Here is a 57,671-nt window from a genome sequence, read left to right on the forward strand (position 1 = left end):
TTCTTTATTCCTTGTGAATACTGTTTAGCATCAGTCGGCGGATTTACGTAAACTTCATTCTTAACTGAATAAGTGCATAGAGCGGGTTATTAGCTCAGTTGGTAGAGCAGTTGACTTTTAATCAATTGGTCGATGGTTCAAATCCATCATAACCCACCATTCTATGAAAGTTTTAATCGGCGGATTTACGCAGCTTTTTACAAAGCAAATTTATATTAGAGCGGGTCATTAGCTCAGTTGGTAGAGCAGTTGACTTTTAATCAATTGGTCGATGGTTCAAATCCATCATGACCCACCACTCTCTAATACTTTCCTTTATATTCTTTTTTAAATTCCCACTTTATTTTTTATAAACAGCCTCGCTAGTTTGCTGTTATTTGCTTTGATATTCTCGTATAATTCGCCCTAATTAATGCACTGTAGATAAGTGGTCGAGAACATGAGTCTAGCTCAAACTATTATGCCTGAAGGTTATATCTTTCCCCCTAAGCCAGCACCGTTAACACAAGACGAGCAAGGCGAATATAAAGCGCGTATAAAGCAATTACTAAAAGATAAAAATGCAGTACTTGTTGCCCATTATTATACCGATCCTGAAATTCAAGCACTTGCTGAAGAAACCGGCGGCTGCGTTGCCGATTCGCTAGAAATGGCACGTTTTGGCGCACGTCACGATGCAGATATGATTATCGTCGCGGGCGTAAAATTTATGGGCGAAACAGCTAAAATATTAACACCCAATAAAACGGTTGTTATGCCAACGCTTGAAGCAACATGTTCGTTAGATATTGGTTGCCCGATAGACGATTTCTCTGCGTTTTGTGATGAGCACCCAGATCGTAAAGTTGTTGTATATGCAAATACCTCTACTGCGGTCAAAGCGCGTGCCGATTGGATTGTAACGTCATCGTGTGCACTTGAAATTGTAGAGCACCTAGATGAGCAAGGCGAAAAAATCATTTGGGGACCAGATAAGCACCTTGGTAGTTATATTCAAAAAAATACCGGTGCTGATATGCTTATGTGGAATGGTGCATGTATTGTACATGACGAATTTAAAACTAAAGCTTTAAAAGATATGAAGGCGCTACACCCAGATGCAGGCGTATTAGTTCATCCAGAATCGCCAGCAGAGATTGTTGCACTTGCCGATGCTGTAGGATCAACGAGCCAACTCATAAAAGCTGCGCAAACAATGCCCAACAATAAATTTATTGTTGCAACCGATCGCGGTATTTTTTATAAAATGCAGCAACTATGCCCAGATAAAGAGTTTTTCGCGGCTCCAACGGCAGGTGAGGGCGCTTCATGTAAAAGTTGCGCTCATTGCCCTTGGATGGCAATGAATGGCTTAAAAGCGATTGAGGAAGCCCTAATTGACCCTAAAGGCAAAGAAGTATTTGTTGATATGGATTTACGCGAAGGCGCACTTAAGTCACTTAATCGCATGCTTGAATTTACCGCGAGTATGGCTAAGTAACCTAAACTCTGGCTAGAGAAAATAAATTTAAATATCATCATATTCAATACGTAGTAAATCTCTTAATCAGAGTTCAGGTTAAGTCATTTTAAAGTTTAAATTAAAAACGGTTAAATCTTGAATTTAGCCGTTTTTTTTACTTAAACGTAAGTTATTGCTTGATAAGTAAGCACTTGAAGGTTCATATTTAAAAATGCCTTGCACCTTGTGGGCCTATTTCATACTATAGCGTGCCGTTGCATTATACAATTGCAACACTGTGGAGGGATGGCTGAGTGGCTGAAGGCGCACGCCTGGAAAGTGTGTTTAGGTTTATCCCTAACGAGGGTTCGAATCCCTCTCCCTCCACCATTATTCTTAAGGCCCAGTTATTAATTTAACTGGGCTTTTTAATGTAAAGTAAACTTTGCTCAACTATTGGTTAGGCGCGACAAAGTAATTTGGAGTATGTTGTTAATTCAATCTACTTAAACTTGATTTGTTGAGGCATATCAAATGTTTTCCTCTGTATTATTCATATGTAGTGCTTTTATTAATTCTTGTTTTTCAATAGGCTTAGAAATATAGCCATCAAAAAGTTGTTTATACAGTTCTTTTTGTTCAGTAAAAACATTGGCCGTTAGGGCTATAATGACTTGTTTACTATTTATTTTTTTTATTTTTTTACAGGCCTCAAAACCATCCATTTTCGGCATCTGAATATCCATAAGAATAATGTCAGGTAACAACGATTCATATAATGCAATTGCTTCAAGCCCATTATTAGCTATTACAATATTGGCTTTAGTCGGCTCTAACATTGCAGTTGCAACCAGTTGATTAATTTTGTTGTCTTCTGCGATTAAAATTGTTTTGTTTGATAAATCAGGAAATTCTAAATACTTTGTATTTAGATCTATTGCTTTTATATTTGCTTTCTTCAGTGGTAAATAAACACAAAATTGGCTTCCAGAGTTTAATGTGCTGGTCACTTTAATTTCACCTTTCATGAGGCTAATTAACGATTTTGTTATTGGTAAGCCAAGCCCTGTTCCACCATATTCTCTGGTAGTAGACGTTTCTGCTTGCTCAAAGCGTTCAAATAATCGATCAATTGCATTTTGTGATATACCAATGCCTGTATCTGAAACAATGCCGTATATTTTATTATCGTCAGTTAACTTAAACTCAACGGTTACACCACCTTCGTGGGTGAATTTAATGGCATTAGAGATTAAGTTAATGAAAATCTGTCTCAGCCTAACCGGATCACCTATCCAATAGTTGTGATCAATATTAGATATGAAACGTAAGTAAATGCCTTTCTCATTAGCAAAAAGTGCGAGATCCGACTCTAAATGGTTTATCAACTCATTCAGTTCAAAGTGCATGCTTTCTAATGATAATTTACCGGCTTCGATTTTAGAAAAGTCGAGAATATCGTTGATGATGGTTGTTAATGCTCTTGTTGAGTATAATGATTTTTTTAAATATTCTTGTGATTTTTCATTATGTGGCTGCTCTTGTAGTAGTTGCAAAGTACCTAAAATACCATTCATTGGAGTACGAATTTCGTGACTCATATTTGCTAAAAACTCTGATTTAGCCTTAGAGCTTTGCTCTGCTAATTCTTTTGCTTGTGCAAGTGCTTCTTCATGTTTTATTTGCTGTGTTAAATCAAATGCGATACCTAAAAAACCAACTACTTGACCTCTATTATTAAGCAATGAGGTAATGCTTAAATTAATTTGGATATGCTTACCGTTAGAATCTATGTATGTCCATTGGTTTATATCAGGTTCGGTGGGGGTTGCTTTAACGACAAATACTTCAAAGCCAGGTTTAACAGGTTTGTTTAATTCTTTTGTTAATTGCTGCGCTTTTTTAACTACTTCATCTTCTACATGAAAAATACTCGGGTTTTTAATACCAATAATTTCGCTGGCTTTGTAGCCAAGTAGTTTCTCTGCAGCAGGATTAAATTCAGTAATTAAGCCGTCTTTGTCTGTAGCAATAATAGAGTAACTCGCACTGTCTAAAATACTGCGTTGTAAAGTACTTATATCGGCTATTTGTTGGGTGCGTAACTTTACTTCAATTTCTAGTTTTGAATTTGCTTGTTCAAGTATTTGTTCGTGCTTTTTAGCGGCTTCTACTTTGAGTTTTATTCTTTGTGCCCTGCGATAAAAAAATAGCTGTAGAGCGAATATAAAAAACATTGAGAAGACGGTTAAAAAGACTCCATCAACGAGTGCTTGATATTTATTAGCTAAATGGAGGTTGGCGATAAAAGATTGAGAACCATGCAGTGTTACTTTCCAGCTTCGTCCCATAATATTGATAGTATTAGAAGTTTGAAACGCGGTGTTATTATTCTTATTGCCGTAATTAAAAAAGGTAAATTCAGTACTGTTATTTAAATCACTGATGCTTAAACTATTTTCGTCTACTTGAGAAAGTGACTCTAAAATATTATTAATTAATAGAGGGGCATAAGTCCAACCTACTAATTTTTCTAGGCGGTGTTGTGTATTTTTTGGCACGATATTTTGTTGATATACAGGGAGTAAAATCAAAAAACCTTGCTGTGGTTTTTTGTCAGCCTGTACTAAGGTAATTGGCGCCGATAATTGGGTGCTATTGTTTATTGCTGAGTTGAGTGCTGCTTGTCGGCGTATGTTCTCAGAGCCAATATCAAGACCAAGTGCTTTTGAATTATTTTTTTCAGGAAAAATATACTGAATAATAAAATGCTCATCGTTGTCGTCTTTGAGTGACTTTAAACTAAAGGTATTATCGGGCCGCTCGTTTTTAGCGTGTTCTAAAAATTGATCTAAATGCGCTGGTGATACTCTTTTAATAAAACCGATACCATCTGCACCAGGGAATTCTAAAGCATAATTTCGGCTATTTGAGTAGTTTTGCATCGCTTGATAATTTAAATTATCAATGCCAATACCGTGTATAAATCCTTTTAAGCCGAATAGCCCATATTGATATAAATTAACCCTATTGATGATACCTGTGGATAATGAGGAGAGTCGGTTGTTTAGAGCCGTTGAAATAACAGCATTACGTTCGCGTTGATATTGAATATGCTGAGAATAAGTGAAAGTAGCACCTATAATGAGGATAATAATTTGGATGATTACTTGTAGTAAAAGCCCATTATTAATCCTGCTTTTTGCAAGCATTCATTCGTCCTTTTATATGTACTTATATAAGCGTTTAGTATCTTATGCTCGGACTAAATATAGCACTTATTTTGAATGTTACAACTTAGGCTTTTTTTGTAATTTATATAATGGACAATACCTTATAGAGTTGTATCTACTTGAATTCGAGGTAATATGTTAATCTTAAGTTGTCACTTATTGTGTTATTTGAGCTGGACTTATGTGTAATAAGAAATAACTAAAAATGTAGTTTTATATTAAAGATATAAAAATGAAAGCCCCATAGAATCAACATAAAGGGCTTTTTACTTGGGAAGGTTACTGAATTGTTAGTTCATCTATCGTAATAGTTGCCTCACTCTCTGTACGGATAGTTATAAAAGAGGTTGGTGTGGCAACAAAACCATCAACAGTATAGGTTTGCCCCAGTACTAGCTCTTCCAGCTTTATAGAGTAAAACTTAGAACTACCGTTATGTATTGAATTAGCACTTCCTGAAGTATTGTTGTCTACGTATATCTGAAAGCTTTTAGCTGTATTACCGCTTACAGCATCCACCTTGAACGTTACTTGGTAGTTATTTGATAGGTCTAGTAATCCGCTTGTTTGCGTATCGTCACCCGTGGTGTTAATGGTCGGTGTTGTATTTGCAATACTAATACGTGTACCGGTCATGGTTAGTTTTCCGTTACTTACCTGAACACTGCCTGTAACACGGTGAAATAGGGGGGTGTTGCTCCCTGCAAGGCCTGATAAGTCACGGTAACGATTACTGAAAAATTCATCAGCGTTGTTTGCAGAAAAATTTTCAGTAAATGGTAGCCCTAACGGCTCTTGAATCGGCGGCTCTATAGGCTCTTCAATCGCTGGGATATCTAAATCACTTTGATCTATTTTACCAATACCTGCATGCGCAATAATATGATCTTTAATAGCCATAACAGGGGTTAGTGTGTACTCATAAGGCACTTGGTAGCTACTTGTTGGTGTAATTCCATTTTCGGTTACTTCACCCGCTACGTCACCGTCTGGTACTTCACCCCAGGTAACGGTATCACTGAGGTAGTTACCCGATGTATTCCAATAGCCAATAGTATCTGAATAAAACGAGATCACTGGGTTTTTGGTGTTTTCAAAGTAGTTACCTTCTATTTGAAGCTCCGCCCCCATACGTGAATTTATGGCACTAGAGGTAATGTTGTTGTAGTAGTTATTAAATACATGGCCGCGACCGAATCTAAATAAGGGTACTCGCGATACAATATTTTCAAATCGGTTATGGTGAAAAGTAATAAAGCGATTTTTGTTGGTACTGGTGTCATCATCACTATGACCGTGTAATGAGGTTTTCCAGCTATCGTGTAAGTAGTTATAAGAAATTGTGATGTTTTGCGCGCCAGATTTAGAATCAATTAGGCCATCATAAAAATCTTGATCTGAGTCTAGCGATGAATATAACTCATTGTGGTCAATCCAGATATTAGAGGTACTTCCGTTTTCATCACCTTCAATTGAAATACCATCCTTACCACCGGTAAGCACTTGATTAATTTTTAAATTTTGAATTATGATATTATTCGCTCTGCGAATTTCGATGCCAATACCATCCAAATGACCACGATCTGCTACGCCCACAATAGACACATTATCCATATCTTTTATCTGAATTGATAAGCCATCACCGCCACTGTTCGCATCAGTAATAACACCATCAACATAAATGATAATAGGTGTACTGGTTGCTTTTGCTTCACTTAATGCTGCTTTTAATGATGAGCCATTATCTACAGTTACCACAGTGCCATTAGTACCACCGGTCACATCAAAGTTATAACCAGCAAATCCTAAATTCACGTTAACAGGTATTACTTTTACAGGTTCGTCAGGTAACACTGGCACTGGTAAAGGGGTTGGGGTCCACCCTGCGCCATCGCCATAACTTGCAAAAATACTATCACGTTCAAGCAGTTGAGCTACTTCACTTGTTTGTAAAATATAACCACCATTACGGGTGCTTAAATCTAGTGCGTTACCTTGCATATCCATGCTGCCGTATTCACGCCAGCCGCTTGTTGCTGAAGGTGCTTCTGGATTTGGAGCTGGTTGATTTTCAACACCTTGAATAGCCCAGCCAACAGTTGCAATGTGGGTATCAAACTTGTTATTGATAAGGGTTACATTATCAAAGTATGAAGAGCTACCACTACTGCGAGCAAGATATGTTGAATTGTCTAGTACGCCATTACCAATAGGGCCAGGACCATTGGTAAACTCATTGTTTAAGAAAATAAAGCCAGGATCGGTTTCTACCGGTACACGCGCTTGTAAAACGTAGCCACCTTTGGTGTCTTGGGTTGGATCACCATTTTTAGAATCACCTAGGGTACGTATTTCGCTATCTTCAAATAACGAAGTAACTGGGTATCCCCATATGAAGTCTACGTTACCGGCAACTAGCGTGTTGTAAAACCAAGTATAGCCTTTTAGTAGTAGGGTATCTTGCTCACTAATAAAGTTTGCGTTGTTGGCAACCAAACGATATTGGCTATTGAAATAAATAGTTTCAGCTTGATTTGATACGCTGTTACTACGAATGTGCGTGTTTTTTAACGTTAGATTGTTAATAACCAGCATATCTGTGCCTTCAACCAAAAATACACTACGGCCACCGTTTGGAGTACCACCGCCAAGTGCCGCGCTACCACCTGAACCGCTATTAAGTGTTTCGTAGTTTTCGTACTGAATAATAGTGTTGTTTTGGCTTTCACCTTGTAGCGTTATATTATTTTTATTGCGCAGAAATAGCAGCTCATTGTAAGTCCCGTCTTTTATTGAAACCGTTGTTTGCTCATCTTTATCAAGATGCTGCATTGCAAAATTAAGTGCGCCTTGCACGGTTCTAAAGTCAGCAACGTCATTATCGTCAACGAGTAGCTCATTTCCTGCTGGGATATTTACTTTGGTTGTAAATGTCCACTGACTGTTATTGCCAAGTCCAGCGAAATCCATGTCATTTAATTTAGCACCAGTAACAACGTCGTCACCGATAACTACACGATAAGTTTGGCCGTACTCAAGCACACTGTTGCGAGGCTTAATGATTAATGTATTGTCCTCTAAGCTAATAGGGAAGTAATTTACAGCACGTATGCGATCTTGCCCAGGGTAACCAATTACATCGATGTTTTTACCTACTTTTAGGGTATCAACTAAAGTGTCATCACTTTGTTTATAAATCCTAACTTCGCCAAGACTACCTAAGGTTGGTGTTACACCGGTAGTATCAAAATCAATTGAAATTAACGTATCAACAAATTGATTATCTGCTGATTTTTCAGGCATTAGCTTACCGCTTAGGTCACCATAATCGGTGCTTGGCATCACAAAGCCTTCGACAACATTTACTTCAATCGTTCTGATTATTGTTTCATCAGAACCTGATACAAACTTAATTGTTGCTTCACCAGCACTGAGCGGGCTTAACGTAACTACATCGCCTGAGACATCAGCAGACACTACGTCTTTATTACTCGATGTAACGCAGAAGGTATCGGTTGTAACACCATCGTTTTTAATTGCTGTCACATTAATTATGAACGGATCAGTGGTTGTACTGGCATCCCATGCAGGATCTTTATAATCAAGGGTTAATTGAATTGGCTTAATACTTGGATCGCCGACTTTAACGTTATCAAGTTCAAATGAGCGGTTGTTAGTAAACAAACCAATTAGGCCACGAGCGCTATACGTGCTGTCGCTAATTGTGCCCATTTTTTCACCATTCAGATATGCAGTAAGTTCTGAGTCTATCATTTCAAAGCGGGTGGTATACCAAACGCCATCAGTTGTACCGCCTTTTTCACCTAATAAGATAGGAGACTTAGCTTGTACAGGTCGAGAAATAGAACCGTCAACAGTCACAGCCACTTCTACTTGTGTGCTACTTGTTGAGTTTTGTACATTTAAGCCACCAGCAAGCCAGTTGCCTTCACTTTCATAACGAGCCATTAAGTAGAGCTGTTTGCTCGCTGTTGTACTGTTTTGACGTGGTCGAATATCAGCTTCAAAAAAGTAGTTACCGGTATCTGGCACATTTTGTAATGCGTCTTCAGTGGCTAAAATGAGTTCACCACCAACACCACCGGCGGTGTAACGCATAACGTTGTTACCACTTAAATCTAAAATATCAAATTCACCCACGGCGCCCGCTGTGTTATCTGGTTTTGCAATAATTTTCCAGTTGGATAAATCGCCTGCTGAAAAGTCATCACAAAAATACAGCTCAGGAGAGCTATTACATTTAAACACGCTCGGATCGTCTAAGTATTCGATACGTAGATTTTTAATAACAACCGTTCCGCCATTTTCAGTACGCAGCTGTAAAAATGAAGTTGCTGTTGCAATTTTACCTTCAACAACTAGCGTAGTGTCAGGTACTAAGGTGTTAATTAATTCATTGTAAAATTTTGAGCTAGAGCCATGAATTGACTTTGAGCTGCTAGAGGTATTGTTATCCACGTAAATTTGGAAGTTATTATCACCATCAGGATCGCTCACACTCACGATATCTATCAAAATTTGATAGGGGCGCGATAAATCAAAGCTACCAGTTGTACTTTGATCTGTTTCGGTCGTCTCTACATTTGGCGTTGTATTACCCATTGTAAAGCGGCCACTATTAATTTCTAAACCGGTATCAATAACAGAAACCGATCCACCTGTCTTTTTAAACATAGGGACGATAGAGCCGTCAGCTGCAGTAATCGCGGAAAAATCAGTTGAAAATAAATCACCTGTTACCGTTGTAAAATCAGTAACAAATGGGAATGGCGTTGTCGTGTCTCCCCCTGTTGGTGGTGTGGTTGGATCAGTAGGCTCTTCAATTTCAGGTACATCTGTGGCAACCGTAATTAACTCTAAATTATCTAACGTAATTGATGCCGCGCTATCAGTTCGAATCTGTAAAAATGAGTTTTTAATCTCTGCATTTAATACGCCTTGCGCGCTTTCGCTGTCCAGATCAGGGCCTGTTACTACGTCTTCACCTGGTTTATAGGTATATGTAAAGCGTTGACCTTGAGGTAAATTTTCAGCTGTAATAGCTTTTGAATAAAATTTAGATGCTTTGCCATGTACTGAGTTGTCTTGGCCAGTCGTATTATTGTCAACATACAATGACAGAGTACCCGCATCATTATGGGCAATAACATCAAAGCTAATTGTAAAGCCTTCACTTAAGTTATAAATACCTTTACCCAATGTGTCACTTGGGCTTGTTTCTTTGCCTGGCAGTGTGTTACCAATACTAAAGCGGTCGCCTTCAAGCACTATATTGCCATTTTCAGCATCAAGTTCTAAGCTACCACCGGTTTTGAAGTAAAGAGCAGCACTGCCAATCTCATCACTTACGCTTTTATAGGTAGACTTAAAGAAGTCTTCAGTGGTGGTGTTAAAATCTTCAATAAGTGCTTTGCTGTTCTGTTCTGCTAAATTGTTGAGGTTTTCAAGCTCAATGGCAGCTTGCTCTTCACTAAATACGATAATGTTATTTTTAGCATCGTCGTTACTATCGCATTTTGCAATCATGTCGCTAAGCGATGCGTCATCAGATTGGTGGCACAAACTATACACACTATCAACCGTATTAAATGAACGTGAAATTAGGTATTGTGTATTTGACTCACCATTAACAGCAGTTGTAAAAGCGAGTACGCGATCACCAAATATAAATTCATAATTGCCGTTGCCAATAATTTCACCATCAGCTGTTCTAGTAAATGTGCCCGTGGAGTTAGTATCATCAGCGGGGCTAAAATTAAGTATTTCAATACCGGCAGTACTGCCTTTTACCAAAGGGTTGTATACATCACCGGTAAATAGTGACAAGTTAAATGCATTAGGCTGTGTACTGTTGTATTGCTTATACACAAAATCAACAAAATGTAATATAGCCTGATCAGCATCAATGAGTTCCGTTGTTGGTGTGCCTGCATTTGCTAGCCAAACGTTTACATCTGCCGCAAATTCATCTTCACTACGACTAAAATAATCGGTAATTGTTTGGCCTTCTGATAAGTTGATCGTTGCTGCATCGGCTGCTGTGGCACTAATGGTAATACCGTTACTCACATCGCCATCACTATCAAGTGATTGAAATAATCGTAAGCTGTTTACAACAGCAGGATGAAATACAGTATCGGTTGAAAATAAATTTAAAGGTGACAAGATATTACTTGCCGCAATAGATGGAAACGCAATATCTCCTATTGCAAACGTAATCGCTTCGCCGCGAAAATAGTTAAATTGACCGTTGGCATCGGTTACACCATCAGGTACTGATAAACTTGTGTAACTTAAGCCTGCAACAGGGCTATCTACAAAGGTTCCTTGAATAGCAGGGGCGGGTGCTTCTTTAACGTTAATTGAACTTTCTTCCTGGCATCCCGTTAATATTGTACTGAGTAATAATGTGGTGATTACACTTATTTTTGTTTTCATACATCCCTCCAAGGATGAACTTTTTAGCTTCTGTGTTGGCAGTGTGTGATGCACACGTAGAGTGTGCTAATTTTTAGTTTTGTGTATTTAATCTGTACTCTGGTTAAGAGATTTATTATTTAGAGTTCAGATTATTTAGTAGAATTTATAATTCATACCAAGTTGAAAGGTTCGTCCATAGTTCTCACGCTGATACAGGACAGCACCACCAGATAGCTCATTACCTGCGAAATAGCGAAGATCAGATTGATCGGTTATGTTAATTGCATCAAAGTAAGCGCTTAGGTTTTTGCTAAAGTCATACTTGAGTTTAAAATCTACGGTAGTAATTGCGTCTTGATATATATCCGCCCATTTTTTACATTCGTGGGGATCAGATATATTTGCAGAAGCAGGGCAAGCACCAACTTCTTCAAGGATTTTTGAACGGTAATTACTGATTAAACGAAGTGACAAATCGTCATCTTCCCAACCGAAAGAGATGTTAGCAGTAATATCTGCTTGTCCAGGTAGTGGCATTTTATCTACACGTATAGAATCGTCTAGCGTTGCTTCACTGCTTACTACCGTCATATTACTTTGCCAAAACAAACCATTTTCAAAAAATTGATTAAAGCTCAATTCCATACCATAAACATTGGCAGTGTCACCATTGAGTGTGATATCTACTTGATTTAGTTGTAAGTCTTGTAAAATTGCAAACTCAGAAACTTGATTAACGGGCAATGTTAAAGGCAATTCATCCAAGCGCATTTGAATACCTGAAACATCAACGATAAAATTATCAATATCCTTATAAAAAACAGCAAGTTCCATAAAGAGTTCTTTTGAAGGATACCAACCAATTGATGCATCGAAGTTAGTTGAGCTCATTGCAACTAAGTTTGGATTACCTACTTGTAATGCGTTATCAGGGCCTAAAACATAGTTTTGTAAATCAAGTGTGCTTTGGCCATCCTGCGAATTAAAACAGTCATTGGTGGCTGGATCACACAAGCTAATGTCATTATCAAATTTCGCATAACCACGTGCTTGTTTAAACGAAGGTCGGGTATAACTAGTCCAAAGTGATGAACGTACTAATACCGTATCAGATGGCTCATACCGTATATGCATACTCGGAAAATATTCACTGTAAGTGATACTACTTTCGGGAAGGGGGACAGCTAGATCGAGTGTGTTTATACCATCGAACTTCCAATCATCATTCTCAAGTGACATAAAACCAGTGGATGAGAATTCAGTGTGCGCATAGCGTACCCCAGTGATTACTTTTAAGTTATCCGCTAGACGTAGCTCAGTCATTACGTAGGCGGCATAAGTATCTTCGTTTAATGTATAATCTTCTTTAGTACTATCAATTGACGTTTCGCCACCGGTGGCACTTTCGCGCGTAATTGATGTTGCATCAACCATGTATTCCATTTGTGAGCGAGATACAAACGGATAAGAGAAATCACTATTATTAGGTATTGCGTAGTCATAGTTAGTTATATTAGAGTTAGCAACAGTAATACAAGTTTCATCCCCATTGCAGTCACTATCATCAATGCTATAACTCCAGCGATCTTTGTTGTTATAGTGCTCGCGTTCATTATAAGTACCACCAAACTTGATATAATTTATATACTCCGAGTCAAACTGTTTGGTTAAATCTAATTTTAAGCTACTAATTTCGTCAGTACGAGTGCTGTCCTCCATAAACAAGTTATCGTATTCCATGTTGGAAAGATTGCTTAAATCTCCATCAGCTTCACCGTTGAATACATCGCCTTCGTCACTTAATGCAAACCCGCCTAACTCAGCGGCTTCTGCGGGAGTAAGTACACGTGCCACAATACTGTTTTTAGACGCTTTGCCGTAGACAATATTTTCCCTTTCACGAAATTGCACACGACGGTCACCTACAGACTCATCATCTGTTTTTGAATATGCATACTCATAATTTATTTTCCAGTCATCACCTACGTAATTTTCACCCCCAATACTCATATTAATAGTGGTTTTTTCGCCTTCTTGAACAAAATATTGGTTCATTACGTCAATGTCAGACAGTGCAAATTCTTTAGTTTCTGAATTTACATAAATAACTTCGTCATCTTGGTCGCCATTATAAAAATTATAGAATTCACGTAGTGCTATATCTTCATCTGTATAGTTTGAGTAATTGGCACGTAAATAGTAGAAACCAGAGTCTGTTGGTTTAAATTCGATATTAACCGTTGCGGTAGTTCTTTCCCTATTTGCTATTTCACGGCGGTTTTCTAATTGCGCAGGAGCTAAAATTTCAGGTGCGCTTTCAATGTCTTCCGCAGTTAGGCCTATTCCACCTTTTAAAAAATTTAAATCACGGGTACTGTGATGCCTATTTTCATCCACTTGTGTTTTACGATCTTCGTAAGATAAGGCAAACCCAATACCAATGGTGTCATCAAGAAACAATTGAGTCCCATCAATACTAAATTTAGGAGAGTGTTTTTCGCGCAGCTCATTGTAAGCGTCTTGAATTTTTATTTTTAGGGTATTCTCACCTCGATCATACGCAGAGATCGATTTAACATTTACAGCACCACCAATTGAATTTAGGTTCATGTCAGGAGTCAGTGTTTTAAAAACTTCAATGGAACCAAGAGAATCACTCGTTATACCGTCTAAGCCTACTTTTCGGTCATCCCCTGCGCCAGATAACTCAGCACCGTTCATATTTATTGCTACAAACTTAGGTCCTAAACCACGAACAGCTACGTATTTCCCTTCTCCTTCACTTCTTTCCAGTGTTACACCTGGCATTCTTCTTAATGATTCTGCTACATTTTGATCAACAAAGTTACCCATGTCATCAGTTGCAATAACTGAACTAAATGCATTACTGTCTCGCTCAAGTGCACGTGCTTTTAAATCAGCTTGGTAAATACCGGTAACACTAATAATTTCAATATCATCTTCTGGTGTTTGAGGTTTACCGTCTTGTTTCGATAATGTACTAGAGATCGGCTTTTCTTTATTGTTAAGCTCATCAGCGGTTGAAGAGCTTTGCCCATAAGAGGGAAGGGCTAATAATAATGCAGCTGCTATTGTGCTGAGTCTCATGCTTTTCATGATTTTTCCTTTATATAAGAGCGTTGTGTGTAACAAAAATGATACTTAGATGCTCACTGCCACCGGTGGCATTTGTGTTTTATGACGTTAACACTTCATTAATAAATATGTCAATCGTTTAATATTCGGGCAGTTGGATTGTGACTACGTAGTTGAATATAGTTATAAAGTATTATTTGAAGTTTTAGTGTGTGTTATTTAAGGCGCTGTAATCGTGGTTTGTTCATACTTTTAGATGTGTTCTAATCAAAAAAGAAAATAAATCAGCTTGGGTCGTTAATCTACTTATTTAAAATTTATTACAAATACGAAAAGAGTATAAGGTTTTGTGCTAATAAACTTTTTATAGTTAAAAAAAGCGACTGACTGTTTAGTTAGCCGCTTTTTAAATTTATTTAGGAGCTGTTGATTTTTTCGGATTAAAATTTTTCCTAAATATCAATTTTATTACCTCTTCATATCACTCTTATGATAGAACTACACAAATAAATAATAAAAATTAAGCTAATACATGGTTTCCCTACAGCAGTGGCAGTCTCAGGGTTCATTTACCCAAATTAATGGTCATCAAATATTTACAAAAGTAGCCGGCGATGTAACAAAACCTGCGCTGCTTTTAATACATGGCTTTCCAAGTGCTAGTTGGGACTGGGAAGGTATGTGGCAAGCGCTTAGTGAACATTATTTTGTAATTACACTCGATATGCTAGGTTTTGGTTTGTCAGATAAACCTAAAAATGCAGGCTATAAAATTACTGAACAAGCCGACTTATATACTCAATTTTTAAAAACGTTAAATATTAATGATATACATATTTTAGCTCATGACTATGGCGATACAGTGGCTCAAGAGTTATTAGCAAGGCAAGTACATAATCAAAGTGCCATAACGATCAATAGTGTTTGCTTTTTAAATGGTGGACTGTTTCCAGAAGTGCACAAACCCTTATTTATACAAAAATTATTATTATCTAAGTTTGGTTGGCTAGTGCCAAAATTAATGAATAAACAAAAATTTGCCAATAATTTAGTGACTATTTTTAGTAAAAGTACACCCCCTTCAAAACAAGTGGTAGACACACTTTGGGAGTTGCTAATTCATAAAAATGGTTTAGCCGTTATGCCTAAACTCATTAGTTATATAAAGCAGAGGCAGCAAAACAGAGAGCGTTGGGTTGGTGCCATCATAAATAGTAATATACCACTTACGTTTATAGCAGGCGCAGAAGATCCCATCTCTGGTAAGCACATGATTGAGCATTATAAAAAGCTGATCCCCAATGCGCGCGTACAAGAGTTTGTAGAGCTTGGGCATTATCCGCAAGTAGAAAATCCAGATGCAATTACGCAGGCTTACTTGGCATTTAGAAATTAACTATTAGTACAATTTAGATTTTTATAGAAGCTAAAATTTTAGCTATTTTTTCTTTTGATTCATAACTGATAGGCGCTAAAGGGCTTCTTACCGTTGCGTGTATTGGTAATCCCAAAAGGCTGAGTGCTTCTTTAATATTTGCATGAGGGCTGGTTACTGACTTTATTAGTGGTTTAGGACTACGAATTAAAATATTAAGCAGTGAGTTTTGCACACTTACTGAAATATTCAAATTATTAGCAATCGGTAATACAGATTTTAATACTGTACGATGTTTATTTATCTCTTTAGTGTTATTTAGATTTAAATCTTCAAAAAATGCAGCAGCCTGCATGGGTAAAATAGTTGCTATAGGACAAATTGCACCCGCAGCACCATGGGCAGCTATATGTTCGTACACCAAAGTTAATCCGCTAAAGTAACGAGTATCAGGCAATTTATTTAAAACGGTGCGCGCTGTTGCTAGATGTAATGAGCTATCTTTAATACCTATAATATTTTTAATACTTAGCAGTTTTATTAATTGTTGGTTTGAAAAATAATGCCCTGTAATCTGAGGGAAATAATAAAAAAGGATAGGTGAAGTTGAATGCTGCGCTATGTTCTTAATCGCTTTTAAGTAGTTTTCAAAGCTTGATTTATAGTAAGGAGTTAATAACAGTAATATATAACTCGAGTAATCTTTATAAGCAGTAATTTTTTCAATTGCTTGCGCGCTACTGTATGCGTTTACGCCTATGATAAGTGGCTTTTTATTTTGCACTTTATTGTAAGTGTACTGAACAATTTTAAGTTGTTCTTGATCAGAAAAATAAGGGAGTTCACCACCACTACCTAAAATTGTTAAGCCGTGTATATCTGTATCTAGGTAATAACCTAAACATTTATCAAACCCTTTAAAATCGATACTCTCATCTTCTAAAAGGGGAGTGTGGATCACTGGGTATATTCCATTTTTTATAGTCATATTGATATCCAACTAAATATTAGCTCCTAAAATTATTAGGAGCTAAGTGATTTTATATACTTAAATCAAGTAAGTTATAATCTTTAATCTCTTGTTTTGCCAGATCATCCCAATCAAAGGTTTTATTGGCTTCAGCAAAAGGTTGATATTGATAAGGTGTTTCGTCAGGGAAGTGCTGTTTTCTAGCATCTATTGCATAGCCAAGTACTTTTGATCTCTGCTCAATAAGTGACTCATCGTAAACTTTAGCTTCACAGTGCATTCCAGAGCCCATGACACCTAATACAGATGAACGTTTATGGAACCCAAAGTTAATAGTAACGCGAGGCTCAAATCCAGAGTTAGCGAATGAACCATGCAAAAGCTGTCTATTACAAATAACAACATCACCGGGATTACAAATTAAAGGCACCATTCCAATTAAGCGCTCACTGCCTGCTTCGGCAACCATTTTTTTAATATCAACCCTACCAACCTTATGACTTTTAGGTAAAACCCACACACCATTTACAGCAGTACTGCCAAAAACTTGCGCCATAAAGTTAAAGCCGTGTATGTCTTGATCAAAATTTTCATTTTCCCAATGAGTATCACCATCTTGGTGCCATGAAACGGCAGCGCCTACGCCAGGATCTTTAATAAAAAGACATTCATGAAATGGGGCAAAATCCTTACCATTTATTGCCTCGGCCACTTTTAATAATTGAGGGTGCGCGTACGTTCTTAAGCATGACTCAGAAAACTGCAGTGAGCCAAGCAATACAAAAGGCGAAAACGCAGGCAGATCGTCAGCAGCTTCAGGTTCAAATAATTTTACTTGGTGTCGGCCATTAGCGATTGCGGTTCCGCCAAGTGGATCTCCAAGTGATTTTGACCAAATTAAATTAGGTGCTTGATTATCAGCACCTAACGCTGGTTTTCCATCTGCGGTTGTTTTTCCATACGGTTCTAAAGGGAAGGTTTTTTTTAATTGGGCTAGTTCTATTTCTATCTCGGCGAGCTCTTTTTTATCAATTACGTTTTCGAATATATAAAAGCCGTATTCTTGGTATTGGCTTTTAATGTTTTGTGCTAAATCACCATATTCATCAAACTCAATAGGGCCTCTATTATTCATAGCTAAAGCATTTTTTTCGCCATTAAGTAAATATTCTCGCATTTCATTGGCATTTTCACCGTAATGTGAGGCGCATGCATCAATCGATCTTGTTATACTTTTAGTCATAATGTGTCCTTAACGTATTTCACAGTTTTTATTGTAAGTAAAACTTAACCTATAATAAAAACTGTGGTCAAGCTGTTTTTCTATGGAGAAAATAAATGGAGCAACTAAATATCGCTCGGGGTAATAAAAAAAGACAAGAAAACAAAGAGTTGAGAAAGGTTGATATACTAAAGCATGCCCGAAATCTTATTGCCTCTAAAGGCTTTGATGCGTTTACATTAAGCGAATTAGCCACTGTTGCAGGTGTTTCAATACCAACTATTCATAATTTATTTGGTAAAAAGCATGATATCTTCAAAGTGCTGGTCGAAGAAATGGTCATTCGCATTGAAAAAGTTATACTACAGCCCGACATGACAAACCCAATAGAAGCCGCTATTGCGTTTATAGATAACTTACTCGAATTATTTAAAAAAGATGAAGCGTTTTACCGAGCTGCGTTTGTTGCTGGTGAGCGTAGTAATTTATTTGAACATAAACAACCGACAGGCATTTTTAGTCAATCGCTAAAAATAGCAGAGCAGCTATGTATTTCAGCTAAAGAAAAAGGCTTTTTGAATGGTCTTGTTGATAGTAAATGGTTAGCAAAGCAGCTGTTTGGTTGTCAGCGACTAGCTCGCCAAGATTGGGTTAACGGGTATATTGATTTACAGCAGTACAAAAACCAAGTGCTGATAGGTATGTTTATTACTTTTAGTGCTGATGCAACAGATGAGTATAAAGTTGAATTGTTAAATAAAATTGATTCACTGACATAAACGTATAAAAATGCGGCCTACTTTACAGTGGCCGCGTTTTAAATTTAGTAATTAGGTTTAATATTTTTTCTTCGGTGCTCTTAATTGTTTTTCAAATTCATCTGAAAACAATATCGTGCCGTCGTCTTCCTCAGTAGGAAAGGCAGCAATAAGTAAATCATCCTCTTCAAGGCCTGGTGTCCAGCGACTAAACCAATCAGCAAGTGGAATTGCTTTAGCGCTACAACCAACCCATTCGCCAGTTGCCCATGCCTCTGCAAATTCGCGAGTTGGCCAAACTGGAACACAGTCGTCATCTTCGTTGGCAAGCATAACGCAGCCATCATCATCGTTTAAAATCCATACTTGTTTAAATTGTTGTACGGTTTCGAACATATAGGCTAGGCGTTTTTTTGCCCCAAGCCCTAAAATTACTGCTTGTTCTTCACTTAAATTTGGCGTTGTCATAATTAGCTCACTCTTAATTACTATATCTAAATTATATGCACACAAGTATATCGAGTTATATGACAGAGTGTTGAAAAGTTGTTATTTAATTTCAGCAATGCAGATCTAATTTGTATATTGACCAGTATAAGTCCTCACTAATTTGAGCGATCATTCAAAATAAGCTTGAATGTTTGTAAAAAGGCCACATTGTAGTAAGCATATACTTAATGAAGGATTAAAAAATGACAACCGATCTACTTGCTCCGTTTAAACTAAATAACACGATTGAGCTTAAAAACCGCGTAATTATGGCGCCATTAACGCGTTGTATGGCTGACGATAACTTAGTGCCAACACAAGATATGGTTGAATATTATGCTCGCCGTGCCGAAACCGGTTTAATTATTAGCGAAGCAACTATTATTCGTCCAGACGCGCAAGGTTACCCAAATACACCGGGTTTATTTACCAGTGAGCAAATTCAAGGTTGGAAAAAAGTAACAGACGCAGTGCACGCTAATGGCGGCAAAATGTTTGCACAGCTTTGGCATGTTGGCCGTGTTGCACATCCTCACTTTTTTGATGGCGATGTACTGGCACCATCGGCAATTGGCGTTGAAGGCTCTGTGCCTCGTATGCGTGAGCTTACATACATCACACCAAAAGCAGCGACTATAGATGACATTAAGGGCCTAGTAGCTGATTACGCAAAGGCGGCAGAAAATGCGATTGAAGCGGGTTTTGACGGGGTAGAAATTCACGGTGCTAACGGGTATTTGATTGACCAGTTTTTACATTACGCTGCAAATACACGCAGCGACGAATACGGTCAAACGCCTGAAAATATGTCGCGTTTTGCACTAGAAGTAACCGATGCAGTTATCGCCGCTGTAGGTAATGAGCGTACTGCTTTACGTGTTACACCGGGTGCTTATTTTAATATGAGCGAAGATAACCGTGATAAAGCGGTATTTGATTACTTATTACCAGAGCTTGAGAAGAGAGATTTAGCATACTTACACGGTGGTATTTTTGACGACAGTACAACGTTTGAATCGCTTGAAGGTAAAACAACGTCTGAATTTTTACGTGCAGGCTACAAAGGTACATTAGTAGGCGTTGGCAGCTATACTTTTGAGTCAGCAAAAGAAGCAATTAACGATGCTAAGTTTGATCTTATCGCTATTGGTCGCCCGCTTATTGCAAACCCAGATTACATTAGCAAAATTGCAAACGGTGAAGAACTAGTACCTTACAGCGATGAAATGCTAGCTGAATTAAAATAACAGCTAAATATCATATTTAGTTATTAAGGCACCTTAAGCCAAACCTTTGGGTGTCTTTTTTTGTACATATTCCCGCCATAAATCTTCCATATTTGTTTAACCTTTATGTAAATAAAGTTCATCCTCGTTGTCATATTTAAAATTCATACTGTGCTCGTTTTCATATTTCATAATTAAAACTAAACGGGACAACAATGTACGCCTTAAAAAACAAATCGCTATTGAGCATGGCTATTGCCATGGCTGTATCAACATCTACTTATGCTAACGACAGCACCATAGAAGAAGTAACCGTTGTAGCTAAACCAACGAGCTACGCTAACAATGTTATTGAGCCTGCAATGCTTGAGCAGCAAAGTTCGGTATCGAGCATATTATCGGTTATTGATAACTTACCAGGTATTAGCATAAACGAAGGTGATGCATTTGGTGGCGACGATTGGTCTACTACAATCACTATGCGTGGTTTTAGTATTGATGGGAACCAACAACAATTAGGAATGACCGTTGATGGCATTCCCAATGGTGGCTCTAATTACGGCGGTGGTGCTAAAGCTAACCGTTACTTGGAGAGCGAAAATTTAGCAACGGTAGAAGTAGGTCAAGGTACGTCTGATATTAAGTCGGCTTCACTTGAAGCACTAGGCGGGACATTTAACTTTGTAAGTAAAGACCCAAGCCTTGAAAAAGGCACTACCTTTGCTTATACATCAGGCAGCCACGATGCCACGCGTTATTATATTAAACACGAAACAGGCACTGTTTTTAATAACACACAAGCGTACGTAAGTTACTCGCAAACAGATACAAGCCGCTGGATTGGTTCAGGCAGTAATGGGGGCAAAGACAACCAACACGCTGAGCTTAAGTTTGTATCTAATTTTGACGATTTAACACTTACTGGTCGTTTATCTTACGATGATGTAAGCGAGACAAACTATAACAGCGTAAGCCTTGAGCAGTTTGAACAAACACCCGATTGGGATCAGCTAACATGGAATTGGACAGGAGTTCCGCATTTTGACCAAATGTTTGCAGAAGGTTGGGGAACGCTTCGTGAAAATACCTTAGGCTATTTAAAATTTGAATACGCGATTTCGCCAACTTCATTATTAACCGTTAGTCCTTATTATCATAAAAATTCAGGTCGCGGCGATTGGATCCCACCTTATTTAACAACGCCGGTTGATGAAAATGGCGACCCAACAACCGAAGGTGGCACTAATGCAGGCTCTTATGGTTTTGCTGATAGTGAAGGCAACCCGCTTGCACCCAATGCCGATTGTACGCAAAGTTTGAGCTGGCCATGGGAGTCGGGTCCTGGTTTAAATCCTGCGTGTTACGATGCAACAGCAACGCCAGTTATGTCTTACCGCCATACGCATTACAACAAAGATCGTTTAGGTGTAACGGCAAATTACCAAGCTACATTTGGTGATCACGATATCGAAGCGGGCTTTTGGTATGAGCAAAGCGAGCGTGATGAATCGCGTGATTGGCACAAAGTAATTGATGCGCGTATTTATCATCACTTTGATAGCACGCCTTACTGGACACAATACAAAAACACTTTTGATACCGATACATTCAAATGGTACCTACAAGACTCGATTAATTTTGGTGACTTAACATTAAATATTGGTGCAAAACAATATTTAGTTGAATTACAAAAATACGACCACTTTGCTAACGAAAGATCAGATAAAGTAGATAGCGACTCAGACGTGTTATTTAGTGGTGGTGTATTGTATCAGCTAAATAACAGCACAGAATTATTTGCTAGTTACAGCGAAAATTTTTCAGCAATAAAAGACGGTGTACTTGAGCGAGATAGCTCAACACTTACAAACATAGAGCCAGAAACTGCCGACAACATCGACTTTGGTGTACGTTACCAAGCCGACAGATTAACCCTTACAGCAACAGCTTACAGTGTTAAGTTTGATAACCGCATTACCTTTATTGCCCCTGGTAGTGGCACAGATGGGATTGATTACACCATTGGTACAAATGGCTCGTACGTAAATGTAGGGGGTATTGACTCAAATGGGCTTGAGCTTGCAGCAAGCTATATGTTAACACCAAGCTGGAGCGTGTACTCGTCGTATACTAATAGCAGTTCTGAGTATTCGTCGGATGATCCAAATGCATACGATTCACAGGGTGTAATATTAAGAGATGAAAGTGGTAATGAGGTAGCACCGAGCTTTAGAAAAGGCGACAGCATAATAGATTCATCAGAGGATTTATTTGTGGTATCTACCGATTACTTTAGCGATGGCTTTCGTGTTGGTTTATCGGCTAAATACACCGGTGAGCGCTTAGGTGCATGGCAAGACGAAGACACTCGCACGCGTAATAAAGTAGACGGCTACACCGTACTTGATTTTAATGCAGGTTATTCAACTGACGTAGATGCAGGTCCGTTTAAAGCCATTGACGTATCGTTTGTTGTTTATAACGTTACTGACAAAAGCTACTTAGCAGGTGGTACTGGTAACGGCGCTACTTATTACATTGGCGCGCCACGCACCGCAGCAGTTACATTTACCGCTGACTTTTAATTAAGTTTTAGTAATTGAATTAAAATAAAGCCCATCATTGATGGGCTTTATTATATGAAAGGGGGCAAAACGCGATGAAAACGATTTTAAAAGTAACACTATTTAGCTTAAGTGTATTAGCGAGTAACTTTGCAACAGCAGCGCAAAATGTAGTGCTGGTAACGCTTGATGGAGTACGCTGGCAAGAAGTATTTAATGGGGCTGATAATAGCTTAATGAATAATACTGATTTTGTTAAAAAGCCAGAGCAATTAAAGACCCAGTTTTGGGCAAAAGCAGCAAATGAGCGCCAGCAATTACTAATGCCTTTTTTAACGCAAGTAGTGGCTAAAAAAGGGATTATAATTGGCGATAGAGCTAACGGCTCTACTATGTCTGTAAGTAACCCGTGGTATTTTTCATACCCTGGTTATAACGAAATACTCACCGGTGAAGTTGACGAAAATATAAATAGTAATAACAAAGTGCTCAACCCAAATAAAACTATTTTAGAGCGTTTAGATAAGTTACCTGAGTTTAAAGATAGCACAGCCTTATTTGGTAGTTGGGATGTATTCCCATACATTGTAAATACTAAGCGCAGTAACGTGTATGTAAATGCAGGTTTTATGTCAATTGAAGAGAATTTATTCACAGATGCGCCACTGTTAAATGCGCTACAAAACGAAATCCCCAGTCCTTGGTATAACGTACGACTAGACAGTTTTACATACCGCTTTGCTAAAGCATATATGTTGGCTAAAAAGCCTAAGTTGTTAGTGATAAGCTTAGGCGAAACCGATGACTTTGCGCATGATGGTCATTACGATCAATACCTTAAATCGGCAAGGCAAAGTGACGCGTTTATAAAAGACTTATGGGCAACCATTCAAACTACAGCGGGTTATAAAAATAACACCACACTAATTATTACTACTGATCACGGCCGTGGCAATAATGCCAACGATTGGCAACATCACAGCTCTAAACGTGCACTTGCTGAGCTAGAGTTAGGTGAAAATACCTACCCAGAAGGAATTATCGGCTCTGAACATATTTGGCTTGCAGCCATTGGCCCCGCAATAAAAGGTAGTGGCTTAATTAAAACTAAAAATGAGCTTAAACAAGCGCAAATAGCGGCGACCGTTTTAAAGGCGCTTGGGCAGAATCCAAATGAAATAAATTCAAATATGGCGCCTGCAATTAGCGAGATTTTAAAATGAAGAACCTATTAAAACCATTAACCCTAACTGCCTTGGCGTTGAGTTTGGTTATTAGCGTAAGTATTACTGCCGCGCCATCTAAAATTCTATTTGGTTCGTGTGGGCATCAAGATAAAAACATACCCATATTTAATGCAATTAACAAAGAGCAGGGGGATTTGTTTATATTTTTGGGTGACAATATTTACGGCGATACCAACGATATGGATGTACTTGCCGATAAGTACCAACGTTTAGGGGCAAAGCCTGGTTTTAAAACGTTAAAAGCGCAAACGCCTATCATTGCTATGTGGGATGACCACGATTATGGCCAAAACGATGCAGGTAGAGAGTATCCGCATAAAGAGCTATCACGTCAAATTATGCTTAATTTTTGGGATGAACCTGTAAACTCAGCGCGTCGCACTCGCCCTGATGGAATTTATACCTCGTACATGTATGGTGAAAATGAGCAAACCATACAAGTAATAATGCCTGATTTACGTTGGAATCGTGATGCGCTAAACCATGTAGGTGAGCTTGAATACTACACTAAACGCAAGTTAAATAACCAAGGCCCGTATAGTCCCAGTGAAGTGAAGGGTGCATCCATGTTAGGTGAAGCCCAGTGGCAATGGCTTGAACAAGAGCTTAAAAAGCCTGCTGCAATAAAATTGATTGCCTCAAGCTTACAGCTTTTACCCGATTTTACAGGTTGGGAGTCATGGGCAAACTTTCCTGAAGATAGAAACCGTTTATTTGCATTGATTAAAAAGCATAAGGTAAATGGGGTCGTGATCATCAGCGGCGATACGCACTGGGGTGAAATATCAAAGTATCAGCAAAACCTTGATTACCCATTAATTGAGATGACCAGCTCTGGCTTAACTGAAAAGTGGAAAGATGTAAGCCCTAACAAACACCGAGTAGGGAATTTTACTCATAACGTAAATTATGGTGATTTAAGCATTGATTGGCAGCAAACTGATCCCACTATTTCACTTAAATTAAAAGGCGTTGATGGCGAAGTAATAATGCAAAGTGACTTTAGTTTATCAAGTATTAGCCCTTATAAATAAACTCACTACTACGCACAGTATATAAAATAGATGCTGTGCGTATAAAAATCTGTAAATTAGTTCTTAACTCTCTGATTTATTAAAGCCAATTACCCGTTTGCGCTACCCCTAATATTGAAAATATCTTACACTGGTTTTATCTCAAGCAAGGTCAGTGTTATATGCTAAATATTATTCAATCAAACCGGATGGAAGCCCTGCAAGCGCAGTTCCATCAGCTGTTAAAAGTAAACCCATTGCAAAGCCCGTTCGACAAAGAAGTAGTGCTAGTGCAATCGCCGGGTATGTCGCAGTGGTTAAAAATAGGTTTGAGCGAAAACTTAGGGGTCGCAGCGCAGGTTGATTTTCCGCTGCCGTCGAGCTTTATTTGGCAGTTGTATCAGCAATTGCTGCCAAATGTCCCTAAAGAGTCGGCATTTAATAAGCCCAACCTTGCTTGGAAACTGTTTGCAATTTTACCAACCTGCATTGATGAACCGCTTTATTTGCCGCTAAAAACCTATTTAGAGGGCGATATCGACGGGCAAAAAACCTTTGCGCTGTGCGAAAAAATAGCCGATGTGTACGACCAATATTTAATGTACCGACCGCACTGGATAGCCACATGGGATAGCGGAAAAGATGAGCTTGATGACGTAGATGTAGCCATTGCCCCATGGCAGCCTGATTTATGGCGACGCATTGTAAAACTAAGCCAAGACCTTGGGCAAAGCCAATTTCATCGCGCTAACATGCAAGGGCAGTTACTTGCAGCACTTGAGACTATGGACAATAGCATACTGCCACAACGCATTAGCTTATTTGGTATATCGGCGATTGCCAGCTCCCAGCTAGACGTATTTGAAGCGCTGAGTAAAAAAACTGAGGTTATATTATTCTTTTTTAACCCAAGTGAGCACTACTGGGGCGATATTATAGATGAAAAAACAGCAGCTAAAATAAGCGCTAAATACGCCAAAATGCCGCTGGTGGAAGCGCAACAAAAAAAACAAACCAATCCAGATGAAGAATACTACTTTATAGGTAATCCGTTGTTATCGTCGTGGGGTAAATTAGGTCGCGACTATTTTGAACAACTTGTACAGTTAGATGCCCGTTGGATTGATGGTTTTATTGATGTGTTTGACGACACCTTACTAGGGCAAGTACAAAGCGAGATTTATCAGCTTGCATTTAAAGGCGAATCACTGACTGATAACAAAGAGTGGTTTATTAACGACGAAGGTAAATTACCAATCAGCGCAACCGACACCAGTATTACGCTCAGCGATTGCCATACACCGCTTAGAGAAGTTGAGCGCTTGCACGACTACTTACTTAACTTATTTAATCAAAACCCAACGCTTACTCCCAAAGACATAATTGTCATGATGCCCGATGTAGGCACTTACAGCCCCTACATTGAAGCCGTATTTGGCGGGGCACAAGGCAGCCGCTTTATTCCTTATGCATTGGCCGATTTAGCCATAGAGCAAGAAAAGCCCGTCCTTAGCTCATTTGCGAGTTTAGCTAACTTACCGTTTTCGCGCTTTGGTGTGTCGGATATTCTCGATTTATTACAAGTGACGCAAATAGCCGAAAAATTTGGGCTTGAAGCGCACGAATACGAGCAAATTCAATATTGGCTTGAACGTGTTGGGGTTAAATGGGGTATAAACGCAGCGCATAAAAGCAGCTTTGATTTACCCGCTATTGATTTAAATACCTGGCAACATGGGCTCAACCGTTTACTGCTTGGCATTGCCATGCGCGACGAACAATGTCCGTTTAACGGTATTTACAGCGCTGATGAAGTAGAAGGTATGGCGCTTGATACACTCAACAAGCTCGTGCATTTTATTGATGTACTGCAAAGCTTTAAAGAGCAGTTAACGCCCGACGATACGCTCACTAATAAAGCGCATATTTTAAGCGAGCTGTTAAACGCCATATACGAAAGTGAAAGCGATGACAGCTGGGATTTATTAGTACTTCAAAACGTGCTCGAAGAGTTACAAAAACACCACGACAACGGCGATTACAGCAAGGCGGTTTCGCAGCGTATTGTTAGTTACTTAATTAGACAAGGCATTCAAGAAAAAGGCGTGGGGCAGCGGTTTTTGGTCGGGCAAGTAAACTTTTGTACGCTTATGCCCATGCGCGCCGTACCATTTAAAGTGGTATGCATGCTGGGCTTAAACGATGCTGACTACCCGCGTAACGTACAACCTATTGGTTTTGACTTAGTGCCTTACTCTAAAAAGCAAAAAGGTGACCGATCACGTAAATTAGATGACCGCTACTTATTTTTAGAAGCACTACTGAGTGCCCGCGACAACTTATACATGAGTTACATTGGTCGCTCGTGTTTTGATAACCAACCGCGCATGCCATCAACCCTTGTAAGCGAGCTGTTAGAATATATTGGGCGTAGTTTTGTATTAAGCGAAAAGAGTGAAAAAACGCTGCCCGCATGTCTAATTAATCAACAGCATTTACAGCCCTTTAATAGCCATTACTATTTAGCCGATGAGCAAGCAAATACTGTACTGAGCAACCACAGTTACAATCCAATTTGGCTGCCAAGTGAGTCAATAAAACCACAGCCGGTTATTGCGCTTGATGTGATTGTGCCAGATCAGCTAGATCTCGATGTGTTTATTAGAAGCGTGTGCAGCGCACAAGAGAGCTTTTATCAACAAACATTAGGTTTGCGCCTGCCACAATTTAACGAAGTAGCAAAAGACGAAGAACCCTTTAGTTTAGATGCGCTGCGCCGTTATTTTTACCTTGATGAAATACTCGAAGCAAACATAAACGAGCAACCACTGAGTACCGAGCAAATACTGCAGCGAGGTGAGTTACCTCAAGCCAATGTAGGCAGCCTCATATTTGAGAGTATGGAGCACCGAGTTGATGCGCTTGCAGGGCAAGTAAAAGAGCAGATTAAAGGCGGAAAAAGTGAGCCGATAGAAGTTTTGCTTACCATTGAAGGCACTAAAATAGAGGGCTGGCTCAATCATGTGTATTTGCAAAAACAAGTGTTTTACCGCAGTGCGAGTATTAAAGCGAAAGATTTAATTAAAGGCTTTATTTATCACCTCGCAGCGCAAAGTATGGATCAACAAGTAGAAACATTGTTACTTGGGCTTGATAAGCAAATTACCTTTGCGCCAATTAATAAAGCTGATGCCGATGCATTGTTACTTGATTGGTTTGAGTTATACAAAGCGCTGCGCGCAGAGCCTGTGCCGTTCTTTCCGGTAAGTGGTTATGAATACGTTAAAAGCGGCGGCGATATAACAAAAGCAATGAGCAAATTTAGCCCGCAATACATAGGGCGAGGCGAGGGCGAAAATCCGTATATTCGCTTAACGGTGCAATCGCTAAACGACTGCCAAGAAGAATTTATAAAATGGAGTGATAAATTGCTCACGCCTTTATTCGAACACGCAAAGGAGAGTGACCATGCAAGCACTTAATCCTCTTACTATGCCGCTCATTGGTCAAAGCTTAATAGAAGCCAGTGCGGGTACTGGTAAAACTTATACAATTACGGGGCTGTATTTACGTTACTTACTAGGTATGCAAATAGAGGGTGAGTTAAATACGCCGCTCAGTGTTGAGCAAATTTTGGTAGTAACCTTTACCGACGCTGCCACCCAAGAAATTAAAGACCGCGTACGTAGCCGAATTATTGCTGCGCGCGACGCATTGCTTGGGCAAGACCCAAACGACGAACTCATTGAAGGCGTAATTGCCAAAATTGATGATAAGCACCGCGCGTTTGATTTACTCGATGCAGCAGCTAAATCAATGGACGAAGCCGCTATTTTTACTATTCATGGCTTTTGTCAGCGGATGCTAAAACAACATGCGTTTGAGTCGGGTGTGGCGTTTAATCTCGAATTTATTTTAGATGAGCGCGACATACTGCTCGAAACCATTAAAGATTTTTGGCGCGCGTTTGTATACCCACTTAATAAAGAACGCACCGATGCTATTTTAGATGTATTTGCCGCACCCGAGTCTTTATTCGCTCAAGTGGCGAGCATTTTAAACAAGGCTAATGCGCACATTACACCACAAATAAATTTAGATGATGTATGGAAAGCCCGTGACGAGTACATAACCCGTGTGCCTGCATTTAAAAAAGCGGTGTTAGAGCAAGAGTTTATAGGTGCTATTAAAGGCTCGGGTTTAAGCGGGTCTAAAACGCCAGCACGAAAAGGCAGCCTTAGTGCGCTTGAGGCATTTTGTTTAGGCGGCGATTTGTTTTTTGAATTTGGCACTAGCAAGTATTCGTTTGAAGTATGGAGTACAGAAAACTTAAGCGATGTAGCTAATTATAAAAAAAATCAGCCATTATTTGTGCATCCATTACTGAGTCAGTTTGACGAGCTTGCCGCCCTAAATAACACCATAAACCAAGGGCTCAAAATAGCAGTTATACAACATGCAGCACGCTGGGTAAAAGGTGCAATAGTTAAGCGTAAGCAAGAGCAAAGCGTGATCACCCCAGATGACTTATTGACCAATTTACACAGTGCGCTTAATAACGAGCAAGGCGACGTACTAGCGCAAAAAATTGCGCAGTTATTTCCGGTTGCCATGATTGATGAATTCCAAGATACCGATCCGATTCAGTACGGTATTTTTAGTAAAATTTATGGGCAACAAAATACCACGCTTGCCATGATAGGCGACCCCAAGCAGGCTATTTATGGCTTTAGGGGCGCGGATATTTTTACGTATATTGGCGCAAAAGAAGCTGTACAGACTGATCAGCAATTTACGCTGGGTACTAACTTTCGCTCAAGCACCGACATAGTCAATAGCGTTAATAGTTTATTTGGCAAACATGCTAACAGCTTTATTTATAACGACGCTATACCCTTTAACGCAGTAGCTGCTAAAGGTAAAAAAGCGGAAGACTCTTTTTTAATTGATGGCAAACCCGCGACCGCATTCGAATTTAATGTATTTGTGGATGAAGCCGCCGATGAAAAAAACAAACCAACCAACAAAGGTGTAGGGCAAGCACATTTAGCCACTCACTTTGCTAATAAAATAGTGACCCTGCTTGAAAAAGCAAAACAAGGGGATGCGTGTATTGGCAGTACCCCTGTCAGCGCTGCCGATATTTGTATATTAGTGCGCGACCGTGTTGAAGCGCAAATAATGAAAAAAGCGCTAGGTGATGCCAAAATTTCCAGCGTGTATTTATCGCGCGAGAGCGTTTTTAGCCAAGAGCTTAGCCATCACCTACTTAACTTTTTAACAGCGCTGCATGGACAATATGATGAGTCATTGCTGCGCGGTGTTTTAGCGGGTCCGCTATTTTGTTTAAGTTATAACGAAATACATGCACTCGCTGATGATGAAAATAAATGGCAAGACTACTTAAACTTTTTTGCACAACTTAGCCACATTTGGAACAAGCAAGGCGCTATGGCAATGCTTGAGCGCTTAATGAGCCATAACCAACTTAGCGCTAAATGGCAAGGGTTAGGATATAACGTTGAGCGTTGGCTGACGGACTTTAGGCACTTGGGCGAAATACTTCAGCAAAAACAAATAGAGCTTGAAGGCACGCTGCGTTTACTGCGATGGTTTGCACAAAAGGTAAGCCAACAAGACGGTGAAACAGTACAAGTACGCCTAGAAAGTGACGCCAACTTAGTTAAAATTGTCACTATGCATGCCTCAAAAGGGCTTGAATATCCACTGGTATTTATGCCGTTTGCCAGTGGTTATCGCGAAACAAAAGAAGCGCTTTATCATAATAATGGCAAGCTAGTTTACGATTTAAGTAAAGACGAAGATGCCCTTCAAAAAGCAGAACAAGAACGCCTAGCTGAAGATTTACGCCTGCTTTATGTAGCACTTACTCGCGCCGTACATTTTTGTGCGCTTGGTGTTTATAACATAGGGCAAGGACAAAGTAGCCGCTTGGCTATGCAAAGTAGTGCACTTGGGCATGTTTTATTTGCAGGGCTTGAACTTGCCAGTAGCCAAACATGGCGCACGCATTTAAGTGAGTTTTGCGACGCTAACAGCGCGATGAGCTATCAGCAATTTACCTCACAAACATTATTAGAGCAGGGAACACTTTGTTTTAATAACAGTGAAAGTGCGCAGCAAACGTTAAGTGTTAATAAAGTAACGGCAAATATTGAGCGTAACTGGCGAGCAACTAGCTTTAGTGCATTGAGCTTTAAAAAGCACAGCGACCAATTAGCCCCAGGGCGAAGTGATGAAGATCACGAAAAAGACGAGTTTGCAGTGCAAGAGGACGAACTACCATCACCTTATAGTTTTCCTAAAGGGGCAAAGCCCGGTAGCTGTTTACACGAAATATTTGAACAAATAGATTTTACTAGCCCAATAGTTCACCCTACTAATACTGAGCAAAACTTATCTGAGGTAGTTAAGCGCAGCCTTGAAAAATACCACATAGGTGAGCAATGGCGAGAAGTGGCTGAAAAATGGGTGCTTGATGTTCTTGCGTGTCCCCTAGATAAGAGCCTTTTGTCATTGGGCGTGCTTACACCCAATGATTGCCTAGTCGAAATGGAATTTAATTTACCTCTTGAGAGTTTAAGCGCACCTAAGCTAAACGAAATACTGATTAAACATTTTGGTTTTGCACAAAGTAAGCTTGAATTTTCGCACGTAAAGGGCTTGTTAAAAGGCTTTGTCGATTTAATATTTTGCTACCAAGGTAAATATTATATTTTAGATTATAAGTCTAATTATTTAGGTAGCACGCCAGCTGATTACGAGAGCGACATGCTTGAGCAAGCGATGAGCAGTCATCAGTATCATTTACAGTATTTAATCTACACGGTAGCACTGCATCGGTTATTAAAACAACGCATAGCCGATTACTCAATAGAAGCCAATTTAGGCGGTGTGTATTACACCTTTTTACGTGGGATGCCTGCAGGGCAAGGCGTGTACTTTAAAAAGCTAACTGTAGAACAAGTGATTATTTTAGATGGCTTATTTAGCCAAGGAGCCATGCTATGAGCGATTTAAATGAGCAACCTGGCTTGTTTGACGATATAGACGACGTTGTGTTAAATAATACGATTATCGAAGTCCCGTTACTTGAGTATTTATTAGCGCAAAATCGACTACGTGTGGTTGATGTTAAACTCGCAGAATTACTGTGTGCTAATGACATTGAGCAAACTCATAATGAGCTGTTTTATATTATTTTATTACTTTGCTTATCGCAGCAAAGTCAGCATAGCTGCCTAACTTTAAATGAGGTTGATTGGAATAATCCTTTTAACTTGCGCAATAGTGACTTTAATAAACTCGATGGCAATGTACCCAGTACGCTAAGCCCGTTTGGTGATGACTTTAACGTACACACAGCGCTTAGTTATTTACAAAGCCATGAAAGCGTAGGCGAAAATAAACCACTGCAACTGTTTAACGAGCGACTTTATTTTGCGCGCCTTGCCGGTTATGAGCAAACACTCGCGGATAGATTACTAAGTATGAGCGAGCGAAAGCTCAATATTAACAATGAAGTATTGGCTGAACTTTTAAATACCTATTTTCCTGCAGATTCTGCAATTAAAACTGATTGGCAAAAAGTGGCATGTGCGATTGCCGCCACCAAAGGCTTTAGCGTGATCACGGGTGGTCCTGGGACAGGTAAAACCACCACAGTGACTAAGTTACTGGCTATTTTACAGTCACTTTATAAAACCGCGCCGCTTAGCATTAAGCTGGTGGCACCGACTGGTAAAGCCGCTGCACGTTTAAGTGAGTCTATTTTGGGCGCTAAAAATATGCTCACAACGATTCCTGATGATATAAAAACGCTGATACCGCAAAGCGCCCAAACTATTCATCGCTTATTAGGCGTAAAACCGTTTACTAATAAATTCAGACATAACAAAAGCAATCCGTTGCATTTAGATGTACTAATTATTGATGAAGCCAGTATGGTCGATTTATCGCTGATGGCTAAATTAATAGAAGCACTACCTGCGCATGCGAGATTAATATTCCTAGGTGATAAAGATCAGCTTGCCTCGGTAGATACCGGCAGCGTAATGAGCGATTTATGCCAAGGTTTAATACTTGAGCAAACGCCAAGCTACTCGCAAGCACGTTGTGATGAGCTAAATAGCTTATGTTTTAATAATGAGCCTAAGCTCGTAGCGCAAAGCGTGAGTGAATTTAAACTCGCAGATTGCGTTGCCTTTTTACAGCACAGTTATCGATTTGATGCACAAAGCGGCATTGGTCAACTCGCACTTGCGGTAAACACAAATAACACCGGTATTTTAAATTACGTTGAGCAAGAAAGTACTGAAGGGCGTTTTAACGATGTAATTTTAGATTACGACTTTGTAGCAAAACCGATTGAAAAGCTTGTTAAAAGTGCAGCAAGTCATTATGCAAAATACCTTAACTTAATTGCCCAAGGTGCAGATGTTGCACAGGTGCATGCTGCTTTTGCTAGTTATCAGCTTTTAGCTGCGGTACGAGAGGGCGATTACGGCGTGCATAGCTTAAATCAGCGAATAGAGCGCGTATTGCAACAGCAAGGTTTAATAACAGTTAGCCCTAATACTCACCACTATACGGGTATGCCTATTATGGTGAGCCAAAACGATTACCAGCTTAAGTTATTTAACGGTGATATTGGTATTTTAATGCCTGATGAAAGTAATCAACTCAAAGCCATATTTATTGATGAGCAAGGTAATCAACGAGCATTTTCACCTGCACGACTCCCTGCGCACGATAAAGTATACGTAATGACTATTCATAAATCACAAGGCTCAGAGTTTAGTTACACCGCTATGGTATTGCCACCGCTAAAACAAGCGCGTATGGGTATTAACCGGCAATTGGTGTATACGGGGATAACCCGCGCTAAAAATAAGTTTGAACTGGTGGCTGACAAAAAAGTACTGCAACTTGCAATGAATAAGAGCGTATCAAGAGCATCTGGTTTATATGAAAGGTTACAATTTTAAGCTTAGTTTGTATTTTTGATTAATAATTTAGCTTCAAACTGCTTGTTATTTATCGCGTTATTATAAATGTCTTCTATACTAAAATTAATTTTATATTGAATGTGTTAGTAAGGATATTAATGTTTTTTTCTAAAAATAAGCAAAATGAAATAGCCTCTTTAAAAGCAGAACTCTATCCTTTACAACAAGTGTGGGAAGGGCTTTACCGAGAGATGTTAGTACTGAACATTCTCTATGATGGTAGGATTTCGCACGCCAACGATAGATTTTTAGAAAACTTAGGCTACAACGAAGACGATCTTACTAATAACTCTTTTGATGATTTTATTACTGAGTCGTCTCGTCAATCTTCAGAATTTAAAAGCCTACAGCAAGCTATAAAAAAAGAAGGACATTGGGGAGGTGCATTACAAATTGCGCGCGGTGATGGTAAAGCTGAATGGTTACGTTTAATAGTACACCCAGTAAAAGGTGAGCAAGACCAGCTGCTCTATTTTTCTATATTCGGGAGTGTACTTACAAAAACAATTACAGCTTCTCGCGAGCAAAGCGACACTATTAAAGCAATATATCGCTCTATGGCTGTAATCGAATTTGATTTAGAAGGACATGTTTTAAAAGCTAATGATCAATTTTTGGTAGCTATGGGCTATAAAGAAAGTGAAATTATAGGCAAGCACCACCGTACATTTTGTGAGGGATCAGAAGCAAACTCTCAAGAGTACTTGCAATTTTGGACTAAGTTGCGGGAAGGAAAATTTATTGCGGAACGTTTTAAGCGCGTAGATAAACATGGCAATATTGTATGGTTAGAAGCGTCATACAATCCAATCTCAAATGATGCAAATGAACTTTATAAAGTAATGAAATTCGCGACAGTTATTACAGAGCAAGTAAATCAAGAAATAGCAATATCACAAGCGGCCGAAATTGCTCATGGCACCTCAACCCAAACCGATAAAAAAGCAGAGCAAGGTGCGCTTGTTATACAAGATACAGTCGCTGTTATGACTGAGTTGGCCGTTAACATGGAGCAAGCTGCTAGTGAAATATCAGCGCTCGATCAGCAGTCACAACAAATTGCGAGCATTGTACAAAGTATCAGCAGTATTGCCGAACAAACAAATTTATTAGCGTTGAATGCCGCAATTGAAGCAGCTAGGGCTGGAGAGCAAGGTCGAGGTTTTGCTGTTGTTGCAGACGAAGTAAGGTTGCTTGCATCGCGTACCTCAAAAGCAACAGAAGAAATTGTTGAAGTTGTGCAGCGTAATCAATCACAGACACAAAATACGGTGGCTGTAATCGAGAAAGGTAAAGAGAAAGCAGAGCAAGGTTTAGCATTATCTAAAGAGTCAGGTGATGTGATGCAGGAAATTCAACAAGGTGCGCAAGAAGTTGTGAATGCTATAGGGCAATTTACTAATGAACTTAAAGCTAATGGTTAGCCTAATTGTCTCCTCATTTTAAAGCTGGTCTTCCTAAAGCACTTAAACATTAAAGGTTTAAATGCTTTAGAAAAACTTAGCCACATTTGCATTCATAAACACGAAGCTAACCGAATTAGTTTAATTTTAATACTCCTCAGTGTAATCTTTTAAATCAGTCCAATAATTTCAAATTTAACAATTATCGTTTTGTTAACCCATTAATAAATTTTAAATAAATTATTTTCCAACACAAATGATAATAAAATGTTGCATTTTAGTGGTTTGTTCCTAATACTGTTGAATGCCTGAGCTGACAAGCTCAAGTACATTGAACATGAATACCTTAAATATAAATAACCTGAGCTTTAGATAGTAAATCTATCTCAAACTGCTACTTCAGCGCCAACTGCGATTGCAACAGATCCACTACTGACGAGTGAATTAGCCTTGTTTTCACTGAAAATCGCTGGCTTAGAGAAAAACAAATTTGACTATCATTGTGGTTCAATATGTTAGTAAATCTATTAGTTAGAGTTGAGGTTAAATAGTAAATATAAAACACACCACATTAAGGAATTGTATGAACAACAACAAACGCACACACAAACTAATAAAACCAAGCCATTTACTTGGTGCGGGACTCGCTATGTTAATGAGTTTTTCCGCTGCGAGTAAAGATTACAAAATTATATTAATTCATGGCTTACAAGTGTCGCAAATAACAAATAAATCAGGCAGTGATGTTGTCAATGATGGTGAAACATATTGGCAATCGTACTGGAATAATCGCGCTGACGAACGCATTGATTGGCCTTCATACGAGCGTGTAGAGGGTAAAATAGCCACTGATTGGGTTTGGCCTAAGTTGAAACAAATTTCGCGTTCTAATTTGTGTAACGATGGCTGTGTGCTTGTAACTCATTCTACAGGTGACTTAGTTGCACGCCATATTATTGATAATCAAGAAAACTGGTTAGAAAACGCGGGGCTACAACCGCTTAATATTGTTGCTACGTTTGATTTGGCAGGGGCTGGCGGTGGAAGTGAGCTCGCTGATATTGCAGTGAGTGCATTAACCGGTGCTTCATGGAACTTTGCGATAGATGCTGCACTCAAATGGTGGTTAGGCAGCGATGTAACGCAAGCAATTGGTGTACTACACGATTTAAAAGTAAATAATGCACGTAAAATTTCACCATTTCCTGACGCACGCACACCACGCTTACGTTTTGTTGCTGATGGTAATGCATACTTAGGCCTAACGGGTGGTTTTTTAAGAGGTAACGATGACTCCGTTGTAGCATCACACTCATCATGTGGGGCAAGTTCTGTAGGATCGTTTGGAAGCTGTAGCCGCAGTATCGATACAGATGGACAGTTAGATTCACAAGGCGATGCAGTAACAAGCTTTATGCCAAACCATTATCCTATGATGATGAGTGATAGCTATAGCCACAATGAAATTCATAATGCACAACGCAAAGGTAATGTAACTATTGCGATGAATAATGTGAATGTTGATGGCCAAAACGTAGGTTTTAATACGTTTGATGAATCAACAGGTACTTGGTTTTGGAAAAAACAATACCGGTACATAAAGGATTCTAATAATTTAAGTGCATCGGCGCTTATTTATAATGTGATTCCATAATATAAAAGCGTGCAGTTACTAACTGCACGCTTTATGCAGGATATGAATATAGCCTATGAAAAAATTTTATCTGATCACTTTAATCATTAGCGTTGCTTTATTTGTGCTGTGGTTTACAAATAATAATGACTCAAAAAAACTGGATGAGACAGAAAAAAAACCAATATCAAAGTCTCTTAGCGCCCCAAATACAGATCCTGTAAAAGTAATAGCCATTGATGTACCTAAAGTAAAAAAAACACCATCTAAACAACAAATTGCTTTTAATGAAGATTTAACAAAAGCAGCTGAGCAAATAGTTATGCAATACGAAAGTGCACTTAAATTTCCTCCTTATTCTCAACCGTTGAGCACATTAGATGAGGATCGTCTAAAGCCAAACCAGTTTTATCCGGTATCGAGCCCAATTGACGAAACTGGCTCTGCGCTTACGTTAAGCCTTGAGCAGTATCGTTTTGTATACCCAGAAGAAATAAGGTTAAATGTAAGCGCGCAGGGGCTCGGTAAAGTGGTGGTTGAGCTGGCAAATACAGACACAAAAGAGGTATTAAATACTCATACTGGCAGTGCACACGAAGGAGAGGCGAGTATAACGTTTAAAGCTAAAGAAGATTATCCTCGTAGTTTACAATTGTTTGTAGAGGCTGATGTGGCAGGTAAAAAAGTACCCGTAGTTGCGCAAATTCAATATATGCCACCAAGTGCAACCTTAATTGGCTTTAATACAGCTTATGCACAAAATGAAAATATGCTTATACCAGCAAATCTAACCGTCATAAAAAGCGGTTTATATCGGGTGAGAGCTAATTTATATAATGGTGATACACCACTAGCTCATTTAGTATCAAAGAAGAGGTTAACGCAGGGGAATCAAACACTTAATCTAAAAGCTCACTGGTCTGTATTACCACAAGGTATTACAGAAATGCGCTTAAGTGACTTTGTTGTTGAGAGAATGTCACCAAGCCCAGGTGAGCGAAACAGCTTTGGAAATAGTGAAATAAGTCAATTTGATATTAACGATTTTTCGTACGATAGCTTGCAGCAATTACCCTATCAGGCTAATGCACAAGAAAAGCTGAGCTTGGAGTTTTTACAAGGCTTAGCTGAAAGTTGAAAATAGAGCGTAATACTAAGTTTTTAAATTTTAAGGGTTTGTATATAAATACAAACCCTTAAATTAGTTAGCTTAGATTTATAGTAACAACACTTGGCGTTTCTTGTTCATCAAGTTCATTAGTAACAGGCACTTTAGGAATGTCGGGTTTATCAAGGGCGATATCACCACCATTAATTACTTCACCGGTTTGTAAATTTTTAAAATCAAATAGATCAGCATCGGCCAAATGCGAAGGAACTATATTTTGCATTGCAGTAAAAATGCTTTCTATACGTCCTGGGTGCTCAGCATCCCATTTAGCAAGCATCGCTTTTGTATGTTTACGTTGTAAGTTTTCTTGCGAGCCACATAAATTACAAGGAATAATAGGGTAACCTTGTGCAAATGCGTATTGGGCTATATCGGTTTCTCTGCAATATGCAAGCGGGCGAATAACCATGTGCTCACCGTTATCACTCATTAATTTAGCGGGCATACTCTTTAGTTTACCGCCGTAAAACATATTTAAAAACAAGGTTTCAATCATGTCGTCGCGATGATGGCCAAGCGCAATTTTTGTAGCACCTAGCTCTTTTGCTGTGCGGTATAAAATACCACGACGTAAACGAGAGCAAAGTGAACAGGTTGTTTTCCCTTCAGGAATAATATCAGTCACAATACTGTAAGTATCTTCTTCTACAATTTTGTATTCAACATTTAATTTATCAAGGTATTGAGGCAATACATGCTCAGGAAAATCTGGTTGTTTTTGATCAAGGTTTACAACAACTAGATCAAACTTTATTGGTGCAACACGTTTTAAATGCTGAAGCATTTCAAGCATTGTATAGCTGTCTTTGCCACCTGATAAACACACCATTATACGGTCACCTTCTTCAATCATATTGAAGTCCATAACGGCTTGACCAGTTTGGCGACGTAAACGCTTTTGCAGCTTATTTAAGTTAAATTGAGCTTTAGCTTGATCTGAGTGTGACAATTACGCCCCCTAGTAAAACAATGCAGCAAAGTTATTTGCTAAAAATAAAGGGGCGTATTATACCCAAACCACCTGAATATGCGAGTTTAGGATGTAATTAAACGCGGTATTTTTAGCAAGTAAGGTACGTGCTGTTATTTGCTAAAATATTTTTTGGTTAATCTAGCTTTTTTGCCAACGGGCTTACGTAACCATCGGGTTTAAGTGCCAATACATCGCAGTCAAGGCTATCAATTACATGCTCTGCAGTATTACCTACAAGTGCTGCACTTAAACCTGTACGACCTACAGTACCAATAACAACCAATTCACTATTTAATCGCTTAGCCACATCAGGAATTACATCCTCTGGTAAGCCTTCTTCAATAAAACATTGTTCTTGGCTTAAATTAAATTCAGCGGCAAGTTCATTGGTTGATTCGTGGTGATGTTTTTTAACTGATTCGTTATAAAGTCCAGGGTTAAACTCAGGGATTTCGATAGCGATATTAACGGGGGTTGCAGGGTAGGCATTAACTAAATTGAGTGTTGCATTGGCGAGTCCACATAAAAATTGTGCATCTTTGATAACTCGTTTATTAAGTGCTACATGTTCTTCGTTTTCACTAACTGCATTTACAGCAGCTAAAATATTTCCGTTTGCTGGCCATGCCATTTCTTTTACAAACAATACCGGAGCTGGGCATTTACGTACTAAGTGCCAATCTGTAGGGGTGAAAATAACGGATTTAAGTGCACCATGTTGATGTGTGCCTTTAATTACTAAATCGTACTTTTCATCAATTACGGCATCAATAATAGCTTCATAAGGGCGGTTATGCCATACAACTTGAGTTTCAATACTTATATCTTTGTAGGGAGAAACCAAATCACTTAGCCATAGTTCGCGGTCTTTAACAACAGCGTCGCGCATAGCTTCTCGTTCATCGCCAGAGAGCATTGTGGTCATTTCATAAGAGAAGTCATAAACCGTCATAAAGGCGGTAATATTTGCGCCAGATTTCTTAGCTAAATCTATTGAACGTGCTAAACCGTGTTGATCGTCTTTGGTAGGGTCAATAACTGCAATAATGCGTTTAATAGTGTCCATGTGCTACTCCATTTACTTAACGGGTGTATTTTTAGTGTAACGTAAATACAAAACAGTTAAAGGGGTAGCACATAAATTGTTGTTCTAAATCAAACTATTTTATTTAGCAAGATTTAACAATTGCTGCGGCTTTAGCTAATGCATTGTTATCTAAAATAGTAATAAATTTACCTTCTACTTTAATTAAGTCAGCTTTTTGAAAACGGCTTAATAAGCGGCTAATAGTTTCTACGGTAAGGCCTAAGTAGTTACCTATTTCACCACGAGTCATGGTAAATCTAAATTCTTTACGCGAAAAACCACGCTCGCCAAAACGCTCTGACAGGTTATAAATAAAACTAGCTAAGCGTTCTTCTGCTGATTTTTTATTAAGTAATAACAGCATTTCTTGATCGTATGTAATCTCACTGCTCATTAAACGCATAATTTGTTGACGAAGTTTTGGTAATTTACCAGCAAGTTCATCAAGTGTTTCAAATGGAATTTCGCATACCATTGACGTTTCGAGTGCTTGCGAAAAGCTCTGATGCGCCATTTTGCTTATTGCGTCAAAGCCCACCAAATCGCCCGCTAAATGAAATCCGGTTATTTGCTCATCGCCTTGTTCTGATAGTGTATAAGATTTAAATGAACCTGAACGTACTGCATAAATAGCTTGTAAAGGGGCGCCTGATTCAAATAAGTAGTCGCCTTTATGGAGTGGTTTTTTTCGCTCAATAATTTCGTCCAGCTTATCCATTTCTTGGCCATTGAGTGAAAATGGCAAACACAATTGACTGATACTGCAGTTATTACAGCTAATAGCACAATTGCTTTTAGCGCGACTTTGAGAGAAATCCATATTTTAATCCGTTTTTAATTTTTATGCACGACGTTGTCTAGATTAGTGTACCAGCTTGTCGGTTGCAATAATCAATAAGTAGATACCATACCAAATTATAACACTGCCTAATACAATGCGAGTCCATGGATGGTTAATAATACTATTTAGCTTTTGTGCGGTGATACCTAAAGTGATCATTGCCGGAAAAGTACCTAAAGCAAAACAAAGCATCACTAAAGCGCCATCTAAAGCACTTGGACTAGTCATCGCCCATGTAAGCGCTGAGTATACAAGTCCACAAGGCAGCCAGCCCCACAATGCACCGTAACCTAGGGCTTTAAAAGGAGAGTTAATAGGCATTAAATATTTATTTAGCTTAACAATGTGTTGCCATACCAAGGTTTTACCTATTTTCTCTAACCACTGCAGCGTAGGGCCCAAGCGCATTATATATACGCCGACTAGGAGCATAAAAATAGCTGCAATGAACGAAAGGGCTAAAGAAAAAGACGTATTTTGCCTAGCAAATTGACTGCTAATACCAGCAACAAGCGCGCCTGCTGCCATGTAGCTAAGTGCGCGTCCAATATTATAAGCAAGTGAATAGGTAAATGTTTTACGTTTGTCGCTTGCCAGTTGTAATGAGCTTGCAATACCGCCGCACATAGCAATGCAATGGCCGCTACCTATTAGCCCCATTAAAAATGCACTGGTAAAAAGAGGATCAATCATTACTTTTGTTGTGTTGCTCTTTGTCGTCTTCAAACAAAATACTATGACCTTGTTTGTTTAAATCAGAAAACTGCTCACTTTTTACGGCCCAAAAAAACACGCCAATAGCAATAATGACAAATAAAATGGCAATGGGGATCAAAATGTAAATTATGCTCATAACTTTAATAGCCTTAGTGAATTACTAATCACAATAATTGAGCTGGCAGACATGCCAATAACAGCCATCCACGGAGCAACTAAGCCTAATGCCGCCAATGGTAATATGGACGCATTATACAATAAAGACAGCGCAAGGTTTTGCTTAATAATACGTCTGGTTTGTTTTGCCACATTGAGTAAATGATTGATTGAAGCTAAATCGCTATTAAGGAGCACTACATCGGCGCTATTTTTTGATATGTCAGCACCGGTTTCCATTGCAATGGATAAATGCGCACTTGCAAATACAGGGCTGTCGTTTACGCCATCGCCGACCATTGCAACTACTTCGTTTTGTGACGCCCATTGTTCAACGGCTGTTTGTTTATCTTGTGGCGAACACCCAGATTGCACACTTTCAAGGTTGAGTTGTTTAGCTACTTTTTGCCCAGCATCCGACGCGTCACCGGTTAACATATGGCACGTTAAATTTTGCGATTGAAGTGAGTCTATAAGCTTTTTAGCATCGCTTTTCACTTTATCAATAAAGTAAAAACGTGCAACAACTTGCTTATTAATATACAAGCTTGCTTGTGCATTTGATTTTTTGCTATCAAACCAACCACTTTTACCAATTGCGTAATGATTGTTTGCATCTTGTGCGCTAATTCCCAGACCTGGATGCACTTCAACGTTATCAAGGTTGTGGTGAGCAGGGGTAATTTCATCAAATGCGCTGGCTATAGGGTGTTCAGAATAACGCTCTAACATAGCTGCCATATCTAGCACTTGCGCTTTTGTGTATTGCTTATCGATTATATCCACTTCATCAAGGCTAAATTTACCTTGGGTGAGCGTGCCTGTTTTATCAAACGCAAATAACGTAATTTGTGAGAGTGTTTCGAGCACATGTGCTTGTTTTATCAACACGCCTTTACGAGTAAGTGTTGCAACCGCGCATGTAAGTGCGGTTGGTATCGCTAAACTCAGGGCACATGGGCAGGTAGCAACTAAAACCGAAATGGTGATCCAAAATGCGTGTTCAGGGTCAATTTGGTACCAGCCAATAGCTGTAAGTGAAGCAAATATAAGTAAAGACGCAATAAACCATTGCGCAACTTTATCTGTAATTTCAACCAGTTTAGGACGTTTAGTTAATGCGTTGTGTTGCAAGCGTATAATTTGATTTAAAAGCGTATTTTGGCCAATCTTATTAATTTTTATTTCAATAACGCCGTCGTGGTTAACGCAACCGGCGTAGACATTGTGGCCGATAAATTTTGTAACGGGTTGGTGTTCGCCCGTCATCATTGATTCATCAACCGTGGTTTTACCCTTAATAAGCTCGCCGTCGGCAGGGATTGTTTCACCCGCTTTAATGAGTACTACGTCATTAAGTTTTAGTTTTTTGGCTGCAATTATAAGTTCTTCACCACTGTCGTTAATGGTGCGGGCTGTTAATGGTAATAATTTTTGTAAATTGGCAGTAAACTCGCTCGCTTTTAAACGCGCTCTAAATTCAAGATACTTACCTAATAAAAGTAAAAAGGTAAACATGCACACAGATTCAAAATATACTTCGCCGACTTGCATAAATGTGGCGTAACAACTTGCGCCAAACGCACCAAAAATAGCCAGCGATACGGGTAAATCCATATTGAGCTGTTTTGCTTTTAAGCCATTTATGGCGTTGGTTAAAAAGGGCAGTGCGCTATATAAAATAACCGGAGAGGCAAGTACTAAGCTGATCCATCTAAAATACTGCTCAAAATTGCTGTCCATCCCTGAAAACATGCCAAAGTACATGGCAAACGCAAACATCATAACTTGCATGGTCATTAAGCCTGCAACACCTAAGCGGCGAATATAGGCTTTGGCAGTTTGTTGCTTTTGTTGAGCTTCAATATCTGATTGAAATGGGTACGCTTTATAACCAATTTTGGCTAAGGAAGTAATAATTTCACTCAATGGGGTGCTAGTTTTGTCCCATTGGATCATCGCGCGATTGGTAGATGTGTTTACATCAACACGTTTAACTGAGGTTAAATTTAAAAGTTGTTTTTCGATTAGCCATGCACATGCTGCGCAGGTTATACCTTCAACGCTCAATAATACCTCTGAGATATTATCGTTAGTGGCTATAAATTCGTCTTGAATGTCTTCGTTGTCATAACTTTTTATAAATGCGAGTTGCTCAGGTACTAGCTGTTCGACTTTTCCAGCGCGAACTGTTCGGTATTTATAGTAGTCGGTCATACCTTGATCAACAATATTTTGCGCAACAGCTTGGCAGCCAATGCAACACATCGGCTGGGCTTTATCGTCAATGATAACGCTTGCGCTAAATCCGGTTGGCACACTTTCAAGGCAATGAAAGCAAAAGTTAGACATAGTAATGACTACTTATAGTTAGGATTAACTAAAACGGTTTCAGCCGTCGGTAGAACAATGTTCTCTTTTAGTTTCCAACTACCATCAATTGGCTCAATAAATACAGAATATGCACCCGGTGTGTACTCATCAAGTAATGCAGTAAACTCTTGATTGGCATTAGGAGTAAGTGTGGCTTCAAAGTCATGCGCTTTAATGGTGCGATGGTAAAACGAGAGCTTTAATACATGCACATTGCTGCTATCGCCTTTTGTAAATTTAAAGCTTACACGTTCATTAGTAACATTTAATTCGCCGTGTAAATAAAGTGCTTTTGCTTTTTCAAACTTGGTTAATTCTAAGTTTATTGCTTTCCCTTTTTTGTAGTAGTCGTCAACAACCATATCTGGGCCGTTACCTATCGCCGTAATAAACAAGCTAATACAGCCAATAATGGCAACTAACGGAAAAAAGATTAAAAACCAAGGCCAAAAATTTTTATACCACGGAGTAGGTTGCATAGTGTCTCTAAAATTAGTTTAGGAAGCGTTATTTTATAGGAATTATACGTAAAAGACTAAAAAAAAGCCTCACAGTGGAGGCTTTTTTGATCTGGATTAATCTATTGAATTAAATAAATTAATTTATAAACATTTTATTAACCGCGTGCTTATTTATCTTGCGATAAACTGTAAACGTAGGCTGTTAATAAGTGAATCTTATCTTCACCTAAAATGTCTTTCCAAGCAGGCATTACACCAGCACGGCCGTGGTTAAGCGTTTCTTCAACAGCGCGTTGAGAGCCACCGTATAACCAAATGTTATCAGTCAGGTTAGGTGCGCCAAATGGTAGGTTATGTGCAACCGACCCTTTACCATCAGCACCGTGACATGCGGCGCACATTGCAAACTTAGCGGCACCTGCTGCTGCATCTTTTTGGTTAACAGTACGACCAGAAAGGCTCAGCACATGTGCTGTCATTTCTTTAACGCCTTGCTCGCCAAGAGCAGGACCCCAAGCTGGCATTGCTGCAATACGACCATAAAGAAGTGTTTCTTTAATTTTGTCAGGTGTTCCGCCATATAACCAATCTTTATCAGTTAGGTTAGGGAAGCCAGTACCACCACGTGCATCAGAGCCATGACATTGCGCACAGTTTTGTGAGAATAAACGCTGACCAATTTCGATGGCTAATTGGCCATCTGTTTGCTCATGTTTGTCGCCATTTTTTAGAGCAACTTGCTGCGCTGCGTCACCTTCAAACTTAGAATTAACTAAATCTAAAACCGGCACTTGTGCAAGTCGGTTAAAAATAGGACCAAAGCGTTCTTCTGCGGCTTCGTACTCTTTATCGAGTTTAACAAAACGACCTTCAGCTTTGGCCTCTGCAACTGCTTTTTTAGACTCAGCTAAAGACGTAATACCTTGATTAGAACTAGTCCATTTACCTAAACCTTCCCAGTTACCTAAACCTGGGTAAGCTGCAAGGTAATATACTGACCAAATAAAAGTTGCGAAAAACATGTAAGTCCACCATTTTGGTAGTGGATTATTTAGCTCTTCAATGCCGTCAAATTCATGTCCACAGCTTTCACCTTCTTTTACGCCAGCATAGTTTTTTAAGTTCCAAACTAATAAGCCAAAGATGATGCATAAGCATGCAAGGGTTAATACAATAACCCAAATACTCCAAAAGCTAGTCATTTTTCAGACTCCTTTTCCTCGTTAGAGAGTGTGTTGTTATGTTTTTTTTCATCTTCGAAAATGGCATTAGCAGCGCTATCAAAACGATTTTTGCTACGCTTGCTGTATGCCCATACAACAATCACAATAAACAATACTAAAATTACCAGAGTCAAAATGCCTCTGTATGTTCCGTAATCCATAATAATTTACTTCAAGTGGGTACCAAGTTGCTGTAAATACGCGATTAGAGCTTGCATCTCCGTTGCGCCTTCGCCGTTATTCATAGCGTTAACTTTTTCAACATCAGCTTTAAGTTCTTCGTCGCTGCCATAACCTAGGCCCGGGTGTTTAGGGTTTTCTGGGTTAATAGCAAAAGTATCACGGAAAATTTGTAGTTTTTTCAGAGTCAGGCTTGTATCTACCTTATCCTCTGCTAACCAAGGAAAACCTGGCATATTCGACTCAGGAACCACGGCACGTGGGTCAACTAAGTGAGCATAATGCCAATCGTCCGAGTAACGTTTACCAACGCGAGCAAGGTCAGGACCAGTACGTTTAGAACCCCATTGAAAAGGGTGATCCCATACTGATTCGCCTGCAACAGAGTAGTGACCGTAACGCTCAACTTCATCACGAAAAGGGCGGATCATTTGTGAGTGACAGTTATAACAACCTTCACGTACATATATATCACGGCCTTCCATTTCTAAAGCGTTAAGAGGGCGTAGGCCTTCTACTGGTTTAGTTGTGTCGTCTTGGAACATTAGCGGAGTAATTTCAACTAATGCACCAAAGCTGATAGCAAAAACAGTCAGAATAGCCATAAGGCCAACGTTTTTTTCTACTATCTCATGTTTATTTTGTGAATTTTTATTGCTCATCATCTCACTCCGTTATGCTAATTGTGCTTGCGCGTCTAACTTCAGAGATTCTTTCTCAGCTGAAATTGTACGGAAAACGTTATAAGCCATAACTAACATGCCTGTTACGATGAATACACCGCCTACAAAACGCATGATGTAGAAAGGATGCGACGCTTCTAAAGACTGCACAAAGCTGTACATTAATGTACCGTCAGCATTCACTGCACGCCACATTAGACCTTGCATTACACCAGAGATCCACATTGCAACAATGTATAAAACAACACCTACAGTGTGTAACCAGAAGTGGGTATTAACCAATTTAACGCTATACATACGACCTTGCGCAAATAACGCAGGAATTAAGTGGTAAATAGCACCAATTGAAATCATAGCAACCCAACCTAGCGCACCTGAGTGTACGTGGCCGATTGTCCAATCTGTGTAGTGAGATAACGCATTTACAGATTTAATTGCCATCATAGGACCTTCAAACGTAGACATACCGTAGAAAGACAATGAAACAACTAAGAAGCGTAATACTGGGTCAGTGCGTAGTTTATGCCACGCGCCTGATAGGGTCATAATACCGTTAATCATACCACCCCAAGACGGCACGAATAGGATAATAGACATAACCATACCTAAACTTTGCGTCCAATCAGGAAGTGCAGTGTAGTGAAGGTGGTGAGGACCTGCCCAGATATATAATGAAATTAGTGCCCAAAAGTGAACTACCGATAAGCGGTATGAGTAAACTGGGCGACCTGCTTGTTTTGGTACAAAGTAATACATCATACCTAAGAAACCAGCAGTTAATAGGAAACCTACAGCGTTATGACCGTACCACCACTGAACCATCGCATCTACCGCACCTGCATAGATTGAGTATGATTTAGTTAACGACACAGGCACAGCCATGCTGTTTACAATATGAAGCACTGCAACAGTAATTATAAAGCCAGCATAGAACCAGTTAGCAACATAAATGTGCGACACTTTACGCTTGATTAAAGTACCAAAGAATACAATGGCGTAAACAATCCAAACCACAGCGATTAAAATATCGATTGGCCACTCAAGTTCTGCATATTCTTTTGAGCTAGTAATACCTAAAGGAAGCGTTATTACTGCTAATACTATAACCAGCTGCCAGCCCCAAAATGAAAAGGCGGCGAGTTTGTCTGAGAAAAGACGCGTTTGACAAGTACGTTGTACGACGTAATAAGACGTCGCAAAAAGTGCACTAGTACCAAATGCGAAAATTACTGCGTTCGTGTGTAACGGACGTAGTCGAGAGTATGTTAACCATGGTGTATCAAAGTTAAGTGCTGGCCAAGCTAATTGGGCAGCAATCAGAACCCCAATACTCATGCCAACGATGCCCCAAATCACTGTCATAATAGCGAATTGGCGTACAACTTTATAGTTATACTCAGTTTGTGATGCTACTGTTTGGCTCATTTTCTGGCTTCCGCTGCAATAAATGCGTTTAGAAATGAATTACCCACTTTTAAAAAGTGGGGCCTACTATTACTTCACAAGCATGTTACCTAAAACGTTCAAAGCATGAATGCTTCAGAAAACAAACTCGAGAAACCCTTAATTTTTGCGGGTGAAATGATAAATTTTTTGACCTAAAAAAGATAGGTCAATTACGTAATATTATGACATCAATCAAACTTTGTGAGCTTGTTGTTTATTTTTTGATACAGTTTGTGCCATATTTCGACTAATAGTAACACTCCCACTTGTTATTTATAGACCCGATTATTAGTATTCGCTTTTATTTACAGCGAGATTGTTATGCTTATATATAGATTACCCATATTTTTTGTAGCGTTTTTTTTATTAATAGCATGTGATTTTTCTGAAAAAAATGAAGCCCAGCTTCTAAAAACAACGCAATGTGATGCCAATTTACCATGTACTTTCCCAAGTGGTGTTAAAGTATGGTTAAGCAATTCTACACTTTCCCCCGAAACTCCATTTACAATTTTCAGTGAGCTACCAAACGGGTTGCACATTACAGACGCAAAATTAAAAGGCGTTACTATGTATATGGGGTACATACCTCAACAGTTCATAAAAAAGGGTGGACTTTGGCAAAGCAACACTATGGTCGGTATTTGCTCTGAAAAGAATATGCTTTGGCGCTTGGAGCTCACAATACTTAATCAAACATCTTTAGTAGAACAGATACTTAACTATAATTTTTATGTAACGTACTAATCATATAAAGTTACGATATTTAAATTAATTAGATCACTCAGAAGCGGTTTATCTTTCGAGATTGAATTTTCAGCAGAATGCATCGTTTTTAGGCAGCGTACGCCTGCGCAGTATTTTTATTTCAACCAAGCGGTGATAACGCAGTATAAATGCCAAACATGTGCCGCCCTATGAATTAGACCTAGGGATGATTTCCCTTTGTAGCTCGCTTTTTTAGCCTGCAAGGTTACAAATCTCGCGCCGTGATCAAATTCCATTACGTAGAACAAACTTAATTCTGCAAGGTCAACAGTCCTTAAAGCTTTTACATAAATTAGCACGTATTAAGTTTTTATTGATTGGGTAGGAACTTATTAAAGTGATGACGCAATTTATGACCTAACCTTGTTGATAGCCATTCCTAGTTTATATCCACAGTCCTACACTAAAGAATAAGTAATCCGATTTCAGGTTAAGCAAAGCCCAGTTCTGATCACTTGTAACTACTAGGCCAGCAAAAAACATTTTAAAGAGATATTTTGAACAGCGAGTATTTGGTGTTTAATAATTATTGTCAGCTATCTATAAAGCAACGGTACGAAACAGGCTTTTACTTAAGCTAAAAAGTAAATGTATGCTCTTAAAATAAATATCTAAAAGTAAGCCATGGCTAAAATTATATTTACTTTTGATGTGATTTTAAAAAGTTCAATTTTTAATGTTTCCTGAATAAAAAATTTCTCCTGAAACGCCTCCTAAGCAGCTAAATAAGACTAATTAATCGCTCATTCTGCATAAATATGGTTAGTAATTAACATTTAGTTTTGCGGTTTTAATAATGCGCTGTGATTAACTTGTTAATTAATCAAATATCGGGATATTTTTCCACTAATTACATTTGATTACAAAGTGAATCACTTTGATTTCAGATGTTTTTCGAATGTATCATAAATCATATAAATCACTGATATTTATGTGTATTTATTAATTAACAATGAAACAATCTGTAACGTGTGTACCTTTACTGGTTATTCTATTTTTACGGAAATTAAAATCTGACCGCTCGTTAAGTTTTCGTTCAGTTAAAAGCGCCTAAGTTGCCGACCTGACTCACTATTCTTATAACAAGTGAGCATTACCAATCACGGTAAATTTCCAACAAGTAGGGTTCTTTAATGAAAAAATCAACTCTTGGTTTAGCTGTAATCGCAGCAATCCCGATGTTCTCAAGTGTGCAAGTTTTAGCGGCTGACGAAGGAGCAAAATCAATCGAAAAGATTCAAATTACGGGTTCTCGCATTAAGCGTTCTGACATGGAAACCGCTAGCCCAGTAACGCTAATTGGCGCAGATGAAATCAGAGCTTCTGGCGCAACATCTGTAGACAGTGTGCTTCAACAAATGACAGCCACTGGCGGTGCAATGACTAATCCTGGCGTGAACAATGGTTCAGGCGGTAATGCATCTATTGATCTTCGTGGCTTAGGTTCACAGCGTACTTTAGTGCTTGTAAATGGTCGTCGTATGATCAACTCAGGTACTGGCGCTTCATCAACTGTTGATTTGAACACTATTCCAGTATCAATGATCAAACAAATTGAAGTGCTTAAAGACGGTGCTTCAGCTGTATACGGCACAGATGCGGTTGCAGGTGTAGTAAATATCATTCTTAAAAATGATTTTGAAGGGTTAGATTTAAACGTTAATTCAGCAATGACATCTAAACATGATGCATCTGAAACGTCGATTGACTTTACTGTAGGTACTTCATTCGATAAAGGTAATATCGTTTTTGGTGCGCAGTACACTAATCGTGGAGAAGCAAGCCAAGCTGATCGTGGTTTTTCAAATTGCCCATTATTTGAAGGCGACAATGGTCTTTACTGTGGTGGTTCTTCGTTCAGCGAAGGCGGACACATTTACAACGTAAACACTGCTGGCATAGTAAACAGTGATGGCGAAATAGAACAACAAGGCGTTGCAAATGATAGCGGCTTAAGCGGACTTGGTGGTAGCTTACATCGCTTTACCGATGCAGCTGATGCATATAACTATGCAGCAAAGAGCTACTTATACACACCTATGGAACGTTTAAACATTACAGGTGTTGGTAAATATGAAATAAGTGATGATACTAGGCTTTTCAGTGAATTTACTTATACCAAGCGTTGGTCTGAGCAACAATTAGCACCGCAACCTATTAATTTTGGTTTTACTTATGCTGATAGCATGGGTGATAGTTTATTAAGCCAAACTTATGATAAACGTCAAGTTGCTAATAATGCATTTGTAAAAGATGCAGATGATAATTACGTAACTACAGCAACTAACTACGCTTACAATGACAAGATTAGCTACCGTCGTCGTATGGCTGAAAGTGGTACGCGTGATTTATCTCAAACGGTTGATACCGTTCGTATCGTGCTAGGCGCTGAAGGTGAAATTAGCGATTACTCTTGGGATTTTTCTGCAAACTTTGGTCGTAACGACTCTGTAGATAAAATGAGTAACTTACACAATGTTTCTGCAATTAATTCTGCAATTGAAGCCGGTACATTTAATCCGTTAGATGAAGCAGCTTGGGCTCAGTCAAATGTACAAGAGTATATTTACACAGAACAAAACTCAGGTGGCAGCCAGTTATTTATCCTAGCGGCATCACTTTCAGGTGAACTATTTGAAATGCCTGCTGGCTATGCAGCATTTGCAGCCGGTGTTGAACACCGTCAAGAAAAAGCTTGGTACACACCTGATTCAATTGCAGCACAAGGTTTAGGCAATGACCCTCGTGTAGATCCAACAAGCGGTGGCTTTGATGTAAATGAAGCGTTTGTTGAATTTGCAATTCCTTTATTAGCTGATGCATCTTTTGCTGATTCTATCGAACTAAGTGCAGCGATTCGTGCGTTTGATTACAGCACATTCGGTTCAGATGAAACTTGGAAACTAGGCTTAACTTGGCGTGTAAATGATGAACTAATGCTACGTGGTGTTCGTTCTACAGCATTCCGTGCACCAACTGTAGATGAGCTTTATTCAGGTAACGCGCCATCGTACGAGCAAGTTAGTTACCCAGGTGCTGATAGCCAAGCAGAAGTAACTGTTGGTGGTAACCAAAACCTAACACCTGAAGAAGCTGATACGCTTACATTTGGTGTTGTATATGAGCCAGAATGGTTTGAAGGTTTCTCAATGACAGTAGATTACTACGACATTGAAATCGAAAATGCTATTTCTACTTACAACAACCAATTTGTAGTTGACCAATGTATTGGTAATGCAAATAGTAGCTCTAATGATGTATGTACTAGTACTTCAGCCGTATTCCAAGCTGATGGCCGTATTGTTTTCAATAACCAACTACGTAACATTGGTTCAGAGAAAACATCTGGTATCGATTTAAACCTTAACTACTCATTTGATGCGTTAGGTTTAGCGTGGAAAGCAGGCCTAGATACAACTTACTTAGATGAGTATGTTGTTGATACTGGTGCTATCGTAGATTATTCAGGATTAATTACCAGTGGTTCAGGTGGTTACGCAGACATTAAGTCAAACTTTAGCTTAAAAGTTAAAGGCGATAACTGGGATGCTACTTACGAAGCTCGTTACATAGCGGGTATGGATAGCTTTGCATGTGTTAGCGATGATAGCTGTTATGCACCAACTACACCATCAGTTGTATACCACGACATTAGCGCATCTTACATGATCAATGATGTATTGACCGTTTCTGCTGGTGTTAATAACATGTTTGACAAAGAGCCACCGTATTACTCAGGTAACAATGACTCAAACACTGACCCATTTACATACGATGTACTAGGTCGCCGTTTATTTGCTGGTGTTAATATTAAACTTTAATTAGTAATATAAATTCATTAAGGCTCAGTATTTACTGGGCCTTTTTTATTGAACAAAACGAAGGAGGCAAGTACACTTAAAGAGTAAATTAGAAGGAGAACTGATTGTTAAAACAAGACGAAAACTTATCTTTTGTCATTGAACCAGAACTGAACCCCCGTTCTGAGCAGCGTATTGATCTGTACTTTTCGATTCCGAACGAAATGGGGATTAATCCGCAAACCCTCACTGAAGAATCCTACTTTAATAACCATTTTAAATCGCACTTAGCGTATAACGCTAATAATATTCATTTGCCCTTGGTGCGAAGTCGTTTCGTTAGTAAAAACAAAGGCGAACAGCAAGATTACCGGCAAAATCTTAATTTATTCTGTTACCAAGTACGTTTAGCACTCGACGCCGATATAAAAGATGCGTTAAAAATTAGCGAGGCTGATGATTTTTATAAACGCGCCAATGAAGTGTACGAACAAAGTGAAGGACTTTTAAAAAAGCTGCGTCGATATACGCCTGATGATGAAAAGTTACTGCCATTTTTTACCAATGCCGATAATTACTTGAGTTGGCATGTTGAGCAATCTTTTTTAAAGCTTTTAGATGAAGGCCCACGTAGCAGCGATTATGCAAAAGAACGTAATGAGTTACTACAATTTTGTAAAAATGAAAATACGTACCGCGCTGATAAAAATTATAATTCTGAAACCACCATGCAAGATGCTAATCGAATAACGAATAAGATGCGCTTGCTACAACGCTTAATTGAGCATGGCGTTATATTACAGCGGCAAACGCGATTTTTGAATAGCTATCTAAAACGTTTGGTTAAAGGCACAGTGACGGCCGTTATAATGGCTTTTGTGATGGTGGTAATATTAAACGCGCGCTCAAGTTTTACAGAAGTAACTGCAACCCTTATTTTGATTTTAGGGCTGATCTATGGCTTACGAGAAATATTTAAAGAAGACATAACACGTGTAATCTGGCGGGCTATTGTGCAGGGTAGACCTAAATGGCGATTTAGTTTTAAAAATAGCATTACTAAAGATAAAATAGCGAGTCAGTTTATTTGGCTCGAATACACACGTTTTAAAAAAATCCCTAAAGAAGTTAAATCTATCTTTTCAAAACGTCGTCAGCAAAATAAACAAGCGGCTCAGTGGTTGCATTTTGCAAGTGAAACGCGTGTAAGCGCAAAAGAATTTTTACCAGGTTACGATACGCTACAGCAAACATTACATTTTAACCTTGCACCGTTTGCACGTTACTTAAAGCGGGGAGAGGGCAAGTTATATCATTTAGACAGTAATAAAATTTCTAAGCAGGCAGTAGAAAGGCGTTATCAATTAAACATGGTGCTGGTGTTAACTGAAGAGGATAAAAAGCTTTACCAACGTTATAAAATCACCCTTAATCGCAGTAAAATAGTTAATATAGAACTTATTTATTCTACAAAATAATACGCCTTTTATTAAAAACATGATCATTCTAGCGAATTAAATAACTCACTAATTTAATGCAATTAGTATAAAAAAGGAGGGCAGACTTAAATCTGCCCTCCTTTTTCTATAAGTATACGTCTATTTAGTTAAACCGTGCTTACTGTATAAAGTTACTTTATCTGATACTAATGTGATTTCTATATTTTTAGTCTCATCACCCCAAACGCAATTAGTATGAAGTGTTTTTTCTACACAGTTATCCGCACTACCTAATAGTGTTTCTACTTCAGTTTTATCCATTCCGATTTCTATTTTTTCGTAATTCTCTAAGCTTACTTTTGAACAAGCTGCAAGGCTAAGTGTAGCCACAATAATGAGGAGTTTTTTCATTGTTATTTCCTATTTGGTAAATACGATTAATGATTAAATTTTCTTATTTGTACAATCATTCCCATACGAGGATGATCAAAGTAATGAATCTCGCTGCTTATCACACGTCTAAACTGTGAAAAGCGGGCTGATTCTATGTCGCCATTTTCTAGCTTTTGACTGATATCAAAATCGGCTGTTATGTAGAGATAATGACGTAGATGGATTTTAAATAAGCCCTCTAATTCCCAATTAACGTTTAGTTTATCTGGATCGTTAAATAGCTTAGGTTGGGAGTTTAGTAAGCTGATAAAATCGGGGTTTGAGTAGCTAGGAATGGTGTTTATGTTATTTCTTATATGTTTACCTGCAATTAAGCGCACGCTTGGTGCACGGGACTTACTCGCTTCTTCAAAGCGCCAACCAGTATGCAGAATAGGTGTTAATCCTTTTCGTACAAGCTCTGTGTATTGAGTTTTAAACTGTAATTGTTCAGGTGATAAGAGGTAGGTTTGTTCCATAGTTTCTTGCGTTTCAGCAATTGGCGTTACCGGGAGTTCATCGTAGCTTTGTATATAGTCAATACTATCGTCACACACATTCGACTGTGGATTTAGATTAACTAAAGAGTCGGTAAATGAGCGTTTTTGAAAACGAACGTCACCATCAATACACGCTTGCATTGCTTGCTCTTTATAAAGAGGTGTTAGTAAGTCTAGGGTGTTCTTATCTTCGATAGCTTTGTGTTTAAGGCTAAAGTCTTCTTGTAAGTAAGGGGCGGGGAGTTGTTTAAATACAAGCACCTCAACCTCAAACCAACGCTCTGCAAATGCAGTGCTGCTAAATAAGCAGCATAAAACAACAAGCGATTTTTTTAGCAACATTAATGGCTAACCTTTTTTTCGAAATCTGCAATCATTGCAGTGACCATTTTTAAGCGTTCGCGGGCATTTGCCTCACTAATTGCAAAGCGCAGTTTATTTGCGCCATCCATTTTGTACACCTTAGGCGCACTTTGTATCAAGCCAATGATGAAGCTAGGGTTAACCTTGGTATCTTGGCTAAACTCAAAGTAACCGCCTTTAGGGTTCGCTTCAATTTTTGTAATGCCTAAATTACTGGCTTGCATTTTAAGTTGCTGCAGGCTAAATAAGTTTTTAGCAGCATCAGGCAGTAAACCAAAACGGTCTATCAGCTCGACCTGTAGTTCATCCATATCATCAAGGTTAGCACAACTAGCAACGCGCTTGTACATACCTAAGCGTGCATTTACATCGTGTATGTAGTCATCAGGTAATAATGCAGCCAGTTTTAAATCTACTTCGGTTTGTTTTTGAAGTAGGTTTTCAAGCGTTGGTTCTTTACCTTCGCGCAGCGCATTTACTGCTTGTTCGAGCATTTCCATATACAAACTAAAGCCGATGGTTTGCATTTGACCTGATTGATCATCGCCAAGTAACTCACCCGCACCACGTATTTCTAAATCGTGTGTAGCGAGGGCAAAACCTGCACCTAAATCTTCTAACGATTCGATTGCTTGTAAGCGTTTGCTCGCATCTTTAGAAAGCGCTTTAGGGTCACCTGTTAGTAGGTAGGCATACGCTTGATGGTGGCTTCGACCCACTCGCCCACGTAATTGGTGTAATTGCGCAAGGCCGAGTTTATCTGCTCTATCCATAATAATGGTATTGGCCGTAGGTACATCGATACCTGTTTCGATAATTGTGGTACATACCAGCACGTTGTATTTTTGATGATAAAAGTCAGTCATTATTTGCTCAAGCTCTTGCTCGCGCATTTGGCCATGAGCTGTAGTCACACTCGCTTCCGGCACCCATTCACTAATTTCTTGTGCAACACGCTCAATAGTTTCTACATTGTTATGCAAAAAGTAAACTTGGCCACCGCGTTTAATTTCTCGCAGTACTGCTTCGCGTATTAGTTCTACATCGCGTTGACGCACAAAGGTTTTTACCGCTAAACGTTTAGCAGGCGGCGTTGCGATTATTGATAAATCGCGCATGCCGCTCATGGCCATGTTAAGTGTACGAGGTATTGGCGTTGCAGTCAGTGTGAGTATGTCTACGTCAGCGCGCAGTGCTTTAATTTTCTCTTTTTGGCGAACACCAAAGCGATGCTCTTCATCCACAATTAACAAGCCTAAATCGTTAAACTTAATGTCATGTTGAATAAGTTTATGCGTACCAATAACTATATCGAGCTTACCGTTGGCCATTTTCTCAAGCGTGTCTTTTTGCTCTTTAGTGGAGTTAAAACGCGAAAGTACACCTACTTCAATAGGAAAATCAGCAAAGCGGTCTTTAAAGTTTTCATAGTGTTGTTGAGCCAGCAGGGTGGTGGGCACTAAAATAGCTACCTGCTTATCATCGTTAACTGCTACAAAAGCAGCGCGCATGGCCACTTCTGTTTTACCAAAGCCTACGTCACCACACACTAAGCGGTCCATGGCTTGTTTTGATTGCATATCGCCTAACACTGCTTCTATGGCGTTGCGCTGATCGTCTGTTTCTTCAAACGGGAAGCTATCGCTAAATTGGCGATATGCAGGGGCGTCTAGGGTAAATTTATTACCAGGTTTTGCTTGGCGCTGTGCATAAATGTCGAGTAATTCTGCTGCTACATCACGAACTTTTTCAGCCGCACGTTTTTTTGCTTTTTCCCATGCATCTGAGCCAAGCTTATGTAGCGGGGCGCTAGCTTCTTCACCGCCAGAGTAACGACTAAGCATATGCAATGCAGATACTGGCACGTAAAGTTTAGCTTCACTTGCGTAAGTAATTGTTACAAATTCAGTAACTACAC

General features: G+C 39.0%; 36 protein-coding genes and 3 tRNA genes (1 of these 39 running past the window's edge). 19 read left to right on the top strand and 20 right to left on the bottom strand.

The features are described from left to right. The first annotated feature begins 83 nt into the window (after positions 1 to 83). The 4 genes from DO88_RS13325 (at position 84) to DO88_RS13310 (ending at position 1,831) form a co-directional block, all read left to right on the top strand. Positions 84 to 159, top strand: a tRNA-Lys gene (locus DO88_RS13325). 63 nt (positions 160 to 222) lie between these two features. Further along, positions 223 to 298: transfer RNA gene (locus tag DO88_RS13320), tRNA-Lys, on the top strand. Positions 299 to 439: 141 nt separating this feature from the next. Next, positions 440 to 1,480, top strand: coding sequence for a quinolinate synthase NadA (gene nadA, locus DO88_RS13315; RefSeq protein ID WP_007379081.1), 1,041 nt, complete (start codon positions 440 to 442; stop codon positions 1,478 to 1,480). A gap of 261 nt (positions 1,481 to 1,741) precedes the next feature. Further along, positions 1,742 to 1,831, top strand: a tRNA-Ser gene (locus DO88_RS13310). Between the two features lie 140 nt (positions 1,832 to 1,971). Here the strand turns inward: DO88_RS13310 and DO88_RS13305 are convergent. The 3 genes from DO88_RS13305 to DO88_RS13295 all read right to left on the bottom strand — a co-directional run bounded on the left by DO88_RS13305 (position 1,972) and on the right by DO88_RS13295 (position 14,232). Further along, the gene (locus DO88_RS13305) at positions 1,972 to 4,653 is read right to left on the bottom strand and encodes a CHASE domain-containing protein (protein ID WP_033038404.1); all 2,682 of its coding nucleotides are present in this window, start codon (positions 4,651 to 4,653) and stop codon (positions 1,972 to 1,974) included. Between the two features lie 300 nt (positions 4,654 to 4,953). Beyond that, the gene (locus DO88_RS13300; protein WP_033038405.1) at positions 4,954 to 11,133 is read right to left on the bottom strand and encodes a pectinesterase family protein; all 6,180 of its coding nucleotides are present in this window, start codon (positions 11,131 to 11,133) and stop codon (positions 4,954 to 4,956) included. Between the two features lie 135 nt (positions 11,134 to 11,268). After that, complete coding sequence (locus DO88_RS13295; RefSeq protein ID WP_033028325.1) at positions 11,269 to 14,232, bottom strand: TonB-dependent receptor; 2,964 nt, start codon at positions 14,230 to 14,232, stop codon at positions 11,269 to 11,271. A gap of 511 nt (positions 14,233 to 14,743) precedes the next feature. Between DO88_RS13295 and DO88_RS13290 the strand changes: the two genes are divergently transcribed. Beyond that, positions 14,744 to 15,607: an alpha/beta fold hydrolase gene (locus DO88_RS13290; RefSeq protein ID WP_033028324.1), complete on the top strand. Its 864-nt coding sequence runs from the start codon at positions 14,744 to 14,746 to the stop codon at positions 15,605 to 15,607. A gap of 13 nt (positions 15,608 to 15,620) precedes the next feature. On the opposite strand, the gene DO88_RS13285 is transcribed toward DO88_RS13290, so the two are convergent. Together DO88_RS13285 and DO88_RS13280 are read right to left on the bottom strand one after the other, a co-directional pair. Further along, positions 15,621 to 16,574, bottom strand: coding sequence for a dihydrodipicolinate synthase family protein (locus DO88_RS13285; protein WP_033028323.1), 954 nt, complete (start codon positions 16,572 to 16,574; stop codon positions 15,621 to 15,623). A 52-nt stretch (positions 16,575 to 16,626) separates the two neighbouring features. After that, positions 16,627 to 17,799 carry a phytanoyl-CoA dioxygenase family protein gene (locus DO88_RS13280; RefSeq protein ID WP_033028322.1) on the bottom strand — a complete coding sequence of 391 codons (1,173 nt, stop codon included), beginning with the start codon at positions 17,797 to 17,799 and terminating at the stop codon, positions 16,627 to 16,629. A 95-nt stretch (positions 17,800 to 17,894) separates the two neighbouring features. On the opposite strand from DO88_RS13280, the gene DO88_RS13275 reads away from it, so the two are divergent. Beyond that, positions 17,895 to 18,557: a TetR/AcrR family transcriptional regulator gene (locus DO88_RS13275; RefSeq protein ID WP_033028321.1), complete on the top strand. Its 663-nt coding sequence runs from the start codon at positions 17,895 to 17,897 to the stop codon at positions 18,555 to 18,557. Between the two features lie 57 nt (positions 18,558 to 18,614). Here DO88_RS13275 and DO88_RS13270 read toward each other — a convergent pair whose 3' ends face one another. Further along, a complete protein-coding gene (locus tag DO88_RS13270; protein WP_033028320.1) occupies positions 18,615 to 19,004 on the bottom strand; it encodes a DUF2750 domain-containing protein in 390 nt (129 codons plus the stop codon). Between the two features lie 224 nt (positions 19,005 to 19,228). Between DO88_RS13270 and DO88_RS13265 the strand changes: the two genes are divergently transcribed. From DO88_RS13265 to DO88_RS13220, 10 genes are all read left to right on the top strand, one after another. Beyond that, positions 19,229 to 20,272: an alkene reductase gene (locus DO88_RS13265; protein WP_033038407.1), complete on the top strand. Its 1,044-nt coding sequence runs from the start codon at positions 19,229 to 19,231 to the stop codon at positions 20,270 to 20,272. Positions 20,273 to 20,466: 194 nt separating this feature from the next. Beyond that, positions 20,467 to 22,836 (top strand): TonB-dependent receptor domain-containing protein, encoded by a 2,370-nt coding sequence (locus DO88_RS13260; protein ID WP_008139144.1) that lies wholly within the window; start codon positions 20,467 to 20,469, stop codon positions 22,834 to 22,836. Between the two features lie 74 nt (positions 22,837 to 22,910). After that, a complete protein-coding gene (locus tag DO88_RS13255; protein ID WP_033038409.1) occupies positions 22,911 to 24,038 on the top strand; it encodes an alkaline phosphatase family protein in 1,128 nt (375 codons plus the stop codon). Then, positions 24,035 to 25,096, top strand: coding sequence for an alkaline phosphatase D family protein (locus tag DO88_RS13250; RefSeq protein ID WP_033038411.1), 1,062 nt, complete (start codon positions 24,035 to 24,037; stop codon positions 25,094 to 25,096). Before DO88_RS13255 ends, DO88_RS13250 begins: the two co-directional genes overlap by 4 nt. A gap of 161 nt (positions 25,097 to 25,257) precedes the next feature. After that, positions 25,258 to 28,557 (top strand): exodeoxyribonuclease V subunit gamma, encoded by a 3,300-nt coding sequence (gene recC / locus DO88_RS13245; RefSeq protein WP_033038413.1) that lies wholly within the window; start codon positions 25,258 to 25,260, stop codon positions 28,555 to 28,557. Next, on the top strand, positions 28,544 to 32,107 hold the full coding sequence (recB, locus tag DO88_RS13240; protein WP_033038414.1) for an exodeoxyribonuclease V subunit beta: 3,564 nt from the start codon (positions 28,544 to 28,546) through the stop codon (positions 32,105 to 32,107). The genes recC and recB overlap by 14 nt, the downstream gene beginning before the upstream one ends. Then, complete coding sequence (recD, locus tag DO88_RS13235) at positions 32,104 to 34,083, top strand: exodeoxyribonuclease V subunit alpha (RefSeq protein ID WP_033038415.1); 1,980 nt, start codon at positions 32,104 to 32,106, stop codon at positions 34,081 to 34,083. Before recB ends, recD begins: the two co-directional genes overlap by 4 nt. Before the next feature lie 119 nt (positions 34,084 to 34,202). Continuing rightward, positions 34,203 to 35,528, top strand: a complete 1,326-nt coding sequence (locus tag DO88_RS13230) for a methyl-accepting chemotaxis protein (protein WP_033038416.1) — start codon at positions 34,203 to 34,205, stop codon at positions 35,526 to 35,528. Between the two features lie 562 nt (positions 35,529 to 36,090). Then, positions 36,091 to 37,161 (top strand): hypothetical protein, encoded by a 1,071-nt coding sequence (locus DO88_RS13225; protein WP_007375307.1) that lies wholly within the window; start codon positions 36,091 to 36,093, stop codon positions 37,159 to 37,161. 55 nt (positions 37,162 to 37,216) lie between these two features. Further along, positions 37,217 to 38,278: a hypothetical protein gene (locus DO88_RS13220; RefSeq protein WP_033028311.1), complete on the top strand. Its 1,062-nt coding sequence runs from the start codon at positions 37,217 to 37,219 to the stop codon at positions 38,276 to 38,278. A gap of 67 nt (positions 38,279 to 38,345) precedes the next feature. Here the strand turns inward: DO88_RS13220 and ttcA are convergent, their stop codons facing one another. The 11 genes from ttcA to ccoN all read right to left on the bottom strand — a co-directional run bounded on the left by ttcA (position 38,346) and on the right by ccoN (position 48,430). Further along, positions 38,346 to 39,260: a tRNA 2-thiocytidine(32) synthetase TtcA gene (ttcA, locus tag DO88_RS13215; RefSeq protein WP_033028310.1), complete on the bottom strand. Its 915-nt coding sequence runs from the start codon at positions 39,258 to 39,260 to the stop codon at positions 38,346 to 38,348. A gap of 157 nt (positions 39,261 to 39,417) precedes the next feature. Then, on the bottom strand, positions 39,418 to 40,350 hold the full coding sequence (gene uspE, locus DO88_RS13210; protein WP_033038417.1) for a universal stress protein UspE: 933 nt from the start codon (positions 40,348 to 40,350) through the stop codon (positions 39,418 to 39,420). Positions 40,351 to 40,453: 103 nt separating this feature from the next. Then, positions 40,454 to 41,191 (bottom strand): FNR family transcription factor, encoded by a 738-nt coding sequence (locus DO88_RS13205; protein ID WP_033038419.1) that lies wholly within the window; start codon positions 41,189 to 41,191, stop codon positions 40,454 to 40,456. Between the two features lie 42 nt (positions 41,192 to 41,233). Next, positions 41,234 to 41,905 (bottom strand): sulfite exporter TauE/SafE family protein, encoded by a 672-nt coding sequence (locus DO88_RS13200; protein ID WP_033038420.1) that lies wholly within the window; start codon positions 41,903 to 41,905, stop codon positions 41,234 to 41,236. Further along, positions 41,898 to 42,065: a cbb3-type cytochrome oxidase assembly protein CcoS gene (ccoS, locus tag DO88_RS13195; RefSeq protein WP_002963071.1), complete on the bottom strand. Its 168-nt coding sequence runs from the start codon at positions 42,063 to 42,065 to the stop codon at positions 41,898 to 41,900. Before ccoS ends, DO88_RS13200 begins: the two co-directional genes overlap by 8 nt. Continuing rightward, the gene (locus DO88_RS13190; protein ID WP_033038422.1) at positions 42,062 to 44,437 is read right to left on the bottom strand and encodes a heavy metal translocating P-type ATPase; all 2,376 of its coding nucleotides are present in this window, start codon (positions 44,435 to 44,437) and stop codon (positions 42,062 to 42,064) included. The genes ccoS and DO88_RS13190 overlap by 4 nt, the downstream gene beginning before the upstream one ends. 8 nt (positions 44,438 to 44,445) lie before the next feature. Beyond that, positions 44,446 to 44,937, bottom strand: coding sequence for a FixH family protein (locus tag DO88_RS13185; RefSeq protein ID WP_008139162.1), 492 nt, complete (start codon positions 44,935 to 44,937; stop codon positions 44,446 to 44,448). 149 nt (positions 44,938 to 45,086) lie between these two features. Then, entirely contained in the window at positions 45,087 to 46,121 is a 1,035-nt protein-coding gene (ccoP, locus tag DO88_RS13180) for a cytochrome-c oxidase, cbb3-type subunit III (RefSeq protein ID WP_033038424.1), read from the bottom strand. Beyond that, positions 46,118 to 46,303: a CcoQ/FixQ family Cbb3-type cytochrome c oxidase assembly chaperone gene (locus tag DO88_RS13175; protein WP_024597380.1), complete on the bottom strand. Its 186-nt coding sequence runs from the start codon at positions 46,301 to 46,303 to the stop codon at positions 46,118 to 46,120. Before DO88_RS13175 ends, ccoP begins: the two co-directional genes overlap by 4 nt. Before the next feature lie 6 nt (positions 46,304 to 46,309). Continuing rightward, positions 46,310 to 46,984, bottom strand: a complete 675-nt coding sequence (gene ccoO / locus DO88_RS13170; protein ID WP_033016430.1) for a cytochrome-c oxidase, cbb3-type subunit II — start codon at positions 46,982 to 46,984, stop codon at positions 46,310 to 46,312. Between the two features lie 12 nt (positions 46,985 to 46,996). Further along, positions 46,997 to 48,430, bottom strand: a complete 1,434-nt coding sequence (gene ccoN / locus DO88_RS13165) for a cytochrome-c oxidase, cbb3-type subunit I (RefSeq protein WP_002961515.1) — start codon at positions 48,428 to 48,430, stop codon at positions 46,997 to 46,999. 342 nt (positions 48,431 to 48,772) lie between these two features. Here ccoN and DO88_RS13160 point away from each other — a divergent pair, with 342 nt between their 5' ends. The 3 genes from DO88_RS13160 (at position 48,773) to DO88_RS13150 (ending at position 54,497) form a co-directional block, all read left to right on the top strand. After that, positions 48,773 to 49,198, top strand: coding sequence for a hypothetical protein (locus DO88_RS13160; protein ID WP_033038426.1), 426 nt, complete (start codon positions 48,773 to 48,775; stop codon positions 49,196 to 49,198). A gap of 1,154 nt (positions 49,199 to 50,352) precedes the next feature. Beyond that, positions 50,353 to 53,040 carry a TonB-dependent receptor gene (locus DO88_RS13155; RefSeq protein ID WP_033038428.1) on the top strand — a complete coding sequence of 896 codons (2,688 nt, stop codon included), beginning with the start codon at positions 50,353 to 50,355 and terminating at the stop codon, positions 53,038 to 53,040. 104 nt (positions 53,041 to 53,144) lie between these two features. Next, on the top strand, positions 53,145 to 54,497 hold the full coding sequence (locus DO88_RS13150) for a hypothetical protein (protein WP_007375296.1): 1,353 nt from the start codon (positions 53,145 to 53,147) through the stop codon (positions 54,495 to 54,497). A gap of 120 nt (positions 54,498 to 54,617) precedes the next feature. Here DO88_RS13150 and DO88_RS13145 read toward each other — a convergent pair whose 3' ends face one another. The 3 genes in view from DO88_RS13145 to mfd are tightly spaced (at most 26 nt apart) and all read right to left on the bottom strand, a layout consistent with a single transcriptional unit that may run on beyond the window. Further along, a complete protein-coding gene (locus tag DO88_RS13145; RefSeq protein ID WP_007375295.1) occupies positions 54,618 to 54,869 on the bottom strand; it encodes a hypothetical protein in 252 nt (83 codons plus the stop codon). A gap of 26 nt (positions 54,870 to 54,895) precedes the next feature. After that, positions 54,896 to 55,732: a peptidoglycan binding protein CsiV gene (locus tag DO88_RS13140; RefSeq protein ID WP_033038431.1), complete on the bottom strand. Its 837-nt coding sequence runs from the start codon at positions 55,730 to 55,732 to the stop codon at positions 54,896 to 54,898. Then, positions 55,732 to 57,671 carry the 3' portion of a transcription-repair coupling factor gene (gene mfd / locus DO88_RS13135; protein ID WP_033038432.1) on the bottom strand. 1,534 nt of this gene lie beyond the right edge of the window, so the window shows 1,940 of its 3,474 coding nt (coding positions 1,535-3,474); its start codon lies beyond the right edge, outside the window; the stop codon is at positions 55,732 to 55,734. The genes DO88_RS13140 and mfd overlap by 1 nt, the downstream gene beginning before the upstream one ends.

This window comes from Pseudoalteromonas sp. S3431 (assembly GCF_000690035.1).
Taxonomy (GTDB): Bacteria; Pseudomonadota; Gammaproteobacteria; order Enterobacterales; family Alteromonadaceae; genus Pseudoalteromonas; species Pseudoalteromonas fuliginea.

What these genes read in the sequence shown, in the direction of transcription:
- nadA (WP_007379081.1), top strand. Translation starts at nt 440, where the DNA reads ATGAGTCTAGCTCAAACTATTATGCCTGAAGGTTATATCTTTCCCCCT.
- DO88_RS13305 (WP_033038404.1), bottom strand. Translation starts at nt 4,653, where the DNA reads ATGCTTGCAAAAAGCAGGATTAATAATGGGCTTTTACTACAAGTAATC.
- DO88_RS13300 (WP_033038405.1), bottom strand. Translation starts at nt 11,133, where the DNA reads ATGAAAACAAAAATAAGTGTAATCACCACATTATTACTCAGTACAATA.
- DO88_RS13295 (WP_033028325.1), bottom strand. Translation starts at nt 14,232, where the DNA reads ATGAAAAGCATGAGACTCAGCACAATAGCAGCTGCATTATTATTAGCC.
- DO88_RS13290 (WP_033028324.1), top strand. Translation starts at nt 14,744, where the DNA reads ATGGTTTCCCTACAGCAGTGGCAGTCTCAGGGTTCATTTACCCAAATT.
- DO88_RS13285 (WP_033028323.1), bottom strand. Translation starts at nt 16,574, where the DNA reads ATGACTATAAAAAATGGAATATACCCAGTGATCCACACTCCCCTTTTA.
- DO88_RS13280 (WP_033028322.1), bottom strand. Translation starts at nt 17,799, where the DNA reads ATGACTAAAAGTATAACAAGATCGATTGATGCATGCGCCTCACATTAC.
- DO88_RS13275 (WP_033028321.1), top strand. Translation starts at nt 17,895, where the DNA reads ATGGAGCAACTAAATATCGCTCGGGGTAATAAAAAAAGACAAGAAAAC.
- DO88_RS13270 (WP_033028320.1), bottom strand. Translation starts at nt 19,004, where the DNA reads ATGACAACGCCAAATTTAAGTGAAGAACAAGCAGTAATTTTAGGGCTT.
- DO88_RS13265 (WP_033038407.1), top strand. Translation starts at nt 19,229, where the DNA reads ATGACAACCGATCTACTTGCTCCGTTTAAACTAAATAACACGATTGAG.
- DO88_RS13260 (WP_008139144.1), top strand. Translation starts at nt 20,467, where the DNA reads ATGTACGCCTTAAAAAACAAATCGCTATTGAGCATGGCTATTGCCATG.
- DO88_RS13255 (WP_033038409.1), top strand. Translation starts at nt 22,911, where the DNA reads ATGAAAACGATTTTAAAAGTAACACTATTTAGCTTAAGTGTATTAGCG.
- DO88_RS13250 (WP_033038411.1), top strand. Translation starts at nt 24,035, where the DNA reads ATGAAGAACCTATTAAAACCATTAACCCTAACTGCCTTGGCGTTGAGT.
- recC (WP_033038413.1), top strand. Translation starts at nt 25,258, where the DNA reads ATGCTAAATATTATTCAATCAAACCGGATGGAAGCCCTGCAAGCGCAG.
- recB (WP_033038414.1), top strand. Translation starts at nt 28,544, where the DNA reads ATGCAAGCACTTAATCCTCTTACTATGCCGCTCATTGGTCAAAGCTTA.
- recD (WP_033038415.1), top strand. Translation starts at nt 32,104, where the DNA reads ATGAGCGATTTAAATGAGCAACCTGGCTTGTTTGACGATATAGACGAC.
- DO88_RS13230 (WP_033038416.1), top strand. Translation starts at nt 34,203, where the DNA reads ATGTTTTTTTCTAAAAATAAGCAAAATGAAATAGCCTCTTTAAAAGCA.
- DO88_RS13225 (WP_007375307.1), top strand. Translation starts at nt 36,091, where the DNA reads ATGAACAACAACAAACGCACACACAAACTAATAAAACCAAGCCATTTA.
- DO88_RS13220 (WP_033028311.1), top strand. Translation starts at nt 37,217, where the DNA reads ATGAAAAAATTTTATCTGATCACTTTAATCATTAGCGTTGCTTTATTT.
- uspE (WP_033038417.1), bottom strand. Translation starts at nt 40,350, where the DNA reads ATGGACACTATTAAACGCATTATTGCAGTTATTGACCCTACCAAAGAC.
- DO88_RS13205 (WP_033038419.1), bottom strand. Translation starts at nt 41,191, where the DNA reads ATGGATTTCTCTCAAAGTCGCGCTAAAAGCAATTGTGCTATTAGCTGT.
- DO88_RS13200 (WP_033038420.1), bottom strand. Translation starts at nt 41,905, where the DNA reads ATGATTGATCCTCTTTTTACCAGTGCATTTTTAATGGGGCTAATAGGT.
- ccoS (WP_002963071.1), bottom strand. Translation starts at nt 42,065, where the DNA reads ATGAGCATAATTTACATTTTGATCCCCATTGCCATTTTATTTGTCATT.
- DO88_RS13190 (WP_033038422.1), bottom strand. Translation starts at nt 44,437, where the DNA reads ATGTCTAACTTTTGCTTTCATTGCCTTGAAAGTGTGCCAACCGGATTT.
- DO88_RS13185 (WP_008139162.1), bottom strand. Translation starts at nt 44,937, where the DNA reads ATGCAACCTACTCCGTGGTATAAAAATTTTTGGCCTTGGTTTTTAATC.
- ccoP (WP_033038424.1), bottom strand. Translation starts at nt 46,121, where the DNA reads ATGACTAGCTTTTGGAGTATTTGGGTTATTGTATTAACCCTTGCATGC.
- DO88_RS13175 (WP_024597380.1), bottom strand. Translation starts at nt 46,303, where the DNA reads ATGGATTACGGAACATACAGAGGCATTTTGACTCTGGTAATTTTAGTA.
- ccoO (WP_033016430.1), bottom strand. Translation starts at nt 46,984, where the DNA reads ATGAGCAATAAAAATTCACAAAATAAACATGAGATAGTAGAAAAAAAC.
- ccoN (WP_002961515.1), bottom strand. Translation starts at nt 48,430, where the DNA reads ATGAGCCAAACAGTAGCATCACAAACTGAGTATAACTATAAAGTTGTA.
- DO88_RS13160 (WP_033038426.1), top strand. Translation starts at nt 48,773, where the DNA reads ATGCTTATATATAGATTACCCATATTTTTTGTAGCGTTTTTTTTATTA.
- DO88_RS13155 (WP_033038428.1), top strand. Translation starts at nt 50,353, where the DNA reads ATGAAAAAATCAACTCTTGGTTTAGCTGTAATCGCAGCAATCCCGATG.
- DO88_RS13145 (WP_007375295.1), bottom strand. Translation starts at nt 54,869, where the DNA reads ATGAAAAAACTCCTCATTATTGTGGCTACACTTAGCCTTGCAGCTTGT.
- DO88_RS13140 (WP_033038431.1), bottom strand. Translation starts at nt 55,732, where the DNA reads ATGTTGCTAAAAAAATCGCTTGTTGTTTTATGCTGCTTATTTAGCAGC.